Origin of the sequence: Micromonospora sp. LHW51205, from assembly GCF_003315815.1 — a bacterium.
GTDB classification, from domain to species: Bacteria; Actinomycetota; Actinomycetes; order Mycobacteriales; family Micromonosporaceae; genus Micromonospora; species Micromonospora chalcea.
In genome coordinates, this window is sequence record NZ_QMEZ01000005.1 from 1 (window position 1) to 55164 (window position 55164).

The 55164-nt window shown below is 69.2% G+C and carries 65 protein-coding genes and 3 tRNA genes (1 of these 68 only partly in view); 2 read left to right on the top strand and 66 right to left on the bottom strand.

Annotated features, from left to right (window positions below; translation table 11 throughout):
* Positions 1 to 508: 508 nt before the first annotated feature.
* From DQE82_RS19365 to DQE82_RS19375, 3 genes are read right to left on the bottom strand one after another with little or no spacing between them, the layout of a single operon-like run.
* On the bottom strand, positions 509 to 1471 hold the full coding sequence (locus DQE82_RS19365; protein ID WP_199496050.1) for an aldo/keto reductase: 963 nt from the start codon (positions 1469 to 1471) through the stop codon (positions 509 to 511).
* A 37-nt stretch (positions 1472 to 1508) separates the two neighbouring features.
* The gene (locus tag DQE82_RS19370; RefSeq protein ID WP_043328251.1) at positions 1509 to 3188 is read right to left on the bottom strand and encodes an ABC-F family ATP-binding cassette domain-containing protein; all 1680 of its coding nucleotides are present in this window, start codon (positions 3186 to 3188) and stop codon (positions 1509 to 1511) included.
* A 41-nt stretch (positions 3189 to 3229) separates the two neighbouring features.
* A complete protein-coding gene (locus tag DQE82_RS19375; RefSeq protein WP_113973440.1) occupies positions 3230 to 3835 on the bottom strand; it encodes a class I SAM-dependent methyltransferase in 606 nt (201 codons plus the stop codon).
* A gap of 125 nt (positions 3836 to 3960) precedes the next feature.
* Between DQE82_RS19375 and DQE82_RS19380 the strand changes: the two genes are divergently transcribed.
* Complete coding sequence (locus tag DQE82_RS19380; protein ID WP_233514722.1) at positions 3961 to 5172, top strand: hypothetical protein; 1212 nt, start codon at positions 3961 to 3963, stop codon at positions 5170 to 5172.
* Positions 5173 to 5179: 7 nt separating this feature from the next.
* Here the strand turns inward: DQE82_RS19380 and truA are convergent, their stop codons facing one another.
* From truA to DQE82_RS30670, 59 genes are all read right to left on the bottom strand, one after another.
* Positions 5180 to 6013 (bottom strand): tRNA pseudouridine(38-40) synthase TruA, encoded by an 834-nt coding sequence (gene truA / locus DQE82_RS19385; protein ID WP_043328248.1) that lies wholly within the window; start codon positions 6011 to 6013, stop codon positions 5180 to 5182.
* Between the two features lie 70 nt (positions 6014 to 6083).
* Entirely contained in the window at positions 6084 to 6644 is a 561-nt protein-coding gene (gene rplQ / locus DQE82_RS19390; RefSeq protein ID WP_030501600.1) for a 50S ribosomal protein L17, read from the bottom strand.
* 34 nt (positions 6645 to 6678) lie between these two features.
* On the bottom strand, positions 6679 to 7701 hold the full coding sequence (locus DQE82_RS19395; RefSeq protein ID WP_007073009.1) for a DNA-directed RNA polymerase subunit alpha: 1023 nt from the start codon (positions 7699 to 7701) through the stop codon (positions 6679 to 6681).
* Positions 7702 to 7796: 95 nt separating this feature from the next.
* On the bottom strand, positions 7797 to 8423 hold the full coding sequence (gene rpsD, locus DQE82_RS19400; RefSeq protein WP_018784565.1) for a 30S ribosomal protein S4: 627 nt from the start codon (positions 8421 to 8423) through the stop codon (positions 7797 to 7799).
* A 14-nt stretch (positions 8424 to 8437) separates the two neighbouring features.
* On the bottom strand, positions 8438 to 8845 hold the full coding sequence (gene rpsK, locus DQE82_RS19405; RefSeq protein ID WP_013288613.1) for a 30S ribosomal protein S11: 408 nt from the start codon (positions 8843 to 8845) through the stop codon (positions 8438 to 8440).
* Positions 8846 to 8863: 18 nt separating this feature from the next.
* Positions 8864 to 9244: a 30S ribosomal protein S13 gene (rpsM, locus tag DQE82_RS19410; RefSeq protein ID WP_013288614.1), complete on the bottom strand. Its 381-nt coding sequence runs from the start codon at positions 9242 to 9244 to the stop codon at positions 8864 to 8866.
* Between the two features lie 209 nt (positions 9245 to 9453).
* Positions 9454 to 9567: a 50S ribosomal protein L36 gene (gene rpmJ, locus DQE82_RS19415; RefSeq protein ID WP_012184307.1), complete on the bottom strand. Its 114-nt coding sequence runs from the start codon at positions 9565 to 9567 to the stop codon at positions 9454 to 9456.
* Between the two features lie 92 nt (positions 9568 to 9659).
* On the bottom strand, positions 9660 to 9881 hold the full coding sequence (gene infA / locus DQE82_RS19420) for a translation initiation factor IF-1 (RefSeq protein WP_007073013.1): 222 nt from the start codon (positions 9879 to 9881) through the stop codon (positions 9660 to 9662).
* A gap of 232 nt (positions 9882 to 10113) precedes the next feature.
* Entirely contained in the window at positions 10114 to 10632 is a 519-nt protein-coding gene (locus tag DQE82_RS19425) for a DUF1707 domain-containing protein (RefSeq protein ID WP_113973624.1), read from the bottom strand.
* 83 nt (positions 10633 to 10715) lie between these two features.
* Positions 10716 to 11570: a type I methionyl aminopeptidase gene (gene map / locus DQE82_RS19430; RefSeq protein ID WP_030501602.1), complete on the bottom strand. Its 855-nt coding sequence runs from the start codon at positions 11568 to 11570 to the stop codon at positions 10716 to 10718.
* 97 nt (positions 11571 to 11667) lie between these two features.
* Complete coding sequence (locus DQE82_RS19435) at positions 11668 to 12321, bottom strand: adenylate kinase (protein ID WP_030501603.1); 654 nt, start codon at positions 12319 to 12321, stop codon at positions 11668 to 11670.
* Complete coding sequence (secY, locus tag DQE82_RS19440) at positions 12322 to 13650, bottom strand: preprotein translocase subunit SecY (RefSeq protein WP_043328244.1); 1329 nt, start codon at positions 13648 to 13650, stop codon at positions 12322 to 12324. It abuts the gene before it with no gap.
* Positions 13651 to 13888: 238 nt separating this feature from the next.
* Positions 13889 to 14332: a 50S ribosomal protein L15 gene (gene rplO, locus DQE82_RS19445; RefSeq protein ID WP_018784561.1), complete on the bottom strand. Its 444-nt coding sequence runs from the start codon at positions 14330 to 14332 to the stop codon at positions 13889 to 13891.
* The gene (rpmD, locus tag DQE82_RS19450; protein WP_013473693.1) at positions 14332 to 14514 is read right to left on the bottom strand and encodes a 50S ribosomal protein L30; all 183 of its coding nucleotides are present in this window, start codon (positions 14512 to 14514) and stop codon (positions 14332 to 14334) included. The genes rplO and rpmD overlap by 1 nt, the downstream gene beginning before the upstream one ends.
* Positions 14514 to 15128, bottom strand: coding sequence for a 30S ribosomal protein S5 (gene rpsE, locus DQE82_RS19455; protein WP_013288621.1), 615 nt, complete (start codon positions 15126 to 15128; stop codon positions 14514 to 14516). Before rpsE ends, rpmD begins: the two co-directional genes overlap by 1 nt.
* A gap of 33 nt (positions 15129 to 15161) precedes the next feature.
* The gene (gene rplR / locus DQE82_RS19460; RefSeq protein ID WP_030501605.1) at positions 15162 to 15551 is read right to left on the bottom strand and encodes a 50S ribosomal protein L18; all 390 of its coding nucleotides are present in this window, start codon (positions 15549 to 15551) and stop codon (positions 15162 to 15164) included.
* A 67-nt stretch (positions 15552 to 15618) separates the two neighbouring features.
* Positions 15619 to 16161: a 50S ribosomal protein L6 gene (gene rplF / locus DQE82_RS19465; RefSeq protein WP_013288623.1), complete on the bottom strand. Its 543-nt coding sequence runs from the start codon at positions 16159 to 16161 to the stop codon at positions 15619 to 15621.
* Between the two features lie 16 nt (positions 16162 to 16177).
* Complete coding sequence (gene rpsH, locus DQE82_RS19470; RefSeq protein ID WP_013288624.1) at positions 16178 to 16585, bottom strand: 30S ribosomal protein S8; 408 nt, start codon at positions 16583 to 16585, stop codon at positions 16178 to 16180.
* A gap of 98 nt (positions 16586 to 16683) precedes the next feature.
* Entirely contained in the window at positions 16684 to 16869 is a 186-nt protein-coding gene (locus tag DQE82_RS19475; RefSeq protein ID WP_007073023.1) for a type Z 30S ribosomal protein S14, read from the bottom strand.
* Between the two features lies 1 nt (position 16870).
* Entirely contained in the window at positions 16871 to 17440 is a 570-nt protein-coding gene (gene rplE / locus DQE82_RS19480) for a 50S ribosomal protein L5 (RefSeq protein WP_018784556.1), read from the bottom strand.
* Positions 17440 to 17760 (bottom strand): 50S ribosomal protein L24, encoded by a 321-nt coding sequence (gene rplX / locus DQE82_RS19485; protein WP_013288626.1) that lies wholly within the window; start codon positions 17758 to 17760, stop codon positions 17440 to 17442. The genes rplE and rplX overlap by 1 nt, the downstream gene beginning before the upstream one ends.
* Complete coding sequence (gene rplN, locus DQE82_RS19490) at positions 17757 to 18125, bottom strand: 50S ribosomal protein L14 (protein WP_007073026.1); 369 nt, start codon at positions 18123 to 18125, stop codon at positions 17757 to 17759. The genes rplX and rplN overlap by 4 nt, the downstream gene beginning before the upstream one ends.
* A gap of 98 nt (positions 18126 to 18223) precedes the next feature.
* Positions 18224 to 18499 carry a 30S ribosomal protein S17 gene (gene rpsQ, locus DQE82_RS19495; protein WP_030501606.1) on the bottom strand — a complete coding sequence of 92 codons (276 nt, stop codon included), beginning with the start codon at positions 18497 to 18499 and terminating at the stop codon, positions 18224 to 18226.
* Positions 18496 to 18732 (bottom strand): 50S ribosomal protein L29, encoded by a 237-nt coding sequence (gene rpmC, locus DQE82_RS19500; protein WP_013288628.1) that lies wholly within the window; start codon positions 18730 to 18732, stop codon positions 18496 to 18498. Before rpmC ends, rpsQ begins: the two co-directional genes overlap by 4 nt.
* A complete protein-coding gene (gene rplP, locus DQE82_RS19505) occupies positions 18732 to 19157 on the bottom strand; it encodes a 50S ribosomal protein L16 (protein ID WP_007465292.1) in 426 nt (141 codons plus the stop codon). Before rplP ends, rpmC begins: the two co-directional genes overlap by 1 nt.
* Before the next feature lie 3 nt (positions 19158 to 19160).
* Positions 19161 to 20048, bottom strand: coding sequence for a 30S ribosomal protein S3 (rpsC, locus tag DQE82_RS19510; RefSeq protein WP_013473694.1), 888 nt, complete (start codon positions 20046 to 20048; stop codon positions 19161 to 19163).
* A complete protein-coding gene (gene rplV / locus DQE82_RS19515) occupies positions 20048 to 20497 on the bottom strand; it encodes a 50S ribosomal protein L22 (protein ID WP_018784552.1) in 450 nt (149 codons plus the stop codon). The genes rpsC and rplV overlap by 1 nt, the downstream gene beginning before the upstream one ends.
* A gap of 40 nt (positions 20498 to 20537) precedes the next feature.
* A complete protein-coding gene (rpsS, locus tag DQE82_RS19520) occupies positions 20538 to 20819 on the bottom strand; it encodes a 30S ribosomal protein S19 (protein ID WP_007073032.1) in 282 nt (93 codons plus the stop codon).
* 12 nt (positions 20820 to 20831) lie between these two features.
* Positions 20832 to 21671: a 50S ribosomal protein L2 gene (gene rplB / locus DQE82_RS19525; protein WP_013288631.1), complete on the bottom strand. Its 840-nt coding sequence runs from the start codon at positions 21669 to 21671 to the stop codon at positions 20832 to 20834.
* A 12-nt stretch (positions 21672 to 21683) separates the two neighbouring features.
* The gene (gene rplW, locus DQE82_RS19530; RefSeq protein ID WP_013288632.1) at positions 21684 to 21986 is read right to left on the bottom strand and encodes a 50S ribosomal protein L23; all 303 of its coding nucleotides are present in this window, start codon (positions 21984 to 21986) and stop codon (positions 21684 to 21686) included.
* The gene (gene rplD / locus DQE82_RS19535) at positions 21983 to 22648 is read right to left on the bottom strand and encodes a 50S ribosomal protein L4 (protein WP_013288633.1); all 666 of its coding nucleotides are present in this window, start codon (positions 22646 to 22648) and stop codon (positions 21983 to 21985) included. The genes rplW and rplD overlap by 4 nt, the downstream gene beginning before the upstream one ends.
* Positions 22645 to 23310, bottom strand: coding sequence for a 50S ribosomal protein L3 (gene rplC, locus DQE82_RS19540; protein ID WP_030501609.1), 666 nt, complete (start codon positions 23308 to 23310; stop codon positions 22645 to 22647). The genes rplD and rplC overlap by 4 nt, the downstream gene beginning before the upstream one ends.
* An 11-nt stretch (positions 23311 to 23321) precedes the next feature.
* A complete protein-coding gene (rpsJ, locus tag DQE82_RS19545; protein ID WP_007073037.1) occupies positions 23322 to 23630 on the bottom strand; it encodes a 30S ribosomal protein S10 in 309 nt (102 codons plus the stop codon).
* 355 nt (positions 23631 to 23985) lie between these two features.
* A complete protein-coding gene (tuf, locus tag DQE82_RS19550; protein ID WP_013288635.1) occupies positions 23986 to 25179 on the bottom strand; it encodes an elongation factor Tu in 1194 nt (397 codons plus the stop codon).
* A gap of 223 nt (positions 25180 to 25402) precedes the next feature.
* Positions 25403 to 27499, bottom strand: a complete 2097-nt coding sequence (gene fusA, locus DQE82_RS19555) for an elongation factor G (RefSeq protein WP_030501610.1) — start codon at positions 27497 to 27499, stop codon at positions 25403 to 25405.
* A gap of 75 nt (positions 27500 to 27574) precedes the next feature.
* Entirely contained in the window at positions 27575 to 28045 is a 471-nt protein-coding gene (gene rpsG / locus DQE82_RS19560; protein WP_013288637.1) for a 30S ribosomal protein S7, read from the bottom strand.
* Between the two features lies 1 nt (position 28046).
* Positions 28047 to 28421, bottom strand: coding sequence for a 30S ribosomal protein S12 (gene rpsL, locus DQE82_RS19565; protein WP_007465318.1), 375 nt, complete (start codon positions 28419 to 28421; stop codon positions 28047 to 28049).
* A gap of 502 nt (positions 28422 to 28923) precedes the next feature.
* Positions 28924 to 29295, bottom strand: a complete 372-nt coding sequence (locus tag DQE82_RS30840) for a hypothetical protein (RefSeq protein ID WP_176722859.1) — start codon at positions 29293 to 29295, stop codon at positions 28924 to 28926.
* A 331-nt stretch (positions 29296 to 29626) separates the two neighbouring features.
* Positions 29627 to 29995, bottom strand: a complete 369-nt coding sequence (locus tag DQE82_RS19575; protein ID WP_064446843.1) for a hypothetical protein — start codon at positions 29993 to 29995, stop codon at positions 29627 to 29629.
* Between the two features lie 102 nt (positions 29996 to 30097).
* Positions 30098 to 33985, bottom strand: coding sequence for a DNA-directed RNA polymerase subunit beta' (locus tag DQE82_RS19580; protein WP_043328234.1), 3888 nt, complete (start codon positions 33983 to 33985; stop codon positions 30098 to 30100).
* A 120-nt stretch (positions 33986 to 34105) separates the two neighbouring features.
* A complete protein-coding gene (locus DQE82_RS19585) occupies positions 34106 to 37537 on the bottom strand; it encodes a DNA-directed RNA polymerase subunit beta (RefSeq protein WP_030501613.1) in 3432 nt (1143 codons plus the stop codon).
* 572 nt (positions 37538 to 38109) lie between these two features.
* On the bottom strand, positions 38110 to 38499 hold the full coding sequence (gene rplL, locus DQE82_RS19590; RefSeq protein WP_043328232.1) for a 50S ribosomal protein L7/L12: 390 nt from the start codon (positions 38497 to 38499) through the stop codon (positions 38110 to 38112).
* A 54-nt stretch (positions 38500 to 38553) separates the two neighbouring features.
* Entirely contained in the window at positions 38554 to 39102 is a 549-nt protein-coding gene (gene rplJ / locus DQE82_RS19595; protein WP_013288643.1) for a 50S ribosomal protein L10, read from the bottom strand.
* Between the two features lie 316 nt (positions 39103 to 39418).
* Entirely contained in the window at positions 39419 to 40108 is a 690-nt protein-coding gene (locus DQE82_RS19600; RefSeq protein ID WP_113973442.1) for a hypothetical protein, read from the bottom strand.
* Positions 40105 to 40995 carry an ATP-binding cassette domain-containing protein gene (locus tag DQE82_RS19605; RefSeq protein WP_113973443.1) on the bottom strand — a complete coding sequence of 297 codons (891 nt, stop codon included), beginning with the start codon at positions 40993 to 40995 and terminating at the stop codon, positions 40105 to 40107. Before DQE82_RS19605 ends, DQE82_RS19600 begins: the two co-directional genes overlap by 4 nt.
* Before the next feature lie 83 nt (positions 40996 to 41078).
* Positions 41079 to 41795 (bottom strand): 50S ribosomal protein L1, encoded by a 717-nt coding sequence (gene rplA, locus DQE82_RS19610; protein ID WP_064446621.1) that lies wholly within the window; start codon positions 41793 to 41795, stop codon positions 41079 to 41081.
* A gap of 88 nt (positions 41796 to 41883) precedes the next feature.
* Positions 41884 to 42315, bottom strand: a complete 432-nt coding sequence (gene rplK, locus DQE82_RS19615; protein ID WP_013288647.1) for a 50S ribosomal protein L11 — start codon at positions 42313 to 42315, stop codon at positions 41884 to 41886.
* Positions 42316 to 42502: 187 nt separating this feature from the next.
* Entirely contained in the window at positions 42503 to 43225 is a 723-nt protein-coding gene (nusG, locus tag DQE82_RS19620) for a transcription termination/antitermination protein NusG (RefSeq protein ID WP_030501618.1), read from the bottom strand.
* A gap of 35 nt (positions 43226 to 43260) precedes the next feature.
* Positions 43261 to 43668, bottom strand: coding sequence for a preprotein translocase subunit SecE (gene secE / locus DQE82_RS19625; RefSeq protein WP_030501619.1), 408 nt, complete (start codon positions 43666 to 43668; stop codon positions 43261 to 43263).
* Positions 43669 to 43882: 214 nt separating this feature from the next.
* Positions 43883 to 43955: transfer RNA gene (locus DQE82_RS19630), tRNA-Trp, on the bottom strand.
* A gap of 127 nt (positions 43956 to 44082) precedes the next feature.
* Positions 44083 to 44475 carry a MaoC family dehydratase gene (locus DQE82_RS19635; protein WP_030501620.1) on the bottom strand — a complete coding sequence of 131 codons (393 nt, stop codon included), beginning with the start codon at positions 44473 to 44475 and terminating at the stop codon, positions 44083 to 44085.
* A 4-nt stretch (positions 44476 to 44479) separates the two neighbouring features.
* Positions 44480 to 44926 carry a MaoC family dehydratase N-terminal domain-containing protein gene (locus DQE82_RS19640; RefSeq protein ID WP_030501621.1) on the bottom strand — a complete coding sequence of 149 codons (447 nt, stop codon included), beginning with the start codon at positions 44924 to 44926 and terminating at the stop codon, positions 44480 to 44482.
* A 120-nt stretch (positions 44927 to 45046) separates the two neighbouring features.
* Positions 45047 to 45214 carry a 50S ribosomal protein L33 gene (rpmG, locus tag DQE82_RS19645; protein WP_013288652.1) on the bottom strand — a complete coding sequence of 56 codons (168 nt, stop codon included), beginning with the start codon at positions 45212 to 45214 and terminating at the stop codon, positions 45047 to 45049.
* A gap of 129 nt (positions 45215 to 45343) precedes the next feature.
* Positions 45344 to 45416, bottom strand: a tRNA-Met gene (locus DQE82_RS19650).
* Between the two features lie 25 nt (positions 45417 to 45441).
* Positions 45442 to 45514 (bottom strand) — tRNA-Thr (locus DQE82_RS19655).
* 96 nt (positions 45515 to 45610) lie between these two features.
* Complete coding sequence (locus tag DQE82_RS19660; RefSeq protein WP_030501622.1) at positions 45611 to 48139, bottom strand: bifunctional diguanylate cyclase/phosphodiesterase; 2529 nt, start codon at positions 48137 to 48139, stop codon at positions 45611 to 45613.
* A gap of 715 nt (positions 48140 to 48854) precedes the next feature.
* Positions 48855 to 50099 (bottom strand): DNA methyltransferase, encoded by a 1245-nt coding sequence (locus DQE82_RS19665; RefSeq protein WP_113973444.1) that lies wholly within the window; start codon positions 50097 to 50099, stop codon positions 48855 to 48857.
* On the bottom strand, positions 50096 to 50275 hold the full coding sequence (locus DQE82_RS19670) for a hypothetical protein (protein WP_113973445.1): 180 nt from the start codon (positions 50273 to 50275) through the stop codon (positions 50096 to 50098). Before DQE82_RS19670 ends, DQE82_RS19665 begins: the two co-directional genes overlap by 4 nt.
* Before the next feature lie 144 nt (positions 50276 to 50419).
* Entirely contained in the window at positions 50420 to 50578 is a 159-nt protein-coding gene (locus DQE82_RS30670; RefSeq protein ID WP_158559995.1) for a hypothetical protein, read from the bottom strand.
* Positions 50579 to 50853: 275 nt separating this feature from the next.
* Between DQE82_RS30670 and DQE82_RS19675 the strand changes: the two genes are divergently transcribed.
* On the top strand, positions 50854 to 51378 hold the full coding sequence (locus DQE82_RS19675; protein ID WP_158559996.1) for a hypothetical protein: 525 nt from the start codon (positions 50854 to 50856) through the stop codon (positions 51376 to 51378).
* Positions 51379 to 51771: 393 nt separating this feature from the next.
* Here the strand turns inward: DQE82_RS19675 and DQE82_RS30550 are convergent, their stop codons facing one another.
* From DQE82_RS30550 to DQE82_RS19690, 4 genes are all read right to left on the bottom strand, one after another.
* Positions 51772 to 52245: a hypothetical protein gene (locus DQE82_RS30550; protein ID WP_147265152.1), complete on the bottom strand. Its 474-nt coding sequence runs from the start codon at positions 52243 to 52245 to the stop codon at positions 51772 to 51774.
* A gap of 34 nt (positions 52246 to 52279) precedes the next feature.
* The gene (locus tag DQE82_RS30555; RefSeq protein ID WP_147265153.1) at positions 52280 to 53290 is read right to left on the bottom strand and encodes a hypothetical protein; all 1011 of its coding nucleotides are present in this window, start codon (positions 53288 to 53290) and stop codon (positions 52280 to 52282) included.
* Positions 53291 to 53642: 352 nt separating this feature from the next.
* Positions 53643 to 55079, bottom strand: coding sequence for a tyrosine-type recombinase/integrase (locus DQE82_RS19685; RefSeq protein WP_113973448.1), 1437 nt, complete (start codon positions 55077 to 55079; stop codon positions 53643 to 53645).
* A protein-coding gene (locus DQE82_RS19690) for an AlpA family transcriptional regulator (protein ID WP_018784531.1) crosses the window boundary here: on the bottom strand, positions 55076 to 55164 show its 3' end. It continues 97 nt past the right edge of the window; 89 of the gene's 186 nt are visible here — the last part of the coding sequence; its start codon lies off the right edge, out of view — the gene reads right to left on this strand; it ends in the stop codon at positions 55076 to 55078. The genes DQE82_RS19685 and DQE82_RS19690 overlap by 4 nt, the downstream gene beginning before the upstream one ends.

The following is a 55164-nucleotide window of genomic DNA, read 5'->3' on the forward strand; positions in this document are numbered from 1 at the left end:
CACCCACCGGGCCCCCATTTCGCCGCCCGCCACCCGTTGGGTCCCCGGCTCGCCACCCGTCGAGCCGCCCGAGACACCACGGGCGTCAGAGGCCCGCCCGCAAACACCCATCGTGTTCCACTCGTCGCCAGATCCAGCCCCGAGTGGAACGCCATGGGTGTCTCAAGGCCCTTATGACACCCATGGCGTTCCACTCGTCGTGAGCGCTGCCTGTGGGTGGCACGCCATGGGTGCCTGACGCGTGGGCGAGCCTTGATGGGGCGCAGGCCGCGCGGGCGCACCCCCAACCGAGGGCGCACAGTCCACGTGCGGGCGGAGCCGAACGCGTGGGTGAGCTGAGCGCGCGGGCAGCCCGGTGTGCGCAGGCCCAAACGGGTGAGCACACGCCCCGACGCACACACCCGACACACGAGCACACGCCCCGACGCGCCAGCACACGCCCGGCGTGCAAGCCCGAGCGCGCCAGCACACGCCCGACGTGCAAGCCCGAGCGCGCGAGCGCGGACAGTCAGAGGATGGCGTCCAAGGCGGCCAGGTCCTCGTCGGACGGCTGCCACGTGCCGGCTTCGGCGTTCGCCTTCACCTGGTCGGGAGTGGTGGCGCCGGCGATCACGGACGTCACCGCGGGACGGGCCGCCAGGCCGCCGATGGCCACGTGCAGCATGCTGATGCCGCGCTCGGCCGCGTACGCATCGATCGCCTCGATGACGTCCCAGCGCGCGGCGGCCAGCCGCTCGGCGTACCGGCCGCCGCCGGCCAGCCGGCTACCGGCCGGGGGCGCCTCGCCGCGCTTGTACTTGCCGGTGAGCAGCCCGTTGGCCAGCGGGAAGAACGGCAGCATGCCGAGGCCGAACCGCTCGCACGCCGGGATCACCTCGGCCTCCACCCCGCGTTCCACCAGCGAGTAGTGGTTCTGCGCGGAGATGAACCGGGCACGCCCCTGCGACGACGCGGTCCAGTCGGCGTCGGCGATCTGCCAGCCGGCGAAGTTGGAGTTGCCCAGGTAGCGCACCTTGCCGGCGGTCACCAGGTCGTCGAGCGCGGCGAGCGTCTCGTCGATCGGGGTGCCCGGGTCGGGCTCGTGCATCTGGTACAGGTCGATGTGGTCGGTGCCGAGCCGGCGCAGCGACGCCTCGACGGCGCGGGCGATGTAGCGGCGGGCGCCCCGGGCGTCGTGGTCCGGCCCGTTCGCGCCGTGCATGTCCATGCCGAACTTGGTGGCCACCACCACGTCGTCGCGGCGGCCTTTGAGCGCCTGGCCGAGCAGTTCCTCGGAGGCGCCCTGCGGCTCGCCGTAGATGTCGGCGGTGTCGAAGAAGTTGATCCCGGCGTCGAGGGCGGCGTCGACCACCGCCCGGGTGCCGTCGAGGTCGAGTTTGCGGCCGAAGTTGTTGCAGCCGATGCCGACCACTGACACCACGAGCCCGGAGTCGCCCAGCCGGCGATAGGTCATCTCACTCACGAGATCCACCCTATGCCCGCTCCCCGGGGCCCACCCGGGGAGCGGCTCAGGCCACGTCCCAGACCGGCTCCGGCGTCTCCACCACGTCACCGTCGCCGCGGAACAGCACGAACCGGTCGAAGGTACGGGTGAACCACCTGTCGTGGGTGACCGCGACGACAGTTCCCTCGAACGCGGTCAGCCCGGCTTCCAGCGCCTCGGCCGAGGCCAGGTCGAGGTTGTCGGTGGGCTCGTCGAGCAGCAGCAGCGTCGCGCCGGACAGTTCCAGCAGCAGCACCAGGAAGCGGGCCTGCTGACCGCCGGAGAGCGTGCCGAACCGCTGGTCGCCCTGACCGGCCAGCTCGTACCGGGACAGCGCCGCCATGGCCGCGTGCCGGTCCATGCCGGTCCGGTGCTCGTCGCCGCGCCACAGCACCTCGACCAGCGTCTTCGCCATCAGCTCGGGGCGGTCGTGGGTCTGCGAGAAGTGCCCGGGCCGCACCCGCGCGCCGAGCCGGACCACGCCGCCGTGCGCGACCGGCGCGAGCGCGGCGGCGCCGTCGACCGGGGTGTTGCCGGGCTCCGGGTCGGTGCCGCCGCGGGCCAGCAGGCGCAGGAAGTGCGACTTGCCGGTGCCGTTCGCGCCGAGCACCGCGACCCGGTCGCCGTACCAGAGTTCCAGGTCGAACGGGTACGTCAGGCCGTCCAGCTCCAGCTGCTCGGCGATGACCGCGCGCTTGCCGGTCCGTCCGCCGGTCAGGCGCATCCGGATGTCCTGGTCCTTCGGGGGTACGGGCGGCGGCCCGGCCTCCTCGAACTTGCGCAGCCGGGTCTGCGCGGCCTGGTAGCGGGACGCCATCCCGTCGTTGTACGCGGCCTTCTGCTTGTACATCAGCATCAGCTCGCGCAGCTTCTGGTGCTCCTCGTCCCAGCGTTTGCGCAGCTCGTCGAGGCGGGCGTGCCGGGCGACCCGGGCGTCGTGCCAGCTCGCGAAGCCGCCCGGGTGCACCCAGGCGCTGCCGCCCTCCACCGCGACGACCCGGTCGGCGGTCTGGGCCAGCAGTTCCCGGTCGTGTGAGACGTACAGCACGGACTTGGCCGACTCGCGCAGCCGCCCCTCCAGCCAGCGTTTGCCGGGTACGTCGAGGAAGTTGTCCGGCTCGTCGAGCAGCAGCACCTCGTCCGGGCCGCGCAGCAGCAGTTCCAGCGCGAAGCGTTTCTGCTGGCCGCCGGAGAGCGTGCGCACCGGCCGGTCCCGGGCACTGTCCCACGGCAGGTCCAGCACGATGGTGGCGACGGTGTCGAAGAGGACCTCCGCGTCGTAACCGCCGGTCTCGCCCCAGGCGGCGAGCGCCTCGGCGTACGCGAGCTGGGCCTTGGCGGCGGCGGAGCTGTACTTGCCGCGGACCTCGGCCGCCCGCATGGCCGCCTCGGTCTCGGCGAGCCGCCGCCCGGCGTCGCGCAGCGCGGGCGGGGCGAGGGAGAGCGCCAGGTCGGCGAGCGTGGACTCGTCGCCGATCATGCCGATGAACTGCCGCATCACGCCCAGCCCGCCGGAGCGCGCGATCGCGCCGGTCTTCACCGGCAGGTCACCGGCGACCATCCGCAGCAGCGTGGTCTTGCCGGCGCCGTTCGGGCCGACCAGCGCCACCTTGGCACCCTCACCGACCCGGAACGAGACGTCGCTGAACAGCTCACGCCCGTCCGGGAGGATGTGCCCGACCGCTGCCACGTCCACGTATCCCACGCGGGCATCCTGCCCGAGCCGGGCCGCTGGACGACACCGGATTACCGGGTGACGCGCAGCACCCGGTAGCCCTTCTGGCTGGCGTGCCGCTCGACGGACCAGCCCTGCTCGACCAGCCAGCGGTGCAGCGAGTCGCCGCCGAGGTGCCGGGCGACGACGAGCCAGGCCACGCCGTCCGGGGCGAGCCGGGGCAGCCAGCGCAGCAGCAGGCCGTGCAGTTCCGGTTTGCCGATGTGGATGGGCGGGTTGGACCAGATCTGGGTGAAGGTGACGTCGTCCGGCAGCTCGTCGGGCGCGACGGCGCGTACCCGGTCGGCGGCGCCGACCCTTGCCGCGTTGGCGGTGGTGAGGGCGCGGGCCCGCTCGTTGACGTCCACGGCCCAGACGGTGGCCTCCGGCGCGACAGTGGCGAGGACGCAGGTGATCGGGCCGAAACCGCAGCCGATGTCGAGCAGCGCGCCGGTGACGTCGGCGGCCGGCAGGTCGGCCTTGCGCAGCAGCACGGCGGTGCCGGGGTCGAGCCGGTCGGCGGAGAAGACGCCACCGGCCGAGCCGAGCGTGTAGTCGCGCCCGGCGACTGTGAACTCGACCTCGCGCGGGCGGGCCGGAGCCGAGGGCTCAGCGGTGAAGTAGTGGTCGCCGGTCACGCAGGCATTCTCGCACCGGGCCGGGGCGGTTCCGGCAACGGTGTCAGGGGCGGAGCCGGACGCCACTCCGCCAGAATTTCCCGATATTACCCCTGAAAGGGACAATCAGTCCTACTCTATGCCACATGGTGTACCGGTACGAGTCCGATGAGGACGCCTTCCTGGAGTACCCGAAGCCCGGGTCGGCCCCGCACGGGCCCGCAGCCACGACGCCGCCGCCCGCGGGTCCGTCACGCTCCCGGTTCCCCACGCCGTCGCTGCCCCCGCCGCCGCGCCCGCAACCGGCGCTGCCGCCGGCCGGCGCGGCCGGGCAGGACGACCCCGACGGACAGGCGGTGGCGGACGACACCCGCGCACCTGCTCCGGCGCCACCGGCCCCGGCGCCGACACCGGGACGGCCCGCGCCACCACGGGAGCCGTCCCCGGTGCCGCAGCCCGCGCCACCCATGCCCGCGCCAGTACCGGCGGCGACGAACCGGCCGACAGTGCCGATCCCCGCCAACCCGACCGCCCGCGCCGGCGACGTCTCCGAACTGCCCCGGGCCCGGCGCGCCGACCGCCGCAACGGCGGCAGCCGGTTCTGGCAGGCGCTCGTCGGTGGCGCCGCCGTACTGCTGCTGCTCTCGCTCACCGGGCTCGCCGTCGCGGCGCTGCTGGACGAGCGGACGGCCACGCCGTCCGCCGGCCAGCCGACCCCGCAGCCGAGCGAATCGAGCACCCCGGCCGGCGGCACCGACCTGGACTCCCGGGACACCGACCAGGCGACGCTCACCGCCAAGGAGGTCTTCCCGACCAAGGACCTGGTGCTCACCGACGGGAAGCCGGCGTACCGGGTGCTCAAGACCCAGGCCAGTACGAAGTGTCAGGTAGCGGCCACCGGCGAGATCGCCGACCTGCTGGTCCGGCTCGGCTGCAACCAGGTCGTGCGGGGCACGCTCCGCTCCCCCGACGGCGACCACCTGATCACCGCCGGTCTGTTCAACCTCACCGACGTGGCCACCGCCCAGCGGGTACGCGACCGCATCCGGCCGCTGCTCGACGCGCGCCAGGGACGGTTCCGTGGCATGGCGGCGGGCGACGACACCGAGGTGGTGGAGAAGGCCGCGGCCCGGGTCGCCTGGCAGGTACGCGGACACTACGTCGCCTACTGCCTGGTCACGCGCGCCGACGGGGAACGCATCCCCAGCGACGACGCAGCCGCCCGCGAGATCATGTACGACATGGTCGAACTGCACCTCAACCGGGCTGTGCTGGACCGTCGTGCGGCGGCCGGAACGGCCGGGCAGCCCGACGCGGAGTCGGCCGGGGACAGCGCCGGTCAGCGGGGCACCGACTGACCTCCGGTCAGCCCTCGGCCACCGGCACCCGCAACCGGCGGGTCAGATCGGCGCGGCGGGCGTACTCGGCCGGGTCGGCCGGGTAGCCCACAGCGACCAGGGCGAGGCCGTGCGCGGGCGCCACAGTCACCTCGCTGGAGCGCTCACGCCGGGTCAGCAGGCCGGCCGGCCACTGCACCGGCCGCCGCCCGTCACCGGCCACCAGCATCGCCCCGACCAGGCTGCGCACCATGTTCTGGCAGAACGCGTCGGCCTGCACGGTGGCGACCAGGATCCCGTCCGGGTCGCGCCGCCAGTCCAGCCGGGTCACCTCGCGCAGCGTGGTGGCGTTCTCCTTGCGCCGGCAGTACGCGGCGAAGTCGTGCTCGCCCACCAGCCCGGCCGCGGCGGCGTTCAGCGCCGCGAGGTCCAGCGGCTTCGGCCAGGCCAGGGTGTCCCGGCGGCGCAGCGGCTCGGCGCCCCACGGGGCGTCGGTGACCCGGTACTCGTAACGCCGGAACGTGGCCGAGAAGCGGGCGTCGAAGTCGGCCGGCACCTCGGTCATGGCGCGTACCCGCACATCCGGCGGGAGGAGCCGGGCCAGCCGGCGCAGCAGCCGCCCCTCGTGCTCCCGCCACACCGCGGCGGGCAGGTCGAGGTGGCAGACCTGCCCGGTGGCGTGCACCCCGGCGTCGGTACGCCCGGCCACCGTCAGGCCGGTCGCCGTGCCCGCGCCGAGCACCAGGTCCAGCGTCTGCATGAGCACGCCGGCCACGGTGCGCCGGGTCGGCTGGGGCGCCCAGCCGGAGAAGTCCGTGCCGTCGTACGAGACGTCCAGCCGCAGCCGGATCCGCTCGTCCACCTCGTACCTCCTGTCGACGGCGACGGGCCCGGCACCCCCGAGGGGATGCCGGGCCCGGTCGAGCCTGATCTCAGGCCTTGTCGTTCTCGGTGGCCTCGTCGCTGTCCTCACGGGCGGCGGCGGTGTCACCCGACGCGGAGACCGGGGCCTCGGCGTCCTGGTCGCCCTCGCTGGAGCGCGGCTTCTCCTCGGCCGGGGCCAGGGCCTCGACCTTGTCCTGCTGCGCGGCCTTGCGGGCGGCGGTCTTCTTGTTCGCCTTCGGCTCGGCGACCTGAAGCTCCTCCACCAGCTCGATGATCGCCATCGGAGCGGCGTCACCCTTGCGCGGACCGGTCTTCACGATCCGGGTGTAGCCACCGTTGCGGTTGGCGTACCGGGGCGCGATCTGGTCGAACAGGGCGTAGACCACGTCCTTGTCCTTGACGACGCCCAGCACCCGGCGACGCGAGGCGAGGTCGCCGCGCTTGGCCTTGGTGATGAGCTGCTCGGCCAGCGGACGCAGCCGCCGGGCCTTCGTCTCGGTGGTCTGGATCTTGCCGTGCTGGAACAGCGCGGTGGCCAGGTTGGCCAGCATCAGCCGCTCGTGCGCGGGGCTGCCGCCGAGGCGGGGGCCCTTGGTGGGCGTGGGCATGCTTGGTGCTCCTCAGGTGTGGCGGCAGCGCGGACTAGAGCTGCTCGGTCTCGCGGTAGTCGTCGGTGTCGTAGTCCGCCTCACCGAAGGCGTCCACGACGTGCGCCGGGTCGAAGTTCGGAGCCGAGTCCTTCAGCCCCAGGCCCATCCCGGCGAGCTTCATCTTGACCTCGTCGATCGACTTCTGGCCGAAGTTGCGGATGTCGAGGAGGTCGGCCTCGGTACGCCCGATGAGCTCACCAACGGAGTTGATGCCCTCGCGCTTGAGGCAGTTGTAGGAGCGGACGGTCAGGTCCAGCTCCTCGATCGGCAGGGCCAGGTCGGCCGCCAGCTGGGCGTCCTGCGGGGACGGCCCGATGTCGATGCCCTCAGCGGTCTCATCCAGCTCACGGGCGAGCCCGAACAGCTCCACCAGCGTCGAGCCGGCCGAGGCCAGCGCGGTACGCGGGCCCATCGACGGCTTGGTCTCGACGTCGATGATCAGCCGGTCGAAGTCGGTCCGCTGCTCGACACGGGTCGCCTCGACCCGGTACGTCACCTTGAGCACCGGCGAGTAGATCGAGTCGACCGGGATCCGGCCGATCTCGGCGCCCGCCTGCTTGTTCTGCGCCGCGGTGACGTAGCCGCGACCCCGCTCGACGGTCAGCTCCATGTCGAGCCGGCCCTTGCCGTTGAGGGTGGCGAGCTTCAGGTCCGGGTTGTGCACCGAGACACCGGCCGGGGGCTGGATGTCACCGGCGGTCACGTCGCCCGGGCCCTGCTTGCGCAGGTACATGCTGACCGGCTCGTCGTGCTCGGAGCTGACGCACAGCTCCTTGATGTTCATGACGAGCTCGACCACGTCCTCCTTGACCCCGGGGATCGTGGTGAACTCGTGCAGCACACCGTCGATCTTGATCGAGGTGACCGCCGCACCGGGGATGGAGGACAGCAGCGTACGCCGCAGCGAGTTGCCCAGCGTGTAGCCGAAGCCGGGCTCCAGCGGCTCGATGGTGAACCGGGAGCGGGTCTCGTTGATCGACTCTTCGGAGAGAGACGGTCGCTGGCTGATGAGCATCTTTTCTCTTCTCTTCCGGGGCGCCCGCTATTTGACGCCCACGACACAACTGTTCCGGTGGCCCGCCCCGGAGGACGGGCCACCGCAACGAGCCCTTACTTGGAGTAGAGCTCGACGATCAGCTGCTCCTGGACCTGGGTGTCGATCACCTGGCGGGCCGGGAGCGAGTGCACGAGGATCTTCAGCTGGCTCGGGATCGCCTCCAGCCACGCCGGAACGGTCCGCGAGCCGGCCTCACCCTGCGCCACGAGGAACGGGGTGAGCTCCTTGCTCTTGGCACGCACCTCGACGATGTCGTGCTCCTTGACGCGGTACGACGGGATGTCGACCTTCTTGCCGTTCACCGTGAAGTGGCCGTGCTTGACCAGCTGGCGGGCCATGTCCCGGGACTTGGCGTAGCCGGCCCGGTAGACCACGTTGTCCAGCCGCGACTCGAGGATCTGCAGCAGGACCTCGCCGGTCTTGGCCTCCTTGCTCACGGCCTCTTCGTAGTAGCCGCGGAACTGCTTCTCCAGCACGCCGTAGACACGACGGGCCTTCTGCTTCTCACGAAGCTGGAGCAGGTACTCCGTCTCCTTCGTGCGGCCGCGGCCGTGCTGCCCGGGCGGGAACGGCCGGGACTCGAACGGGCACTTCGGGCCATCGCACTTGCTGCCCTTGAGGAACAGCTTCATCTTCTCCCGCCGGCAACGGCGGCAGTCAGCACCGGTGTAACGAGCCATCTCTCTCTAACCTCTCAGACCCGGCGACGCTTCGGCGGACGGCACCCGTTGTGCGGCTGCGGCGTGACGTCGGAGATCTGCCCGACCTCGAGGCCCACTGCCTGCAGCGAACGGATGGCGGTCTCCCGGCCGGAGCCGGGGCCCTTGACGAACACGTCGACCTTGCGCATGCCGTGCTCCATCGCGCGGCGCGCGGCGGCCTCGGCGGCGAGCTGCGCGGCGAACGGAGTCGACTTGCGGGAGCCCTTGAAGCCGACCTGGCCGGAGGAGGCCCAGGAGATGACCGCACCGGTCGGGTCCGTGATGGACACGATGGTGTTGTTGAAGGTGCTCTTGATGTGCGCCTGCCCGTGGGCGACGTTCTTGCGTTCCTTGCGCCGGACCTTCTTGACGGCGGCTCCGGCACGAGCCTTCGGTGGCATAAGTCTGTGCGCTCCTAGTTACTTCTTGCCGGGCTTCTTCTTGCCGGCCACGGTCCGCTTCGGGCCCTTCCGGGTCCGCGCGTTGGTCTTCGTGCGCTGACCACGCACGGGCAGACCGCGGCGGTGCCGGATACCGGCGTAGCAGCCGATCTCGACCTTGCGGCGGATGTCAGCGGCGACCTCGCGGCGCAGGTCGCCTTCAACCTTGTAGTTGCCCTCGATGTGGTTCCGGAGCTCGACGAGCTCCTCGTCCGTGAGGTCCCGAACGCGCTTGTCCGGCGAGATGCCGGTCGCGGCGAGCGTCTCCAGGGCGCGGGTGCGACCGACCCCGAAGATGTAGGTGAGCGCGATCTCCATCCGCTTCTCGCGGGGGAGATCCACGCCGACTAGACGTGCCATGTGCGGGCGTACTCCTCGTGATGTTGTGGCGGAGGTGTGGACCCGTCCCACCCCGCTACCCGACCGTCCCTGTCCTCCGGCGACGAACGCCGGCGACCGGGACGGGTCGCTGCCCGAGCGGGCCCCGGCCTCCGACCGGGGGTCAACCACGAGGGGGTACGCGCTGCGCGCCCGACCGCGGCTGGGACGAGTTGGTGATGTGTGGGGCGTCAGCCCTGGCGCTGCTTGTGGCGCGGGTCGGTGCAGATGACCATGACCCGGCCGTGCCGGCGGATCACCCGGCACTTGTTGCAGATCCTCTTGACGCTCGGCTTGACCTTCACGGTTGCCTTACTTCCCATCTGGCCCGGAGGCGCGACGCAGCGCGACCCGGACGTCGAAGACGGACACGGGAACGTCCCGGCCGCCGTCAGGCTTACTTGTAGCGGTAGACGATGCGCCCGCGGGTCAGGTCGTACGGCGAGAGTTCGACGACGACCCGGTCCTCCGGCAGGATGCGGATGTAGTGCTGCCGCATCTTGCCGCTGATGTGAGCCAGCACCTTGTGACCGTTCGCGAGCTCCACCCGGAACATGGCGTTCGGCAGGGGCTCGATGACCCGACCCTCGATCTCGATGGCTCCGTCTTTTTTCGGCATGTCCTCCGCTGTCCTGACGTCGGTTACTCCGGACGGCCCACAACGTCTTACACGGGAGAACTGACCAAGATCAGGAAACCCGCGCCAGCCGCGGCTCCGACTCCCACCGAAGCGCAGGGTGGGCATGGCGGAGTGGACGCTGTGCGCCGATCTGAAAGTGTACGCCGACCCGCGCGCGCTCGCCAAACCGACCGGCGGGACCGTCACCCGCAGGGCGTGAATATGACACAGCTCACGTCTCCGGCAGCTCCCGCTTCGCCCGGCGGCGCGCCTCCCGCTCGACCTGCTTGCGCCGCCGGCGCTCCGCGTCCTTCTCCGGCGCGCCGTGCGCCAGCCCCTGGATCGTCTGGTAGAGCACCACGGCGCCCCACGGGCCGAGCACCCAGATCGGCCAGTAGTCGTCGAACTCGCCCTCACCCAGCTGGGAGACGAACCAGATCGCGGTGAGGATCAGGGCCACCTTCAGCCAGGGCCCCCACACCCCCAGCAGCCAGACGCTGCGCGTGCTCTCGGCCGCCTGGTCCCGATCAACCGCCGGGCTCTTCCCGGCCGTGCGCGGAGCCGGCAGCGAAGTCTCCGCCGGCCGGGAACCGGGCAGGTCGGTCAGCAGCTCGTCCAGCTCGCCGTAGGTCTTCGCCCCGTACGCCCGGCGCAGCCGCTCGTCGTACTCGTTCAGGTCGAGCCGGCCCTCGTTCAGCGCCGCCCGGAGACGATCCGCGGTGGCCTCCCGGTCCGCGTCGGCCGCCCGCATCCGGTTGCGCTCATCCATGGGAGCAAGCATGTCATCCGGCCGCCAGGCCCGCAGCACGGCGCCCGGGACGGGCGTGCGCCCGCTCAGACCGCCGGAGAGTCGACAGACGTCTGCCGGGCGGTCACCAGGTCGCCCAGGCGACCCCGTCCGCCGTCCTCGGCGGTCAGCACCCACACGCCGTCGTCCAGCAGCGCCATCGAGTGCTCCACGTGCACCGCCATGGAGCCGTCCCGGGTCACCACGGTCCAGCCGTCGGCCAGCTCGACCGTACGCGGCGAACCCATGGTGATCATCGGCTCGATGGCGAGCGCCAGGCCCGGCACCAGACGCGGCCCCTTGCCGGGGCGCCCGTGGTTGAGCACGTGCGGGTCCTGGTGCATCTCGGTGCCGATGCCGTGACCGCCGTAGCCGTCGACGATGCCGTACCGGCCGCCCTTGCGGACCGCGCTCTCGACCGCGTGGGAGATGTCGGTGAGCCGGCCCTTGCCCGAGGCCGCCCCGCGCGCCGCCGCCGCGATCCCGGCCCACATCGCGTCCTCGGCCACCGCCGTCATCCTCAGCAGCGCCGGGTCGACCTCGCCGACCGGCACCGTGACGGCCGCGTCGCCGTGCCAGCCGTCCAGCACCGCGCCGCAGTCGATCGAGATCAGGTCACCCTCGCGCAGCACCTGCTGCGGCGACGGGATGGCGTGCACCACCTGCTGGTTGACCGAGGAGCAGATCGACGCCGGGAAGCCGTGGTAGCCCTTGAAGGACGGCACCGCGCCGGCCTCGCGGATCGTCGACTCGGCGATCGCGTCCAGGTCTGCCGTCGACACGCCCGGCGCCACCGCTTCCCGCATCCGGCGCAGGGCACGGGCGACGACCAGACCGGCGGCCCGCATCAGCTCGATCTGCTCGGGGGTCTTCAGCTGGATGTCCAGCTGGTGACGGCGCATGGTGGTGGTTACCTTTCGTCGCGCGTACGCGGAGCAGCGGGGCACGTCGCACGTACCCCGCTGTTCGCACTCTATCCGCCGGGTGGCGGGTGGGACCTCAGCCGCCGTACGAGCGCAGCGCGTCGATGGCGCGGACGGTGACGTCCTCCACCGGACCGGTCGCGTCGATGCCGACCAGCTTGCCCTGGGCGCCGTAGTAGTCGACCAGCGGCGCGGTCTTCTCGGCGTACTCGCGCAGCCGGGCGGCGATGGTCTCCGGCTTGTCGTCGTCCCGCTGGAACAGCTCCGCGCCGCAGCGGTCGCAGATGCCCTCCCGGCTGGTCGCGTCGAACTCGACGTGCCAGATCTTGCCGCAGCCCCGGCAGGTGCGCCGGCCGGACAGCCGCCGGATCACCTCGTCGTCGTCGACGACCAGTTCCAGGACCAGGTCCAGCGCGGTGCCGAGGTCGGCGAGGAGCTTGTCCAGCGCGGCGGCCTGCGGCGTGGTCCGCGGGAAGCCGTCGAGCAGGAAGCCCTCGCTCGCGTCCGGCTCGGCGAGCCGGTCACGCACCATGTTGATGGTGACCTCGTCCGGGACCAGCTTGCCGGCGTCCATGTACCGCTTGGCCTCGACTCCCAGGGGCGTGCCCTGGGAGACGTTCGCCCGGAAGATGTCACCGGTCGAGATCTTCGGCACCGAGAGGTGAGCAGCGATGAACTCCGCCTGTGTGCCTTTGCCCGCGCCCGGCGGGCCAACCAGAACGAGTCGCATCTACCGCAGGAACCCTTCGTAGTTCCGCTGCATGAGTTGGCTTTCGATCTGCTTCACGGTCTCCAGACCGACGCCAACCATGATCAGCACAGCGGTGCCGCCGAACGGGAAGTTCTGGAACTGCTGGTTGTCCAGCCAGATGAAGAAGAAGTTCGGCAGGATCGCGACGATGCCCAGGTAGAGCGCGCCCGGCAGGGTGATCCGGCTGAGGATGAAGTCGAGGTACTCGGCGGTCGGCTTGCCGGGGCGGATACCCGGCACGAAGCCGCCGTACTTCTTCATGTTGTCCGCGACCTCGGTCGGGTTGAACGTGATCGACACGTAGAAGTACGTGAAGAAGATGATCAGCAGGAAGTAGATCGCGATGTGCTCCGGCGCGCTCGCCTTCACGATGTGGTTCTGGATCCACGCCTGGACCTTGCCCGGGTCGTTCTGATCGAAGAACTGGAGCGCGAGCTGCGGCAGGTAGAGCAGCGACGAGGCGAAGATGACCGGGATGACGCCGGCCTGGTTCACCTTCAGCGGAATGTAGGTCGAGGTGCCGCCGTACATCCGCCGGCCGATCATGCGCTTGGCGTACTGCACCGGGATGCGGCGCTGCGCCTGCTCGATGAACGTGACAGCGGTGATGACCACCAGCACCAGGGCGATGACGAGGAGGAACATCCCCCAGCCCTTGGTGGTCTTGATCTTCCAGCCCTCACTGGGGAGCCGGGCCGCGATCGAGGTGAAGATCAGCACGGACATGCCGTTGCCGACGCCCCGGTCGGTGATCAGCTCGCCGAGCCACATCACCACGCCGGTGCCGGCGGTCATGGTCATGACCAGGATCGTCAGCGTCAGCCAGTCCGGGATGCCGGTGCCGCGGGGCACGATCGGGAACTGGTCGCACTGGTTGTTGAACAGCTGCCCGGAGCGGGCCAGCGCCACGAACGCCGAGGCCTGCAGAACGCCCAGACCCAGCGTCAGGTAGCGGGTGTACTGCGTGATCTTGGCCTGCCCGGCCTGGCCCTCCTTGCGGAGCTGCTCCAGGCGCGGGATCACCACCGTCAGCAGCTGCAGGATGATCGACGCGGTGATGTAGGGCATGATGCCCAGCGCGAAGACCGAGAGCTGGAGCAGCGCGCCACCGGAGAAGAGATCCAGCAGGTTGAGCACGCCGGTGCTGCCACCCTGGATGGTGTCGAGACACTTCTGCACGTTGCCGTACGAGACGCCTGGGCTGGGCATCGTGGCGCCCAGCCGGTAGACCGCGATGATGCCTACTGTGAACAGCAGCTTCTTGCGCAGGTCAGGCGTACGGAACGCACTGAGAAAGGCGGACAGCAACTTCTTCCTCCTGCGCGACGCGGGCCGCCGGTGACGAATCCTGGCGGGGCGGGGTGGTGTGGCCGGGCGGCGTGCCCGGATTCCATGGCTGGGAACGGACTCTAACAGTCCGATCCCCCTCCGGGCAGATGTGCCCGGCTACATAAAACGAATCCGATGTTACCCGGCGCACACGTGGCCGGTAGACCATGGCGCCCGCCCAGTTGCGAACAACTGAGCGGGCGCCATGAACATCGCCTTACAGCTCGGTGACCGAGCCACCGGCGGCGGTGATCTTCTCCTTGGCCGACGCGCTGAACGCGTGCGCCGAGACCTGGAGAGACACGCCACCGAGGTCGCCGGTGCCGAGCACCTTGACCGGGTGACCCTTGCGGACCGCGCCGGCCTCGACCAGCTCGACCGGGCCGACCTGGCCGCCGTTCGGGAACAGCTCGGCCAGCCGGTCCAGGTTGACCACCTGGAACACGACCTTGAACTTGTTCTTGAAGCCCTTCATCTTCGGCAGGCGCATGTGGATGGGCATCTGCCCACCCTCGAACGCCGGCGAGATGTTCTTCCGGGCCTTCGAACCCTTGGTACCGCGACCGGCGGTCTTGCCCTTCGAGCCCTCACCGCGACCCACGCGGGTCTTGTCGGTCTTGGCACCCGGAGCCGGACGCAGGTGGTGCACCTTGATCGTCATTACTCGACCTCCTCGACCTTCACGAGGTGGTTGACCGTGAAGATCATGCCGCGGATCTCCGGCCGGTCCTCCTTGACCACCACGTCGTTGATCCGCTTGAGACCGAGCGAACGCAGCGAGTCACGCTGGTTCTTCTTGGTCCCGATCTCGGACCGGACCTGGGTGACCTTCAGGCGTGCCATCAGGACGCCACCCCCGCCCGCGACGCCAGCATGGCGGCCGGCGCGACGTCCTCGACCGGCAGACCACGACGGGCCGCGACCTGCTCCGGGGACTCGAGCCCCTTCAGGGCCGCCACCGTGGCGTGCACGATGTTGATCGGGTTGGACGAGCCGAGGCTCTTGGAGAGCACGTCGTGGATGCCCGCGCACTCCAGCACGGCACGCACCGGACCACCGGCGATGACACCCGTACCGGCGGAGGCCGGCTTGAGCAGCACCACACCGGCCGCGTCCTCGCCCGTGACCGGGTGCGGGATCGACTGACCGATCCGCGGCACCTTGAAGAAGTGCTTCTTGGCCTCCTCGACACCCTTGGCGATCGCCGCGGGCACCTCCTTGGCCTTTCCGTAGCCCACACCGACGGTGCCGTCGCCGTCGCCCACGATCACCAGGGCGGTGAAGCTGAAGCGACGACCACCCTTCACGACCTTGGCGACGCGGTTGATCGCGACGACCCGCTCGAGGTGCGGGGTCTTCTCGACGGGCGCGTTTCCGCGGCCGCCCTCACGGCGGTTGTCGCGGCGACCACCCTCGTTGCCACCGGACCCGCCGCCACGGCGCTGTTGACCTGGCATCAGCAGCCTTCCTTCTCTCTCGTGACGGGGTTTCTAGAACTCGAGCCCGGCTTCGCGGGCGGCGTCGGCAAGCGCGGCGACACGCCCCGCGTACCGGTTGCCACCGCGGTCGAAGACGACCTTCGAGACGCCGGCGGCCTTGGCGCGCTCGGCGAGCAGGGCGCCGACCTTGCCGGCCAGGGCGCTCTTGTCGCCCTCGGCGCCGCGCAGCGAGGCGTCCATGGTCGAGGCCGACGCCAGGGTGTGACCCTTGGTGTCGTCCACGACCTGGGCCACCATGTGCCGCAGGGAGCGGGTGACGACGAGGCGGGGACGCTCGGCGGTGCCGCTGACGTTCTTGCGGACCCGGAAGTGCCGACGCGCACGCCCGACGGCACGCTTGGCGGCGACGCCGCGGCGGCGCTTGAGCAGCGTGGCGCTCACTTCTTACCTGCCTTTCTCACGGCCTCACGGCCGGCGGACGACCTCGCCCGGGTGTTGATGGCCGCGGTCACTTCTTGCCCGCCTTACCAGCCTTGCGGCGGATGACCTCGCCCTGGTACTTCACGCCCTTGCCCTTGTAGGGCTCCGGCGGGCGGATCTTCCGGATGTTGGCGGCGACCTCACCGACCTGCTGCTTGTCGATGCCGGCCACGTGGAACAGCGTCGGCTTCTCGACCGTGAAGGTGATGCCCTCCGGCGCCGGCACGAGGACCGGGTGCGAGAACCCGAGCGCGAACTCCAGGTCCTTGCCCTTGGCGGTCACGCGGTAACCGGTGCCGGCGATCTCCAGGCTCTTGCGGTAGCCCTCGGTCACGCCGACGATCATGTTGGCCACCAGCGTCCGGCTCAGGCCGTGCAGCTCCTTGGCCTTGCGCTCGTCGTTGGGCCGGTTGACGTGCAGCTCGCCGTCCTCGCCCCGCTCCGCCGTGATCGGCTCGGCCAGCACGTGGCTCAGTTCGCCCTTGGGGCCCTTGACCTTGACGGTCCGGCCGTCGATCGTGATGTCGACGCCGGCAGGCACCGGGATCGACTTACGTCCAATACGCGACATTTCTACCTGTCTCCCGTTACCAGACGAAGGCGAGGACTTCCCCGCCAACGCTCCGCTTGCGGGCCTGCCGGTCGGTGAGCAGCCCCTGGGACGTCGAAATGATCGCCACGCCCAGCCCGCCGAGCACCCGCGGGAGCCCGTCCGACTTGGCGTACACCCGGAGACCGGGCTTGGACACGCGCTTGATGCCGGCCAGGCTCCGCTCGCGGTTCTGGCCGTACTTCAGCTCGACGACCAGTCGCTTGCCGACGGCGCCCTCCTCGGGCTCCTCGACCGACCAGGTGGCGATGTAACCCTCGGCCTTGAGGACCTCGGCGATGTTCGCCTTGATCTTCGAGTAGGGCATCGTCACCCGGTCGTGGTACGCCTGGTTGGCGTTACGCAGACGCGTGAGCATGTCTGCGATCGGGTCGGTCATCGTCATGAAAACTCGTCAACCTTTCTCGCCGGGGTTCCCCGGGCCAGGCCCGGGGCCTACGGCGAAGAGACAGTTCAGCTGACGCGCCGGAGCGCGCCGGGCTATTACCAGGAAGCCTTGGACACGCCGGGCAGCTCACCGCGGTGGGCCATCTCCCGGATGCACACCCGGCAGAGACCGAACTTGCGGTAGACCGCCTTCGGACGCCCGCACCGCTGGCAGCGGGTGTACGCGCGAACCGAGAACTTCGGCTTCGCGGCCGCCTTGAGGATCAGCGCCTTCTTGGCCATCTCAGTTCTCCTTGAACGGGAAGCCCAGGAGCTTGAGCAGCGCCCGGCCCTCGTCGTCGGTCGTGGCGGTCGTGACCACCGTGATGTCCATGCCCCGCTGGCGATCGATCTTGTCCTGATCGATCTCGTGGAACACCGACTGCTCGGTCAGGCCGAACGTGTAGTTGCCGTGCCCGTCGAGCTTGCGCCCGTCCAGGCCGCGGAAGTCGCGGATACGCGGCAGCGCGATCGAGAGCAGCCGGTCCAGGAACTCCCACATCCGGTCGCCGCGGAGGGTGACCTTCGCGCCGATCGGCATGCCCTCGCGGAGCTTGAACTGCGCGATGGACTTGGTGGCCCGCCGGACCTGCGGCTTCTGGCCGGTGATGGTGGCCAGGTCGCGAACGGCCCCGTCGATCAGCTTGGCGTCGCGAGCAGCCTCGCCGACACCCATGTTGACGACGATCTTGACCAGCCGCGGCACCTGCATCGGGTTGGCGAACTCGAACTGCTTCTGCAGCTCGGCCACCACCTCGTTGCGGTACCGCTCCTTGAGGCGCGGCAGGGTCTTGGTTTCGGTAGCCGTGGTCATCAGAGGTCCTTACCGGTGCTACGCGCGATGCGGACCTTCTGGCCGTTGTCGTCGATCCGGTAGCCGACGCGGGTCGGCTTGCCGTCGGAGTCCAGGACCATCACGTTCGAGACGTGGATCGGGGCCTCCTGGGTGACGATGCCACCGGTCTTGGCGCCACGCTGGGTGGTGCTGATACGGGTGTGCTTCTTGACCCGGTTCACGCCCTCGACCAGGACCTTGTCCTGCCGCGGGTAGGCCGCGATGACCTTGCCCTTGGCACCCTTGTCCTTGCCGGCGATGACGACGACCGTGTCGCCCTTCTTGACCTTCACGGTCACAACACCTCCGGCGCGAGAGAGATGATCTTCATGAACCGCTTGTCCCGCAGCTCCCGGCCGACCGGGCCGAAGATACGGGTACCGCGCGGGTCCCCACCGTCCTTGATGATGACGGCGGCGTTCTCGTCGAAGCGGATGTACGACCCGTCCGGCCGCCGCTTCTCCTTGGCGGTCCGAACGACGACAGCCTTGACGACGTCGCCCTTCTTCACACCGGCACCGGGGATCGCGTCCTTGACGGTCGCCACGATGACGTCGCCGATGCTCGCGTAGCGCCGACCGGAGCCGCCGAGCACCCGGATGCACAGGATCTCCCGGGCACCCGTGTTGTCGGCGACGCGCAGTCGCGACTCCTGCTGAATCACGTCTATCTCCTATGTCTGCCGGTTCTCCGGCCGCTCAGGGCGGCCGGAGCCTGGCGGAACCTGCGCCCGACCGAGACCCGGCCGAGCTCGAGCCTTCGCTACTTGGCCTTCTCGAGGATCTCCACGAGCCGCCAGCGCTTGGTGGCGGACAGCGGCCGGGTCTCCATGATCAGGACCCGGTCGCCGATGCCGGCCGAGTTCTGCTCGTCGTGCACCTTCAGCTTGCTCGTACGGCGCATGATCTTGCCGTACAGCGCGTGCTTGACGCGGTCCTCGACCTCGACCACGACGGTCTTGTCCATCTTGTCGCTGACCACGAGGCCCTCGCGAACCTTGCGGCGGGCCCGCGCGGGGGCGGTGGTGTTCTCACTCATGATGCAGTCACCTCAGTCGGCGCGGCCGAGAGACCCAGCTCACGCTCACGCATGATCGTGTAGATCCGGGCGATCTCCCGACGGATGACCTGCAGCCGCCGGTTGTTGTCCAGCTGCCCGGTTGCGGCCTGCACGCGGAGGTTGAACAGCTCCGCCTTAGCCTCGCGCAACTTCGTGACCAGCTCCTCCTCGGAGAGCTCACGCAGCTCGGAGGGCTTGACGCCCGCTGCCATCAGGATTCACCCACTTCGCGCGTAACAATGCGGCACTTCATCGGGAGCTTGTGGATCGCGCGACGCATCGCCTCTCGCGCGATCTGCTCGTTGGGGAAGGACATCTCGAAGAGGACCCGCCCCGGCTTCACGTTGGCGACCCACCACTCGGGCGAACCCTTACCGGAACCCATCCGGGTCTCGGCCGGCTTCTTGGTGAGGGCCTGGTCCGGGAAGATCGTGATCCAGACCTTGCCGCCACGCTTGATGTGACGGGTCATCGCGATACGCGCCGACTCGATCTGGCGGTTGGTCACGTACGCCGGCTCGAGAGCCTGGATCCCGAACTCGCCGAACACCACCCGGTTACCACCCTTGGACGCGCCGCTGCGGTCCGGGTGGTGCGGCTTGCGGAAGCCCTTCGGGGGCTTGCGCGGCATCAGCATCTGTCAGCCCTCCTGCTGCGTTTCTGCCGGCTGGTTACCGACCGGAGCCGAGGCGGCTGCGGCGACAGCGCTGCTGTCGACCGGCTCACCGGCCGGCGTCTCCGCCTGCTGCGCGATGGTGGTCGCGGCAGCCCGGCCGGCCTCGGTGCCACCGGCGGTCGTACCGGACGAGCCCGAGCGGCCACGGCGCGGCCGGTCCGGCCGGTCGCCACGGTCGCGGCGCGGGCCGCGCGACGGGGCGGCCTCGGCCGGGGCCTCGCGGCCCGGGACGGCGTCGCCCTTGTAGATCCAGACCTTCACGCCGATCCGGCCGAAGGTGGTACGGGCCTCGAAGAAGCCGTACTCGATGTTGGCCCGCAGCGTGTGCAGCGGAACCCGGCCCTCGCGGTAGAACTCGGTCCGGCTCATCTCGGCGCCGCCGAGACGGCCCGAGACCTGAACCCGGATGCCCTTGCAGGCGGGGTTCTTCATCGCGGACTGCATCGCCTTGCGCATGGCCCGACGGAAGCTGACCCGGCTGGACAGCTGCTCGGCAACGCCCTGGGCGACCAGCTGCGCGTCCGACTCGGGGTTCTTGACCTCGATGATGTTCAGCTGGACCTGCTTGCCGGTGAGCTTCTCCAGCTCGCCGCGGATCCGGTCGGCCTCCGCACCCTTACGGCCGATGACGATGCCCGGCCGGGCGGTGTGGATGTCGACGCGGACCCGGTCCCGGGTGCGCTCGATGTCGACCTTGGAGATGCCGGCGCGCTCGAGGCCCTTGGACATCATGCGGCGGATCTTGACGTCCTCGCCGATGTAGTCCTTGTAGAGCTTGTCCGCGAACCAGCGGGACTTCCAGTCGGTCGAGATGCCGAGCCGGAACCCGGTCGGGTGAACCTTCTGACCCATTACTCGGCACCCTCCGTCGTGCTCTGCTCCTCGGCGGCCGGCTTGGCCGGAGCGGCCTTCTTCGCCGACTTCTTCGGCGCGGCCGGCGCGACCGCCTCGACCGCCACGGTGATGTGGCAGGTGCGCTTGCGGATCCGGTACGCCCGGCCCTGCGCACGCGGCCGGAACCGCTTCATGGTCGGGCCCTCGTCGACGAACGCCTCACTGACGAGCAGCGCGTCGGGGTCCAGCCGCTCGTTGTTCTCCGCGTTGGCGATCGCGCTCGCGAGCACCTTGTACACCTGCTCGCTCGCAGCCTGCGGCGCGAACTGCAGCACCGTGAGCGCCTCCTTCGCGGGCAGGCCGCGGACGAGGTTGACCACCCGGCGCGCCTTCATCGGCGAGATGCGCACGTGCCGCGCAACCGCCCGCGCGCCCGGAAGCACCGGAGCGTCGCCCTTTCCTGGCATCGCTGTAACCCCTTGTTCCTCTATCCGTATGCCCGCGGCGTCAGCGCCGGCGGCTCTTCCGGTCGTCCTTCTCGTGACCCTTGAACGTGCGGGTCAGCGCGAACTCGCCGAGCTTGTGCCCGACCATGGCCTCGGTCACGAAGACCGGGACGTGCTTGCGTCCGTCGTGCACGGCGATCGTGTGACCCAGCATCTCCGGGATGATCGTCGAGCGGCGCGACCAGGTCTTGATCACGTTCTTCGAGCCCTTGTCGTTCTGCGTCTCCACCTTCTTGAGCAGGTGGTCGTCGACGAACGGGCCCTTCTTCAGGCTGCGAGGCATGTCTTATCTCCCTCAGCCGCGCTTACGCGTGGCGTAGCGGCGGCGGACGATCAGCCGGTCGCTCGGCTGGCCCTTACGACGGGTGCGGCCCTCGGGCTTACCCTGCGGGTTGACCGGGTGGCGACCACCGGAGGTCTTACCCTCACCACCACCGTGCGGGTGGTCGACCGGGTTCATCGCGACACCACGGACGGTCGGGCGCTTGCCCTTCCACCGCATACGGCCGGCCTTACCCCAGTTGATGTTCGACTGGTCGGCGTTGCCGATCTCGCCGATGCTGGCGCGGCAGCGCACGTCCACACGCCGGATCTCACCGGACGGCATACGCAGGGTCGCGTACGCGCCCTCACGGCCGAGCAGCTGGATGCCGACGCCGGCCGAGCGGGCCAGCTTGGCGCCGCCGCCCGGACGCAGCTCCACGTTGTGGATGGTGGTACCGACCGGGATGTTGCGCAGCGGCAGGTTGTTGCCCGGCTTGATGTCGGCGCCCGGACCGGACTCGACGCGGTCGCCCTGCTTCAGGTCCTTCGGCGCGATGATGTAGCGCTTCTCGCCGTCGGCGTAGTGCAGCAGCGCGATGCGCGCGGTGCGGTTCGGGTCGTACTCGATGTGGGCGACCTTCGCCGGCACGCCGTCCTTGTCGACCCGCTTGAAGTCGATCAGACGGTACTGGCGCTTGTGACCGCCGCCGTGGTGCCGCGTGGTGATCCGGCCGTGGGCGTTGCGTCCGCCCTTCTTCGGCAGCGGAGCCAGCAGCGACTTCTCGGGCGTCGACCGGGTGATCTCGGCGAAGTCGGCAACGCTCGAGCCACGCCGGCCCGGCGTCGTCGGCTTGTACTTACGGATAGCCATTGTCTACACCCCTCAGCTGACCGGGCCGCCGAAGGCCTCGATACGGTCACCGTCAGCCAGCTTCACCATCGCGCGCTTGGTGTCCTTGCGCTTGCCGAACCCGGTACGGGTCCGCTTGCGCTTGCCCTCGCGGTTGAGCGTGTTGACCGTCAGGACGCGGACGTTGAAGATCTGCTGGATAGCGATCTTGATCTCGGTCTTGTTGGCGTCCGGGTGCACCAGGAAGGTGTACCAGTTGCGGTTCAGCTCGCTGTAGCTCTTCTCCGAGACGACCGGCGCGACGATGACGTCACGCGGATCGGCGATCGTGCTCACTTGCCATCCTCCTCGGTGGTCTCGGCGGGAACGCCCAGGAACTCGTCCAGGGCCTCCTTGGTGAAGACCACGTCGTCGGCCACCAGCACGTCGTAGGTGTTGAGCTGGCCGGCCTCGATCAGGTGCACCCGGCTGTCCCGCGCGTTGCGCAGGTTCCGCAGCGACACCCAGTTCAGCTCGTCGGTGCTGCTCAGCACGACCAGGACCCGACGGGCCTGGGTCAGCTTGGTCAGCGTGGCCAGGGCCGCCTTGGTGGACGGCTTCTCACCCGAGACGAACGCCTCGACGACGTGCACCTGGCCGGCGCGGGCCCGGTCGGAGAGGGCGCCACGCAGGGCGGCGGCCTTCATCTTCTTCGGGGTGCGCTGGCTGTAGTCGCGCGGCACCGGGCCGTGGACCACGCCACCGCCGGCGAACTGCGGCGCGCGGGTCGAGCCCTGGCGGGCACGACCGGTGCCCTTCTGCTTGTACGGCTTCTTGCCTCCACCGGAGACCTCGCCGCGGGTCTTCGTCTTGTGCGTGCCCTGGCGGGCCGCCGCGAGCTGGGCCACCACGACCTGGTGCATCAGGGCGATGTTGGCCTGCGCGTCGAAGATGTCGGCCGGCAGCTCCACGGAGCCGCTCTTGGCGCCTTCGACGTTGATCACGTCAACGGTGGTCACTTGGCCGCACCGCCCTTCTTCACCTTCGCCTTGGCCGCGGTGCGGACCAGGACCAGCGCGCCCTTCGGGCCAGGGATGGCGCCGCGGACGAGCAGGAGGTTGTTCTCGGTGTCGACCGCCTGGACGGTCAGGTTCTGGACGGTGTAGCGCACGCCACCCATCCGGCCCGCCATCCGGGTGCCCTTGAAGACGCGACCCGGGGTCGCGCAGGCGCCGATCGAGCCGGGCGAGCGGTGCTTGCGCTCGACACCGTGGCTGGCGCGCAGACCGTGGAAGCCGTGCCGCTTCATCGGGCCGGCGTAGCCCTTGCCCTTGGTCTTGCCGGTCACGTCGATCACGGCGCCGGCCGGGAACTCCTCGACCGTGACCTCCTGGCCGGGCGCGTAGTCCGCGGCGTCGGAGGTGCGCAGCTCGACGATGTGCCGGCGCGGCGCGACGTCCGCCTTGGCGTAGTGCCCGGCGATCGGCTTCTTGACCTTGCGCGGGTCGATGACCCCGTACGCCAGCTGGACCGCGGAGTAGCCGTCCTTGTCGGCGCTACGAACCTGGCTCACGACGCACGGGCCGGCCTGAACCACGGTCACGGGCACAACCTTGTTGTTGTCCCAGACCTGGGTCATGCCGAGCTTGGCGCCCAGGATCCCCTTGACTTGCCTGTCCATTTGTCCGGTCCCTACAGCTTGATCTCGATGTCGACGCCAGCCGGCAGGTCGAGGCGCATGAGCGAGTCGACCGTCTTCGGGGTCGGGTCGATGATGTCGATCAGACGCTTGTGCGTACGCATCTCGAAGTGCTCGCGCGAGTCCTTGTACTTGTGCGGCGAGCGGATGACGCAGAAACGGTTGATCTCCGTGGGCAGCGGCACCGGGCCAGCGACCTGCGCCCCGGTACGCGTCACCGTCTCGACGATCTTCCGAGCCGAGGAGTCGACGACCTCGTGGTCATAGGCCTTGAGCCGGATGCGGATCTTCTGTCCCGCCATGGTGGCTTCTGTTCCTTCTCTCGATGCCGCTGTGTTGCGGGCGCCTGTACCGGCTGGCACAGGCCCACTTCCGCCGACCCCCGCGGTCGGGCGTGTCGCGCCCGTGGGCCAGGCTCCGCCCCGGGACTCCGGAGCGATTCTCTGACCACGCGGTGGGTCATGGCGCCGATCGCGGGGGCCGCGACCTGGACGCCGCGCGAGGGTGGTTGACCGCCGATGGCGATCAACCACCCTACGCGAGACAGTCTGACTCCCGGAGGTCCAGCGTTAACCGGACGCAGGCGACCGACTGTCGTTACGCAACCTGACTAGTATGCCGCACGACCGGCGGCGACGCTAATCGGGGTTACCCAGCTCACTTGATGATCTTGGTGACGCGACCCGCGCCGACCGTACGACCACCCTCGCGGATCGCGAACTTCAGGTTCTCCTCCATGGCGATGGGCTGGATCAGCTTCACCGTCATCGAGGTGTTGTCGCCCGGCATGACCATCTCGGTGCCCTCGGGCAGCGTGACGACGCCGGTGACGTCCGTGGTCCGGAAGTAGAACTGCGGGCGGTAGTTCTGGAAGAACGGGGTGTGCCGGCCGCCCTCCTCCTTGGAGAGGATGTAGACCGTCGCCTCGAACTCCGTGTGCGGGGTCGTGGTGCCCGGCTTGATGACGACCATGCCGCGCTCGACGTCCTCGCGCTTGATGCCGCGCAGCAGCAGACCGACGTTCTCACCCGCGCGGGCCTCGTCGAGCAGCTTGCGGAACATCTCGATGCCGGTGCAGGTGGTCTTCATCGACTTCTCACGGATGCCGACGATCTCCACCTCCTCGTTCGGCTTGAGGATGCCGCGCTCGGCGCGACCGGTCACCACGGTGCCGCGACCGGTGATCGTGAAGACGTCCTCGATGGGCATGAGGAACGGCTTCTCGGTCTCGCGCTCCGGCTGCGGGATCGCGGTGTCCACGGCGTTCATCAGGTCCAGGAGCTTCCCGGTCCACTCCGGGTCACCCTCCAGGGCCTTCAGCGCCGAGACCCGGACGACCGGCAGGTCGTCACCCGGGTACTCCTGCGAGGAGAGCAGCTCACGGACCTCGAGCTCGACGAGCTCCAGGAGCTCCTCGTCGTCGACCATGTCGCTCTTGTTGAGCGCCACGACGATGTACGGCACACCGACCTGACGGGCCAGCAGCACGTGCTCGCGGGTCTGCGGCATCGGGCCGTCGGTCGCCGCCACCACCAGGATCGCGCCGTCCATCTGCGCGGCACCGGTGATCATGTTCTTGATGTAGTCGGCGTGACCGGGGCAGTCGACGTGCGCGTAGTGACGCGCCTCGGTCTGGTACTCGACGTGCGCGATGGAGATCGTGATGCCGCGGGCCTTCTCCTCCGGCGCCTTGTCGATCTCGTCGAACGGCGTGTACGGGTTCAGGTCCGGGTACTGGTCGTGCAGGACCTTGGTGATGGCCGCCGTCAGCGTCGTCTTACCGTGGTCGATGTGACCAATGGTGCCGATGTTGACGTGCGGCTTAGTCCGCTCGAACTTCGCCTTCGCCACTGGTGTCCTCCTGTGGACTTTCTTGGTTCGTTCGCCCCGGCGCGCCGTTCGGCGCTTAGGACTCTGTCGACAGCCTTTCCGGCCGGAAGGCCGGAGAGCTTTTGTGGGTTCTGCGGCGATGAAGCCTACAGGCCCGGTCTCACGCAATCCGATCGAGGTGGCCGCGGGCGGGAGAACCCTCCCGCGACCGCCCTCGTGTCATCGGATCAGCCGAGGGTGAGTGTCACTCACCCGTCGCCTTGGCGATGATCTCCTTGGCCACCGAGTTCGGAACCTCGGCGTAGGAGTCGAACTGCATGCTGTAGCTAGCCCGGCCCTGGGTCTTCGACCGCAGGTCGCCGACGTAGCCGAACATCTCCGACAGCGGCACCAGGGCCCGGACGACGCGAGCGCCGCTGCGCTCCTCCATCGCCTGGATGATGCCACGCCGGGAGTTGAGGTCGCCGATGACGTCACCCATGTTCTCCTCAGGAGTGGTGACTTCAACGGCCATCATCGGCTCGAGGAGAGCGGGGTCGGCCTTGCGGGCCGCCTCCTTCATCGCCATCGAGCCGGCGATCTTGAACGCCATTTCCGACGAGTCGACCTCGTGGTACTGGCCGTCCACCAGGGTGAGCTTGACGCCCACCAGGGGGAAGCCGGCGAGGATGCCGTACTGCATGGCGTCCTGCGCGCCCGCGTCCACCGAGGGGATGAACTCCCGGGGGATGCGCCCACCGGTCACGGCGTTGGCGAACTCGTAGGTCGGGGCCTCGTTGCCGAGCGGCAGCGGCTCCACGCTGATGATCACGCGGGCGTACTGGCCGGAGCCACCGGTCTGCTTCTTGTGGGTGTACTCGACCTTCTCCACCGCGCGGCGGATGGTCTCGCGGTACGCCACCTGCGGCTTACCGATGTTCGCCTCGACGTTGAACTCGCGGCGCATCCGGTCGACCAGGATGTCCAGGTGCAGCTCGCCCATGCCGGAGATGACCGTCTGACCGGTCTGGTCGTCCAGCTTGACGCGGAAGGTCGGGTCCTCCTCGGCCAGCCGCTGGATGGCGGTGCTGAGCTTCTCCTGGTCGGCCTTGGTCTTCGGCTCGATGGCCACCTCGATGACCGGCTCCGGGAAGGTCATCGACTCCAGGATGACCGGGTTCGCCGGGTCGCACAGCGTGTCACCGGTGGTGGTCTGCTTCAGACCCTGCACCGCGATGATGTCGCCGGCCTGGGCGGAGCTGCGCTCCTCCCGCTTGTTGGCGTGCATCTGGTAGATCTTGCCGATCCGCTCCTTGCGGTCCTTGGTGGAGTTGATCACCTGAGAACCGGACTCGAGCGTGCCGGAGTAGATCCGGACGTACGTCAGCTTGCCGAGGTGCTTGTCGGTCTGGATCTTGAAGGCCAGGCCGGAGAACGGCTCGGAGACCGAGGGCTTCCGCTGCAGCGGGGTCTCGCCGTCGGTGGCCGTACCCTCGATCGCCGGGATGTCCAGCGGCGAGGGCAGGTACGCGACGACCGCGTCCAGCATCGGCTGGATGCCCTTGTTCTTGAAGGCGGTACCGGTGAGGACCGGGTTGGCCTTGCCGGCGATGGTGGCCCGGCGGATGGCGGCCTTGATCTCGTCGGCCGAGATCTCCTCGCCCTCGAGGTACTTCTCCATCACCGAGTCGTCGACGTCGGCGAGGGTCTCCATCAGCTTCTCGCGCCACTCCGCAGCGGAGTCGGCGAGGTCGGCCGGGATCTCCTCGACCGCGTAGTCCTCACCCTTCTGGGTCTCGCCGCGCCAGGTGAGCGCACGCATCTCGACCAGGTCGACCACGCCGATGAAGTCGGACTCGGCGCCGATCGGGATCTGGAGCACCAGCGGGGTGGCGTTGAGCCGGTCGATCATCATCTGCACGCAGCGGAAGAAGTCGGCGCCGGTCCGGTCGAGCTTGTTGACGAAGCACATCCGGGGGACGTTGTACTTGTCCGCCTGCCGCCAGACGTTCTCCGTCTGGGGCTCCACGCCGGCCACGCCGTCGTAGACCGCGACCGCACCGTCCAGAACCCGCAGCGACCGCTCGACCTCGACCGTGAAGTCGACGTGGCCGGGCGTGTCGATGATCTGGATCGTGTGGCCCTTCCACTCGCACTTGGTGGCGGCGGAAGTGATGGTGATACCGCGCTCCTGCTCCTGCTCCATCCAGTCCATGACGGCGGCGCCCTCGTGGACCTCACCGATCTTGTACGTGATGCCGGTGTAGAACAGGATTCGCTCGGTGGTAGTGGTCTTACCGGCATCGATGTGGGCCATGATGCCGATGTTGCGTACGTTGGCGAGCGCGTCTGCGGCGGCCACTTCAATCCCTACTTATCGTCGTCTCGACACAACTGGTGGCGGTTCCGGCGCCTGCCGGCGCCGGAACCTCAGGTGTTACCAGCGGTAGTGCGCGAAGGCCTTGTTGGACTCGGCCATCTTGTGCGTGTCCTCACGCCGCTTGACGGCGGCGCCGAGGCCGTTGCTCGCGTCCAGCAGCTCGTTCATCAGCCGCTCGACCATGGTCTTCTCGCGCCGGGCCCGGGAGTAGGTCACCAGCCAGCGCAGACCGAGCGTGGTCGCGCGGGACGGCCGGACCTCGACCGGAACCTGGTAGGTGGCGCCACCGACACGGCGGCTGCGCACCTCGAGGGTCGGCTTGACGTTGTCCATCGCGCGCTTGAGCGTGACGACGGGGTCGGTGCCGGACTTCTCGCGGCAGCCCTCCAGGGCGGCGTACACGATGCGCTCGGCGAGCTGACGCTTGCCGCGCAGCAGGATCTTGTTCACCAGCTGGGTGACCAGGGGCGAGTTGTACACCGGGTCAGCGACCAGCGGCTTCCGCGGAGCGGGTCCCTTACGCGGCATGTCAGCTCTTCTCCTTCTTCGCGCCGTAGCGGCTGCGAGCCTGCTTGCGGTTGCGGACACCCTGGGTGTCCAGCGAGCCGCGCACGATCTTGTACCGCACGCCGGGGAGGTCCTTCACACGACCGCCGCGCACGAGCACGATCGAGTGCTCCTGAAGGTTGTGGCCGACGCCCGGGATGTAGGCGGTCACCTCGATCTGGCTGCTGAGCTTGACACGAGCGACCTTGCGCAGCGCCGAGTTCGGCTTCTTCGGGGTGGTGGTGTACACGCGGGTGCACACGCCGCGCCGCTGGGGAGACCCCTTGAGCGCCGGGGTCTTGGTCTTGGTCGTCTTGGCCTGACGGCCCTTTCGGACCAACTGCTGAATGGTGGGCACCGGGTTTCTCCGCTCCCTTCGGCCGCTGCGAGGCGACCGCGCCGTCTGCTCCAGCCGTCCGGATGGGCGGCTCTCCTACATTCCAACCGGGGCCGCCTGACGGCGTCCCAGCACCCGCGGTCGGGCGTGTCGCCCAAGTCACGGTCCCGGTGCCAGCCGCTGGCGCGTCGTACCGGGTTGTTTGGTCTTGATGGTGCGACCGCGCGATTCACCGGCTGACCGGTTCCAGCGCACGCACGCATTGCCCGGGCGAGCCCGGGCACAAGGGGAAAGAGTACCTACCACAGCCGCGCCGGTCAAAACGGATGGGTCGGGAGGACCGCTGCCGCGGTCCGCCGGGCCGGTCTCCGGATCGCCGACGCGCCCATGATGGGCACCTACAGTGACAAGTGTACCGGCTCGTCCGCCGCGCGGCCCGGCGGCCCCGACACAGCCCACCCCCCGGGCACCCGGACATACCGGTCGCGGCAGGTCACCGGCCGCACCGGCCCCACCGGGGACCTCACGTGATCTGCACCACGAGGGCCAGCCCGAGCCCGACCAGGCTGAACAGCAGCCCCACCCCGCCGCAGGAGAGCCCGGCCACGGCCAGGCCGGCGCCGGTGAACCGCACCGCCGGCGGCGGCGCCGGCCGCCGGATCTGCCGCCGGGCCAGCAGCCCGGCGACCACCGCGCCGACCCCGATCAGCGCGCCGAGCACGGTGAACGCGCCGGCCGCCCAGGCGCCACCGTAGTCCGGCCCGGCGATACCGAAGCAGAAGACCAGAAGAGAAACCAGAATCGCGGCGATCCCCGCGATCAACGAGCCGATGGCGAGCCCCGAGGTGACCGGCGGCACGTCCAGGTGGACCACCCCGAACGGCGTACCCGGCACCGCGTCGACCCGCTTCGGCGGCCGCGGCGCCTCGGCCGGCGGCGGCGGGAACGCCGGCCCCCAGCCCCCGTGGCCGGGCGCGCTTCCCGGCGCCGGCCACCCGCCGCCGTGACCCGGCGCGTTCCCCGGGTACGCCCCGTGCGGGTGATGCGCCGGCGCGGGCGCGGAACCCGGCGGATACGGCCCCGGGCGGTTCGGGTCGCCTCCCGGCGCGGCCGGTTCCGTCACGGTTCCTCCTGTCCACACCCGCCCGCCACCCGGCGGACACCGGCCAGGCTACCGTCGCCGGTCACGGCCGGGTGGGCGGGCGCGGGTCCGCTCCCCCGCCCGGTCAGTCGAAGTTCGGCGCGAAGTCGTGGCCGAACGAGCCGTCGGCGTACCGGACCACGCCGATCACCACCGCCGCCACCACCGCCGCCGCGGTCAGCACCAGACCGGTCCGCGCCATCTGCTCGCCGCGCCGCAGCCAGTCGCCGCCGGTGAGATAACCACCAGATGTGTACGCCTCGCGGCGCGCCTGCCGGGCCAGCGTGAGCGCGATCGTGGCCGGCACCGCGCCGCCGACGAACAGACCGGTGAGCGCGCCGATCAGGCCGAGCGCGAAGACCGCCCGCGCCTTGGTGGAGCGGACCGGCTCCGGGTCGTGCGGATGGCGGTGCGCCTGCGGCACGACGGGCGCCGGCCCGGGCACTGTCGTCATGCCCTCCATCATGCCCCGGATCCGGTTCCCCGGTCCCGGCAAGCCGGCCCGGACGCGACGAGGCCCCCGGCTGCTGCCGGGGGCCTCGTCGTTTCCTGGTGCTTAGCGGTACGACCCGAAGTCGAAGTCGTCCAGCGGAACCGCCTGGCCGCTGGCCGGCCCGAAGCCGTAGTCGGTCTCCGGGTAGCCGGTCATCGAGTAGACCTTGGCCTTCGCCTCCTCGGTCGGCTCGACCCGGACGTTGCGGTACTTGCTGATGCCCGTACCGGCCGGGATGAGCTTACCGATGATCACGTTCTCCTTGAGGCCGATCAGCGAGTCGCTGCGGGCGTGGATCGCCGCGTCCGTCAGCACCCGGGTGGTCTCCTGGAAGGAGGCCGCCGACAGCCAGGAGTCGGTGGCCAGCGAGGCCTTGGTGATACCCATCAGCACCGGGCGACCGGCGGCGGGCTCGCCACCCTCGCCGACGAGCCGGCGGTTCTCCGACTCGAACAGCGCCCGGTCGACCAGCACACCCGGCAGGAACTCGGTCGAGCCGGAGTCGATGACCGTCACCCGCTTGAGCATCTGGCGGATGATGATCTCGATGTGCTTGTCGTGGATGAGCACACCCTGCGAGCGGTAGACCTCCTGGACCTCCTGGGTCAGGTGGACCTGGACCGCGCGCGGGCCGAGGATGCGCAGCAGCTCGTGCGGGTCGATGGTGCCCTCGGTGAGCTTCTCGCCGACCTCGACGTGGTCGCCGTCGTGCGCCCGGAGCCGGACCCGCTTCGAGATCTTGTCGTAGACGATCTCGTCGCTGCCGTCGTCCGGGATGACCACGATCTTGCGGGACCGCTCGCCGTCCTCGATCCGGATGCGACCCGGGGTGTCGGCGATGGGCGCCTTACCCTTCGGCACCCGGGCCTCGAAGATCTCCTGGACACGGGGCAGACCCTGGGTGATGTCCTCACCCGCGACACCACCGGTGTGGAAGGTACGCATCGTCAGCTGCGTACCCGGCTCACCGATCGACTGGGCGGCGATGATGCCGACCGCCTCGCCGACGTCCACGGTCTTGCCGGTCGGCAGCGAGCGGCCGTAGCACGCACCGCAGACGCCCAGCTTCGACTCGCAGGTGAGCACGCTGCGCACCCGCACCGTCTCGGTACCGGCGGCGACGATCGCGTCCACCAGGATCGAGTTGATGTCCTGGCCGCGGTGGGCCACCACGGTGCCGTCCGGCCCCTTGATGTCGTCGGCCAGCGTCCGGGCGTGCACGCTGGTCTCGGCGTGCTCGTGCACGACCAGCTTGCCGTCGATGCGCTCGCCGACCTGCATCGGGATGGCGCGGTCGGTGCCGCAGTCCTCCTCGCGGATGATGACGTCCTGCGAGACGTCCACCAGACGCCGGGTCAGGTAACCCGAGTCGGCGGTACGCAGGGCGGTGTCCGCGAGACCCTTACGGGCACCGTGCGTGGAGATGAAGTACTCCAGCACGGACAGACCCTCCCGGTAGCTGGCCTTGATCGGCCGCGGGATGATCTCACCCTTCGGGTTGGCCACCAGACCACGGATCGCCGCGATCTGCCGGAGCTGGAGCAGGTTACCGCGGGCGCCCGAGTTGATCATCTTCCACAGCGGGTTCTCCTGCGGCAGCGCGGTGTCCATCTCCTTGGCGACCTCGTTGGTCGCCTTGGTCCAGATCTCGATGAGCTCGCCGCGACGCTCCTCGGCGGTCATCAGACCACGCTGGTACTGCTTGTCGATCCGGTCGGCTTCCTTCTCGTACCGCTCCAGGATCTCCCGCTTGCGCGGCGGAGCGATGACGTCCTCCATGCCGATGGTGACGCCGGACCAGGTGGCCCAGTGGAAACCGGCCTCCTTGAGCCCGTCCAGGGTGGCCGCCAGGGCCACCTTCGGGAAGCGCTCGGCGAGGTCGTTGACGATCGCGGAGAGCTGGCCCTTGCGGATCTCGTAGTTCACGAAGCGGTAGCCCGGGGGCAGCGTCTCGTTGAACAGGACCCGGCCCAGCGTGGTCTCCACGGTCACCGGCTCGCCCTCGGTCCAGCCCTCGGGGGCGGTCCACGGCTCGGCGCCGGCGCCGTTGTCCACACCGACGACGTCGCGCAGCCGGATCCGGACCGGCGCCTGCAGGTGCAGCTCGCCGTTGTCGTACGCCATCCGCGCCTCGGCGTCCGAGCTGAACGCCCGGCCCTCGCCCTTGCCACCCGGAGTGAGGTGGGTGAGGTGGTAGAGACCGATGACCATGTCCTGGGTGGGCATGGTGACCGGCTTGCCGTCGGCCGGCTTGAGGATGTTGTTCGACGACAGCATCAGGATCCGCGCCTCGGCCTGGGCCTCGGCGGACAGCGGCACGTGGACCGCCATCTGGTCACCGTCGAAGTCGGCGTTGAACGCGGTGCAGACCAGCGGGTGGATCTGGATGGCCTTGCCCTCGACCAGCTGCGGCTCGAAGGCCTGGATGCCCAGACGGTGCAGGGTCGGCGCGCGGTTCAGCAGCACCGGGTGCTCGCCGATGACCTCTTCCAGCACGTCCCACACGACCGGCCGCTGCCGCTCGACCATCCGCTTGGCGGACTTGATGTTCTGCGCGTGGTTGAGGTCGACCAGCCGCTTCATCACGAACGGCTTGAAGAGCTCCAGCGCCATCTGCTTGGGCAGGCCGCACTGGTGCAGCTTGAGCTTCGGGCCGACCACGATGACCGAACGGCCGGAGTAGTCGACGCGCTTGCCCAGCAGGTTCTGGCGGAACCGGCCCTGCTTGCCCTTGAGCATGTCGGACAGCGACTTCAGGGGCCGGTTACCGGGGCCGGTGACCGGACGACCACGACGGCCGTTGTCGAACAGCGCGTCGACGGCCTCCTGGAGCATCCGCTTCTCGTTGTTGACGATGATCTCGGGCGCGCCGAGGTCGATCAGCCGCTTGAGGCGGTTGTTCCGGTTGATCACACGCCGGTACAGGTCGTTCAGGTCGGAGGTCGCGAAACGGCCACCGTCGAGCTGCACCATCGGGCGCAGGTCCGGCGGGATGACCGGGACGCAGTCCAGCACCATGCCGAGCGGCGAGTTCCGGGTGTTCTGGAACGCCGCGACGACCTTGAGCCGCTTGAGCGCCCGGATCTTCCGCTGGCCCTTGCCGGAGCGGATGGTCTCGCGCAGGTTCTCCGCCTCGGCCTCCAGGTCCATGTTCTGGACCAGGGCCTTGATCGCCTCGGCGCCCATGCTGCCGGTGAAGTACTCACCGAAGCGGTCGCGCAGCTCGCGGTAGAGCAGCTCGTCGGTGACCAGCTGCTTCGGCTCCAGCTTGCGGAAGGTGTCGAGGACCTCGTCGAGGCGGTCGATCTCGCGCTGGGCCCGGTCGCGGATCTGGCGCATCTCGCGCTCTCCGCCCTCCTTGACCTTGCGCCGGACGTCCGCCTTCGCGCCCTCGGCCTCCAGCTCGGCCAGGTCGGCCTCCAGCTTGGCGGCCCGCTTCTCGATCTCCGAGTCGCGGCTGTTCTCCGCCTGCCGCTTCTCGGCCAGGATCTCGTTCTCGATGGTCGAGAGGTCGCGGTGACGCGCTTCGGCGTCCACGCTCGTCACGACGTACGAGGCGAAGTAGATGATCTTTTCGAGGTCCTTCGGGGCGAGGTCCAGCAGGTAGCCCAGCCGGCTCGGCACGCCCTTGAAGTACCAGATGTGGGTCACCGGAGCGGCCAGCTCGATGTGACCCATCCGCTCCCGGCGAACCTTGGAGCGGGTCACCTCGACGCCGCAGCGCTCGCAGATGATGCCCTTGAAGCGGACCCGCTTGTACTTACCGCAGTAGCACTCCCAGTCCCGCTGAGGACCGAAGATCTTCTCGCAGAAGAGCCCGTCCTTCTCCGGCTTGAGGGTGCGGTAGTTGATGGTCTCGGGCTTCTTGACCTCGCCGTGGGACCACTGACGGATGTCGTCAGCGGTGGCGAGGCCGATGCGCAGCTCGTCGAAGAAGTTGACGTCGAGCACTATGTCCCCTATGTCGTCGTCTTTACAGCTAGATCATGGGCGGGGTCGGGGGCCGGCCGGCCCGCGTCGGGATCAAGCCTGACCGCCCAGAGCGGGCCGGTCGGCCCCCGACCTCACCACTTACACCTCTTCGACCGAGCTCGGCTCGCGCCGGGACAGGTCGATGCCCAGCTCCTCCGCCGCCCGGAACACCTCGTCGTCGGTCTCGCGCATCTCCAGGGCCACACCGTCGCTGGAGAGCACCTCGACGTTGAGGCACAGCGACTGCAGCTCCTTGAGCAGCACCTTGAACGACTCCGGGATGCCCGGCTCGGGGATGTTCTCGCCCTTGACGATCGCCTCGTAGACCTTGACCCGGCCCAGGACGTCGTCGGACTTGATGGTCAGCAGCTCCTGCAGGGCGTAGGCGGCGCCGTACGCCTGCATGGCCCAGCACTCCATCTCACCGAAGCGCTGGCCACCGAACTGCGCCTTACCACCCAGCGGCTGCTGCGTGATCATCGAGTACGGACCGGTCGACCGGGCGTGGATCTTGTCGTCGACCAGGTGGTTGAGCTTCAGGATGTAGACGTAGCCGACCGCGATCGGGTCGGGCAGCGGCTCGCCGGAACGACCGTCGAACAGCTGCGCCTTGCCGCTGCCCCCGATGAGCTGGTTGCCGTCCCGGTTGGGCAGGGTCGACGCCAGCAGACCGGAGATCTCCTCCTCGCGGGCACCGTCGAAGACCGGCGTGGCCACGTTGGTGTCCGGCTCGGACTCGTGCGCGTTGATCGAGCGGAGCTGGCGCTTCCACTCCTCGTCGTCGCCGTCCACGCTCCAGCCGGTCTTGGCCACCCACCCGAGGTGGGTCTCCAGGACCTGGCCGATGTTCATCCGGGACGGCACACCGAGCGGGTTCAGCACGATGTCGACCGGGGTCCCGTCCTCCAGGAACGGCATGTCCTCGATCGGCAGGATCTTGGAGATGACGCCCTTGTTGCCGTGGCGGCCCGCGAGCTTGTCACCGTCCTGGATCTTGCGCTTCTGGGCCACGTAGACCCGGACCAGCTCGTTCACGCCCGGGGGCAGCTCGTCGCCGTCCTCGCGGGAGAAGGTACGCACACCGATGACCGTGCCGGTCTCGCCGTGCGGCACCTTCAGCGAGGTGTCCCGGACCTCGCGCGCCTTCTCGCCGAAGATCGCGCGGAGCAGCCGCTCCTCGGGGGTCAGCTCGGTCTCACCCTTCGGGGTGACCTTGCCGACCAGGATGTCGCCGGGGACGACCTCGGCGCCGATCCGGATGATGCCGCGCTCGTCGAGGTCGGCGAGCATCTCCTCGCTGACGTTCGGGATGTCGCGGGTGATCTCCTCCGGGCCGAGCTTGGTGTCCCGGGCGTCGACCTCGTGCTCCTCGATGTGGATCGAGGTGAGCACGTCCTGCTGCACGAGGCGCTGCGACAGGATGATCGCGTCCTCGTAGTTGTGGCCCTCCCAGCACATGAACGCCACCAGCAGGTTGCGTCCGAGCGCCATCTCGCCCTCGTCGGTGCACGGACCGTCGGCGATGACCTGACCGGCCTCGACGCGGTCGCCCTCGAAGACGACCGGCTTCTGGTTGACGCAGGAGCCGGCGTTGGAGCGGCGGAACTTGTGCAGCAGGTACGTCCGGCGGTGGCCGTCGTCCTGGTGGACCGTGATGTAGTCCGCGCAGAGGTCCTCGACCACACCGCCGACCTCGGCGACGACCACGTCACCGGCGTCGACCGCGGCGCGGTACTCCATGCCCGTACCGACGAGCGGGGCCTCGGCCTTGACCAGCGGCACCGCCTGACGCTGCATGTTCGCGCCCATGAGCGCGCGGTTGGCGTCGTCGTGCTCCAGGAACGGGATCATCGCGGTGGCGACCGAGGTCATCTGCCGCGGCGACACGTCCATGTAGTCCACGGCGCCCGGCGCGACGTCCTCGGTCTCGCCGCCCTTACGGCGGACCAGGACGCGGTCCTCGGCGAAGGTGCCGTCCGACTTCAGCGGGGCGTTGGCCTGCGCCTTGACGAACCGGTCCTCCTCGTCCGCGGTCAGGTAGTCGATCTGGTCGGTGACCCGGCCGTCGATGACCTTCCGGTACGGCGTCTCGATGAAGCCGAACGGGTTGACCCGGGCGAACGTGGAGAGCGCGCCGATCAGGCCGATGTTCGGGCCTTCCGGCGTCTCGATCGGGCACATCCGGCCGTAGTGGGACGGGTGCACGTCCCGGACCTCGAAGCCGGCCCGCTCACGGGACAGACCACCAGGGCCGAGCGCGCTCAGCCGGCGCCGGTGGGTCAGGCCCGCCAGCGGGTTGGTCTGGTCCATGAACTGGGACAGCTGCGACGTGCCGAAGAACTCCTTGATCGCCGCCACCACCGGGCGGATGTTGATCAGGGTCTGCGGCGTGATCGCCTCGACGTCCTGGGTGGTCATCCGCTCGCGGACGACCCGCTCCATCCGGGAGAGACCCACCCGGACCTGGTTCTGGATCAGCTCGCCCACGGTACGCAGGCGACGGTTGCCGAAGTGGTCGATGTCGTCGGCCTCGTAGCCCTCCTCACCGGCGTGCAGCCGGCAGAGGTATTCCACGGTGGCGACGATGTCGTCCTCGGTGAGCGTGCCGGTGGTGATCGGCACGTCCAGCTCGAGCTTCTTGTTGAACTTGTAGCGCCCGACCTTGGCGACGTCGTACCGCTTCGGGTTGAAGAAGAGGTTGTCGAGCAGGGTCTGGGCGTTCTCACGGGTCGGCGGCTCGCCGGGGCGGAGCTTCCGGTAGATGTCGAGCAGGGCCTCGTCCTGGCCGGCGATGTGGTCCTTCTCGAGCGTGGTCATCATGAGCTCGGACCAGCCGAACTTCTCACGGATGCGCTCGGCGGACCACCCGATGGCCTTGAGCAGGACGGTGACGGCCTGGCGGCGCTTGCGGTCGATGCGAACGCCGACCGTGTCGCGCTTGTCGATGTCGAACTCCAGCCAGGCACCCCGGCTCGGGATGACCTTGACGCTGGAGAGGTCGCGGTCGGAGGTCTTGTCCGGCTGCTTGTCGAAGTACACGCCCGGCGAGCGGACGAGCTGGCTGACCACGACGCGCTCGGTGCCGTTGATGATGAAGGTGCCCTTCGGCGTCATCATCGGGAAGTCACCCATGAACACGGTCTGGCTCTTGATCTCGCCAGTGGTGTTGTTGGTGAACTCCGCGGTCACGAACAGCGGCGCGCAGTAGGTGAGGTCCTTCTCCTTGCACTCCTCGATCGAGGCCTTGACCTCGTCGAAGCGCGGAGCCGAGAAGGAGAGCGACATGGTGCCGGAGAAGTCCTCAATGGGACTGATCTCGTCGAGGATCTCCGCGAGACCCGAGCGTGCGTGCGGGTCGTCCGCCGACCGGCCCTGCCAAGCCTCGTTGCCGACGAGCCAGTCGAAGGACTCGTTCTGGATGGCGAGGAGGTTGGGGACCTCGAGGTGTTCGGTGATCCGACCGAAAGAAACTCGGCGGGGCGCGAATGCGCTCGACGTACGACTGGTCTTCGCAGGGCGGGAAGCTGCCAAGATGCGTCCTTCCGAGGACCGGTGCTGCAGAACGGCTGGTACGCGTGCACTCCAATGACCCCACCAGAATTATCCGTAAACGGACATTTCCGAGCAGGGGTCAAGTCGGAAGGCAGCGCAAACTAGCAGTGTAGCCGAGAGGCTAACCGCTGTCCAGCCCACCCCGCAGGTCGTCGCGGAACAAGCCCTGGGACCTCGGAAAACCGGGTCGTCCGGGCCGCTCGGAACGCGACGCTCCTGCCGGTCCGCTCGGGTGCCGCGGCGGCGGTGCTGCCGTTGCCATTACCCGAGTGGCGGCCGTTGCAAGCGCGGAAAGTCTTGCTGATGTCAGCGTGCCTGGCAGGCCGGTGCCGCGTCAAGGGCCGGTTACCGGTCGGGGTGTCTTTCCCACCGACGGGCTACCGACAGACGCCACTGACCAGCCGGCACACGGGCCGTCGTACGCCCTGCTCACACCGCTGCCGTCCGGGACCACCAACACGGCGGGCGGCGATCCGATTCCGGATCACCGCCCGCCGCGACGCGGTGTGCCCCGGCTCACGTGAGCCGGACGCGCGTCAGGTGGAGCAAGGTCACTTCATGGTGACCTTGGCGCCCTCGCCCTCGAGCTTGGCCTTGGCCTTCTCGGCGGTCTCCTTGTTGACCTTCTCCAGGACGGCCTTCGGCGCGGCCTCGACCAGGTCCTTGGCCTCCTTGAGGCCCAGGCCGGTCAGCTCACGCACGACCTTGATGACCTGGATCTTCTTGCCACCGTCGGCGTCGAGGATGACGTCGAACTCGTCCTTCTCCTCCTCGGCCGGGGCGGCAGCGCCGCCGGCGGCCGGGGCGCCCGCGGCCACGGCGACCGGAGCGGCGGCGGTGACCTCGAAGGTCTCCTCGAACTGCTTCACGAACTCGGAGAGCTCGATCAGCGTCATCTCCTTGAACGCGTCGAGCAGCTCGTCGGTGCTGAGCTTCGCCATGTCTGGCGTCCTTTCTCGCAATGAAAACTAAGAACGTGGTGCGCCGGGAGGGCCTCAGGCCGCCTCGGCGCCCTCCTGCTCGCGCTTCTTGTCCGCCAGGGCGGCCGCCGCGCGGGCGGCCTTGGAGAGCGGCGCCTGGAACAGGGCCGCGGCCTTGCTCAGGTTGCCCTTCATCGCGCCGGCCAGCTTGGCCAGCAGCACCTCGCGGGACTCCAGGTCGGCGAGCTTCGTGACCTCGGCCGCGGAAATGGCCTTGCCCTCGAAGACACCGCCCTTGATGACGAGCTTCGGGTTGGCCTTCGCGAAGTCGCGAAGCCCCTTCGCCGCCTCGACGACGTCGCCCGAAACGAAAGTCAGCGCGGTAGGACCGGAGAACAGCTCGTCGAGGCCGGAGATGCCCGCATCGGCCGCGGCACGCTTGGCAAGCGTGTTCTTCGCGACCGTGTAGCTGGTCTCCTTGCCGAGCGAGCGCCGCAGCTGGGTGAGCTGCGAAACCGTGAGCCCGCGGTACTCGGTGAGCACGGTCGCCCCCGCGTTGCGGAAGCTCTCGGTCAGCTCGGCGACGGCCGTGGCCTTGTCGGCCCGGATCGGCTTGTCCGCCATGTCCCTCCTCTCTCGTTGCTCGGAGCTGGTACGCCGGCGACGAGCCAAGGCTCGACGGCGGCGGCGGAGGCATCACGACAACGAAAAAGCCCCGGCGCAGGGCGCACGGGGCGAGGGCCGGCGGCACGGGCACAGTCGGCGGACCATGCATGACACCGATTTCGCTTACCGCCCTGCGCGGGTCGCCCGTCGTCGCGGGACCTTCGACCGTGCCGGGGCACGGTGACCAGCGGTCTTTGGGTGGAACTACCGCACCAGGTTACGCGACCGGGACCGCAGCGCCAAATCGCGCCCCGGTGCTCCCGGTCACCGCGCCTCAGGCCCGGGTGCGGCGGGCCCAGGCGTAGCCGGTGAGCGCCACCGCCGCCCAGAGCGCCGCCCAGCCGGTGAGCAGCAGGCCGGCACCGGTGGCGACCGGCCCGGTGACCTCCCGCGCGGTCGCCATGACCGGTGGGGCCAGCCACGGCGCGACCGAGCCGGAGAGCCCCAGCACCACCACCCCGACCGCGCCGGTCACCAGCACCGCCACCCCGTAGCCGGCGCTGCGGGTCACGGCCCGGCTGGCCAGCGCGCCGAGCGCCACCGCCGCGGGCAGGGCGAGCAGGTGCGCCCAGAGCCCGAGCGCCACCCCCACGAGCACCGGCCGCTCCCCCGGCGCGACGGCCGCGGTCACCCCGCCGAGCGGCCACGGCAGCGCCAGCGCGACCACCACCACGGCGAGCCCGGCCACCAGCGCGGCGAGCAGCCCGGCCGCCCACTCCCGGCCCGGCCCGGCCACCACCCGGGCCAGCCGGCGCTGCACGTCGGGCTCGACGTCCAGCAGGATCTTGGTCTGCCAGGCCAGCACCGGGAACAGGACCACGGCGGAGACGCCGTAGGCCTCCGCCGGGCGGGCCCGGCCGCCGCCGTGGAGGACGCCCAGGACGAGCAGGCCGGCCAGCACCGGCGCCAGCGCCCGTCCGGTACGCAGGAAGCCGGCCAGCCGCAGCCGGACCAGCGCGATCACCGGGCCACCTCCGGCGCCGGCCCGGGGCGGCCCGAGTCCCCGGCCCCGGCGTCAACGTGGCCCACCGGGCCGGATAGCGCGTCCGCATCCGGGCAGTCGTCATCGGCGGACGGGCCGACGGAGGCCGGCACCGGGTGCGTGGCCGGAGGCGGGACGGCGTGGTCGCGTACCCGAAGGATCTGGTGGCCGTCGGCGCGCAGGCGGGCGACGGCGGCGGCCAGCCCGGCGGCCGGCACCGCCAGCTCGACCACGGCGACGGCCGCGCCGCCCGACGGGGCCTGCTCGGTCACCGTGCCGTCGGTGACCGACCAGTGCCGGGCACCGGGCAGCCGGACGGTCTCGCCCCGGTGGTCGCTCACGAGTACGGCGCCACCGGCGGCCAGCACCTCGCCGATGATCTCGGGGACCGCCTCGCGGGCGGCGGCGTCCAGCCCCTCCCAGGGCTCGTCGAGCACCAGCAGGCCGGGCGGGCGCAGCAGCGCCTGCGCCAGGCCGACCTTCTGCGCGGTGCCCTTGGACAGCCGGGGCAGACGGACGTCGTGGAACCGGGCCAGGCCGAGGCGCTCGACCCAGTGGCGCACCGCCCGGTCGGCGGCGGGACCGGGCAGGCCGGCGACGCGGCCCATGGCGGTCAGGTAGGCCCCGACGGTGAACGGCTGGTCGGCGGGGAAGCGCTCCGGCACCCAGCCGACCACCGGCGGCCGGTCGGCGACGCGGCCCCGGGACGGACGCAGCACCCCGGCGGTGAGCTGAAGCAACGTGGACTTTCCGGCCCCGTTGCGGCCGAGCACCACGGCGACCTCACCCGGGCCGACGGCGACGTCGACCTGCCGCAGGACCCAGAGGCCGTGCCGGTGGTAGCGGAACCACACGCCGTCGAGCCGCATGCGCCGAGACTGCCACACCGGACAGACGAACGGGGCCCCGCCACGACCTGGTGGCGGAGCCCCGTCCGGGACGTGCTGGTTGCTCAGGCCTCGGTCGAGGCCTCCTGCAGGTTCTTCACGACCTTCGGGTCGACCGGGACGCCCGGGCCCATGGTGGTGGTGAGGGTGACCTTCTTGAGGTACGTGCCCTTGGCCGCGGACGGCTTGGCGCGCAGCACCTCGTCCAGCACCGCGGCGTAGTTGTCGACCAGCTGGGCCTCGGAGAAGGAGGCCTTGCCGATGATCAGGTGCAGGTTGGAGTGCTTGTCCACCCGGAAGGTGATCTTACCGCCCTTGATGTCCGAGACGGCCTTGGTGACGTCCATGGTCACGGTGCCGGTCTTCGGGTTCGGCATCAGACCGCGCGGGCCCAGGATCCGCGCGATCCGGCCGATCTTGGCCATCTGGTCGGGCGTGGCGATCGCCGCGTCGAAGTCCAGCCAACCGCCCTGGATGCGGGCGACCAGCTCGTCGGTGCCCACCTCGTCAGCACCCGCGGCGACGGCCTCCTCGGCCTTCGCGCCGGCGGCGAAGACGATCACGCGGGCGGTCTTACCGGTGCCGTGCGGCAGGTTGACCGTGCCGCGGACCATCTGGTCCGCCTTGCGGGGGTCGACGCCGAGGCGCATCGCGACCTCGACCGTGGCGTCGAACTTGGTGTTGGTGGTGTCCTTGGCCAGCTTGACGGCCTCGACCGGGGTGTAGAGCTTCGACCGGTCGATGACCTCGGCGGCCTTGCGGTAGCTCTTGCTGCGCTGCATTTCTGGTGACTCCTGTGGTCTCTGGCGGGCGCGCGGCGTGCGCGGCCCTCCCACGAACAGAAAGATCGGGTGGAGCGGTGGAGCGAGATCAGTCGGCGACGGTCAGGCCCATCGACCGGGCGGTGCCGGCGATGATCTTCTCGGCCTGGTCGATGTCGTTGGCGTTGAGGTCCGCCATCTTCTTCTCGGCGATCTCGCGCAGCTGGGCGCGGGTGACCGAGCCGACCTTCTCCTTGTGCGGGACGCCCGAGCCCTTCTGCACACCGGCGGCCTTGATCAGCAGCCGGGCGGCGGGCGGGGTCTTCAGCACGAAGGTGAACGTGCGGTCCTCGTAGACGCTGATCTCGGCGGGGACGATGTCGCCCCGCTGGGACTCGGTCTGCGCGTTGTAGGACTTGCAGAACTCCATGATGTTCACGCCGTGCTGGCCGAGCGCGGGGCCGACCGGCGGCGCCGGGGTGGCCTGGCCCGCCGGCAGCTGAAGCGTGAACGTCTTGACGAGCTTCTTCTTCGGAGGCATGTCTCTTCCTGGGGCTTGAAACTGGGATTCTCGCCGGTCCGCGGGCGCGCACGGTCAGCGCGGTGCGGACAGCCGACGTTCTAGGGTAGCGCAGCCGTCGGCCACCCTCCGCGCCGAGGTCGGTGGGTGGCGAAACGGCGCACCGGCGGCCACCCCGGAAGGGGCGGGCCGCCGGTGCCGACGTACGTCAGATCTTGGCGACCTGGTTGAAGTTCAGCTCGACCGGCGTCTCCCGGCCGAAGATCGACACCAGCACCTTGAGCTTCTGCTGGTCGGCGTTGATCTCGCTGATCGTCGCCGGCAGCGACGCGAACGCGCCGTCGGTGACGGTGACCGAGTCGCCGACCTCGAAGTCGAGGACCTTGACCTCGGGCTTGGCCTTCTTCTGCTCGGTCTCGACCGCCGGGGCCAGCCACTTGAGCACCTCGTCGAGGCTCAGCGGCGCCGGCCGGTCGGCCCGGTCGGTCGCGCCGACGAAGCCGGTGACCCCCGGGGTGTTCCGGACGCAGGAGTAGGACTCGGCGGTCAGCTCCATCCGGACCAGGATGTAGCCCGGGAAGACCTTCGCCTGGACCTGCGACCGCTTGCCGTTCTTGACCTCGACCTCTTCCCGGGTCGGCACCTCGACCTGGTAGATGAAGTCCTCCATGTCGAGGGAGGTGATCCGGGTCTCGAGGTTGGTCTTGACCTTGTTCTCGTAGCCGGCGTACGAGTGCACCACGTACCAGTCGCCGGGCGCGTAGCGCAGCTTCTGGCGCAGCTCGGCGACCGGGTCGAAGTCCTCGTCCGGGGCCGGCTCGGTGGTCGGGAACTCCGGCTCGCTGGCGGCCTCGACCGACTCGTTGTTGGCCGCCGTCGCCACCGTGGACTGGTCGTCCGGGGTTCCGGCGGTCTCGTCGTACTCAGGCACGCTCGCTCACTTCCGTCAGTATCGCTGTCCGCAGGTCAGCTCGGCTCGCCGAAGACCCACAGCACCGCCTTGGCGAAGCCGTAGTCCAGGCCGGCCACGATCGCCAGCATCACCGCGACGAAGGTGACCACCACGGCCGTGTAGGTCAGCAGCTCCTTGCGGGTCGGCCAGATGACCTTACGCAGCTCTGCCACGACCTCGCGGAAGAACCGCGCGATGCGGGCGAACAGCCCGATCCGCTCGGTGTCCTTGCGGGTCTTCCGGCCCTCGGCCGGCTCGGCCTGCGCCCGCTTACGGGTCGCGGTGCCGCCCCGGGAGACCGGCTCGTCCGCGTCGGTGGCGTCGTCGTCGGCCACGTCGTCGTCGGCCACGCCGTCGACGGTCGCGTCGTCGTTCAGACGCTCGTCGCCGTCGTCCTCGCCGCGGCGCTTGCTCTTGGCCACTTCGCCCTCCGTGCGGGATATGGGGTCGCACGCCGGGCGGCGTGCGCGGCGTGTTGGTCACGCCGGCCGGACCAACCGTCCCGCGACGGGCCGCGGCCGGCGGACCGGCCGGGAGGGCCCGAGCGCCTCGGAACCACCCCACCGGTGCCACCACCACGGGCCGGACGCCGCCGGTGAGGGCGACGCGACCCACGGAACGGTCAGGCCTGAGGCGCAGGGGTGACAGGACTTGAACCTGCAGCCTGCGGTTTTGGAGACCGCTGCTCTGCCAATTGAGCTACACCCCTGTGCGGCAACTCACCTCCACCCGGACACGCTGTGCCGAGCGGGGGTCACTTGCCCCACGGCGGACCAGTGTACGGGTAGTCGTGCGACTTTCCCAACCGGTCTGCCCCTCGCGCGTCGGGCGGACCCTCAGCGCGTCGTGCGGATCAGTGCCCGGGCCTGCGACAGCACCTTCTCGCCCTGGCAGGTGGCGGTGATGTCGAGCCTGGTCAGACCGTCTTCGGTGACCTCCTTGACCACCGCCGACACCTCGATCTCGGTGCCCTCGTCGGTGTCCGGGACGACCACCGGCCGGGTGAACCGGACGCCGAAGTCGACCACCGCGTCCGGCGCGCCGGCCCAGCCGGTCACCGCGCGGCCGACCAGGGCCATGGTGAACATGCCGTGGGCGATGACGCCCGGCAGCCCCACGTCGGTGGCGACGCGGTCGCTCCAGTGGATCCGGTTGAAGTCGCCCGAGGCGCCCGCGTAGCGGACCAGGTCCGCGCGGGTCACCCGGTACGTCTGGGTGGGCAGCTCCATGTCCTCAGGCCTCCCCGCGTACGACGATCTTGGACCAGACGGCGACCACCGGCTCACCGTCCACAGTGCTCACATCGGTGCGGGTGGTCAGGAAGCCGTGCCCGCCCCGGGTGGTGACCTCCTCGATGGTGCTCACGCACACCAGCTCGTCGCCGGCCACCACCGGCCGGGTGTACGCGAACCGCTGGTCGCCGTGCACCACGCGGCTGTAGTCGACGCCGAGCGCCGGATCCTCGACGATCTGCCGGCTCGCCGCCATCGTGACGAGCACCGGGAACGTCGGCGGGGCCACCACGTCGGCGTGGCCGAGCGAACGGGCCGCCTCCGGATCGTGGTGGGCCGGGTCGGTCGCGCCGATGGCGGTGGCGAACTCGCGGATCTTTTCTCGGCCCACCTGGTAGGGGGCGGTCGGCGGGTACGTCCGGCCGACGAAGGACGGGTCCAGGGACATGCCGCCGAACCTACACGGATAACACGAACGCCGATCCGCCCGGTCGGGCGGCCCGGAGGCCACCCGTCAGGTGGATCGGCGTACGCGGAAGCTGGTGCCGACCGGCTGCGCCGGTCGCGATCAGCGGGTCTCGCGGTGAACGGTGTGCTTGCCGTCCCGGGGGCAGAACTTCTTCAGCTCGATGCGGTCCGGGTCGTTACGGCGGTTCTTGCGCGTGATGTAGTTGCGCTCCTTGCACTCCACACACGCCAAAGTGATCTTCGGCCGAACATCGGTCGCCTTCGCCACGGCGGAGTGCCTTCCTCGCTCACGGAACAACTACGGCGTGTCAGCCTACGCGCTGACAACGCGGACATGCAAAGTGGGCGCCTGTGGCGCCCGTCCCACCGACCACCGGGTGTACCCGGAGGACGAGAGTAGCGGTGGCCGGACTTGAACCGGCGACACAGCGATTATGAGCCGCTTGCTCTGCCATCTGAGCTACACCGCCGTGGCGGGTCCAGCCGGACCCTCTGAGCCCCCTTACGGAATCGAACCGTAGACCTTCTCCTTACCATGGAGACGCTCTGCCGACTGAGCTAAGGGGGCCTGCCCGATCACCCCGGGGGGTGTCGCGCAGGGGAAACAGTACACGACCGCGTCGCCGAGGTGAAATCGGATCCCCCAGGTACGTGTCGGCCCTGCTCAGGGCACCACACGCAGCCGCGGCAGCTCCCCCGTGGCCACCGTCTCCGGGTCGACCTGGGCACCGAACCAGGCCTCCAGACGCTCGTACGGCAGGGGGCGGCTGAACAGGAAGCCCTGGCCGATCTCGCAGCCGATGTCCTGCAGGAGCTCCAGCATCAGCTCGCTCTCCACGCCCTCGGCCACCACCGCCAGGCCGAACTGCTGGGAGAGCGTCACCACCGCGTTCACGATCGCCAGATCACCCGGATCGGTCGCCATGCCCTGCACGAACGACCGGTCCACCTTCACCTCGTGCACCGGCAGCCGGCGCAGCTGGGCCAGGGAGGAGTTGCCGGTGCCGAAGTCGTCCACCGAGAGTCGGACACCGAGGTCACGGAGGCTGCGCAGGGTCGGGATGGGACGTTCCGCGCCGTCCAGCACACCGGCCTCGGTGACCTCCAGGGTCAGCCGCTGCGGCGGTACGCCGTACTCGGCCAGCAGATCGCGTACCAGCGCCGGGAAGTGCTGGTCGGTGAGCGTACGCGCGGCGAGGTTGACCGCGACGGAGAGCGGCTGCTCGCCGTGGCTCCAGTCGCGGCTGCGCCGCAGGCTCTCCCGGAGCACGAACTCGGTGAGCCGGCCGAGCTGGCCGGTGTGCTCGGCCACCGCCACGAAGTCGTCCGGCGAGACCGTGCCGTGCGCCGGGTGCTCCCACCGGGCCAGGCACTCCACGCCCACCAGGCGGCGGTCCCGCAGCGTGACCTTGGGCTGGAAGTAGACCTCCAGCTTGCCCTCGTCCAGCGCCCGTTGCAGGTCACCGGCGAGGCCGAGCCGGCGCAGCGACCGCGACTCCAGCGCCGGGCTGTAGAGCTGCACACTGCCCGGGACCGACTTGGCAGCGCTGGCCGCCAGGTCGACGCGCTGCAACAGCGCCACCGCGTCGCTGCCGTGGTCGGGGTGGACCGCCACGCCGACCACCGTGTCCACGTCCACGGTGAGCGCGTCGAAAACCATCTCGTCGCGGATCTGCTCCCGGAGCTGGGCCGCCAGTTCCAGGGCCGCCTCGGTGCTCTCCAGCCGGAGCGTCACCAGGAACTCGTCCCCACCGGCGCGGCCGACCAGCGCCGAGGAGGGCGCGCAGGCGCGCAGCCGCTCGGCCACCTCGACGAGCACCTTGTCCCCGGCGGCGTGGCCGAGCGACTCGTTGACCTGGCGGAGCCGGTCGACGTCGAAGAGGAGCAACGCGACCACCTCGCCCGGCGCGCCGATCTTCACCGCCTCGGCCACCGCCGCGGTCAGCCGGCGCCGGTTGGGCAGCTTGGTGAGCGTGTCGTGGTCGGCGTCGTGCCGCAGCCGGTCGACCAGGCGAGAGTTCTCCAGGGCGACAGCGGCGTGTGCCGCCACCGTCTCCAGGACCGCGACGTCGCGCGCGGTGAAGTGCGAGGGGTCGACCAGCCGGTTGGTCACCTCGAGCGTCCCGATCACCACCCGGCCCGAGCGCAACGGGACGATGATCGTGTCCTTGACGCCCTGTTCGGCCAGGCTGGCCCGGAACTCCGGATCGCTGCACACGCCCCGGCCGACGGTGACCGGGCGGGCCTTCTGCATCGCCCGCTGGCGCAGCTCCACCCCGGTCGGGGCGGTGTCCAGCAGGCCGGGGTCATCGACCCGCGCGGTGAGCAGGGTCTCCGGGTGCCGGCCCTGGGCGGGCAGCCACAACGTCGCGTACTCCGCCTGCATCAGACCGCGGACGCGGCCCAGCAGGGCGTCCGCGAGCGTGCCGTCCTGGCCGCTGGCCGAGATCGCCCGGCTCAGCTCGTACATGCCGCTGAGCGTGCGGTGCTGCTGGAAGAACTCGGTGTACGACCGGTAGACCGCCACCAGCCCCGCGGCCAGCGCGGCCAACGGCACCAGGGACCACCAGGACTGCTCCAGCAGCATCAGCACGATCAGGCCGGCCGACACGTTGATGCCGTTGGTCAGCACGCCCGAACGCAGCGCCCGGAACGTCTCCCGGCCGGCGTGCCAGCCGATGAGCAGGGTCTGGACCGCGGCGATCGAGGTGAGGCTCACCAGGATCACCATCGCCACCGCGAGGCAGAGGCCCAGCCACGTGGCGGGGCCCACGCCTTCGGTCGGCGGCAGGATGGTCAGCACCAGGGCGCCGACCGAGGTGCCCGCCGCCGCACGCGCGACGTTGAACCAGAGCTTCGGCGCCGACAACCGGTGACGCAGGTGCGTCACGAGCGAGGACAGCGTGTAGATCAGGACGACGGTGAGCGGCGGCAGGAAGTAGAAGGCGAGCACCAGCGGCAGCTCGGTGAGCGTCATACCGAGTGACTGCCGGCGGATGACCACGCCGACGACCGGCCCGCTGGCGACGATCATCAGCGCCAGGAGCAGCACCGCCGGAAGCCACCCGCCGATGGGTGGCTTCGCGATCAATCCGGTGACCGTCGAACAAGCCACCGCTACCAGGGCGAGCGGCGCGGTGATTATCCAGGCGTCCTCGGAGGGTCTGCGCCTCGGGTTGTCTCGCCCGCTCATCCCACTCCCTGTCCGGTGGGTCCCACTCCCGGTCCGGCGGGCAGGACCCACCGGCTTCCGCCCCCGTGGAGGTCAGCCCGGGTCGCTGTCAGACCCAGACGTAGTCGAGGAGGCGGAGGTCGCCCAGGCCGGACTTTGCACTGATTACCGAAACGCCCAAGGCGGCGGAAACGAGGAGGAGCGAGCCAAACAGCCGGCCCAGCCTACGACCAGACATGATTGCTCCTGTCGGGAGAGTTACAACCATCGTGAAGGTTCCACGATCGTGCCACACCCCGCTCACGGGCAAAAGCTGCGCGAGCCCTCGCGCAGGGGCAGTGGCAGGGAAATCATCCGTTCGACAGGCGCGGCTCACCCTCCGGCCCAGCATACCGTCACGATCAGCCCCGCAGCCGCTACGGAAGGCGCGCACAACGACTTCGCGCGTAAACCACGCTTAGCGCCTGATTCACCCGTCAGCCGGTCGGCACCCGGCCGCGGCCACAGTAGATGGCGTCGGCGCTCCCGTCGGCCGCCCTCGGACAGCCTCTACCATCATCGATGCCTGAGGCAAGGTTTCACGCCAGGAGAACCGAGTGAATCATCAGCCGGCCGGTGGCGGTTGCCCCGACGGCGTCGCCAGGTGCGACACCCACCCGCCTGACTGCTTCACCGCCGACGAGGCGGGCAACAGCCGGTGGCAGCACCCTGACGGTCGGCTACCGCCTCTGCCCGTTCACGCGGGCTTCGTGCCGGTGACGTCGTACTCGAACAGCGCCTTGTTGGAGTTCCGCTTGCGGATGGTCTCCACCTTGACGTCCGAATAGCCGAGTTCGCGCAGCATCACGGCATACCAGGTGTGCGCTGGCACCTCGTGCTTGTAGAAGGTGGAGTTTCCGACGATGTAGGAGACGCTGCCGCCCGGCTTCAAGTGCTTCGTGACGCTCTGGAAGTGCAGCCACATGTCGTGGTGGTACTTGTGAACGTAGCTGGCAAGCAGCGGACCGTTCTTGCCGCCGTCCGCCGCGATCTTCTCGCAGACCACCTTCATCGCCCCGTCGACAGGCGTCCCGACGTCCGGCTTCCACGTGTTGAGCTTGCTCGTGGCGGTGCCCCACGTGCCACCGATGGCGCGCCAGTCGAGCTCGCCGGCGTCGCCGGCCACGTCCAGGTAGCGGAGCCAGTACATGTACGGGCGAAGCTCGCGGATGTAGCTCATCCGGTTCACGTACGGCGGTGAGGTCAGTACGAAGTCCGCAGGCTCCAGGCCGTCCAGACCCGTCCGCGAATCCCCCTGCCGGACAACCGCCGTGCCGGCGAGGTCGAAACGGGCGGACTCGATGATCGTCGCCATTTCCGTGGCGTACCCGTCGAGCGCCTTGTCGAGGTCGTCGACCACGAAGAGCGCCTGCTCGGCCGGCGCTTCCTTGAAGGACATCGACTGATGGTTGAACGCCGCGTTGGAGCAGGAGATCAGCGACCGGCAGAGACCGATCTCCAGCAGGTCGCGGATCTGCCCGTCGAAACGGTCGATCTCGTTCCGAAGCGCCTTGAGGGCGTGGAGCGCGCCCGGCGACCACCACTTCTCGATCCTGAACAGGCTCGGCTGCCAGAGATCGGCGTCCTCGTCGTGCGCCCGCGCCCCGTCGAGCACACTCGTCACGGCGTCAGCGAGCGCGAGGAGCGTGTCCTCCGGGTAGTTCGTCGTCTTGACCGTGCCGAGCCAGACCAGGAACGGGTTGATGTCCACCGACTGCCCCCGGTGGCCGAGCTCGGCAGCCGCGAGCGGCGTCGTGCCGGTGCCCGAGAAGGGGTCGGTGACGATGCTGCCGGCCGGCATGTGCGACATGCGATCGCGGACGAGGCGTACGCCGTAGGCGGGCGTGAGGCGCAACCAGCCGTGCCTCCCCACACCCATGTTGGCGCGGAACGTCATGTGCTCGTTGCGGCTGTGCGCCGCGCGCTCGACGATCTCCGTCATGCCGCCTCCAGGAGTCGCCGCAGGACGTGCTCCACGCTGGCGCGCAGGTCGGTGGTGTCCCGCCGGAGGTAGCCGACAACGTCCCGCAGGAAGCCGAAAGTACTGGACAGGGGGTCATGCCCGCCCGCGCCTGGGAAGACACTCCAGTTGCCGGTCAGGTATCGCGAGCAGACCATGTGACCTGGTTCTCGGACAGTCCGAACTCCGCCTTGAGGACCTGGCGGAAGATGCGCTCGCAGCCGACGCCGAACTACCTGTGGATCGACGTCACGCCGCCCGCGGCTCTGCGCGGCGAACATCAGGGGCGAGGCGACGCCCATTCAGTGACAGAGCGGGTCAGCGCCGTACAGCGCGGTGAAGCCGGCAAGGTCGACCTCGTCGGCCCCTCCCATCTCGGGAAGGCAATCCGCCGACGTGCGGAGCGGCGCGAGCAGGATCTCGCGGTAGAGCCGGTCCTGCTCCTCAGTGCTCGACGCCATGGGACGGCAGCTTACGGCAAAGCTCAGACACCCCCTCGCACCCACACCAATCAAGCAGTTCAGTCCCATTTGGCGCAGATCCGGCGCTCTGCTCGTCACGAGCGCACTTCAGCGGCGGGATGGGCCGAGGCAGCTGCTGCCTTCCTGCCGGCCGGCCAGGGCTTGCCGGTCCACGGCCCACCATTTGGCCAACGCCCATGGATCCACCCCTGCCACCGTTCCCGGCGCCCAATAACTTCCGCGACACCACCAGCTTGCCGACCGATCATGTGTCGATGACCAGCGAAGAGGCTCTTGCCAACCTTCACGACACCGTCGCCTTCTGGAGCATCGGCTCCGCCACCGCGGTTGACGTGGTCAGGGCCGCCTGCGACTGCCTGGTGGCAGGCGTCGACAGTCCGACCCTCCGGATCCTGGCCGGCGTCTCCCCCCTGAAGGGCAGCGAGGACGACGAGCTGCGCCGCTGGCTGGCTGATGCGTTCGCGGAACTCTCCCTGACCTACTACGGGGAAGAGAGCCGGAAGGCCGAAGAGGAAGTCCTCCGCATCATGGCGCGACGACTGCTCGCCAGGAAGATCGCGCCTCGCGAACTCACGTCCTGGGTCTCACAGTTCATCACCTACGCCGGGACTCCCCTGGCAGGCGAACTGATCAACCTGGAGAGCGCCTACGAGTACGTCGAGGCCGCCAACGAGGTACACATGCTGGTCAGCACCAAGCCCGAGGATCTCGACGCGGAGGTCATCGCCGAAGCTCGACGACTGGTCGGCGACAGCGGCGCCGGCAGGGACCAGGGTTGAGCCACCACGGATCATCCCCGATCTTGTCGTGGACGTCCTTTCCGTGGCCCGCCCGCAATCAGTCGCAGACGGCTGGACTCAGCCGGACTCGGCCAGACGAACGAGAACGGCCCCCGATCAGCATCTCTGCTGGTCAGGGGCCGTATCTGCACCTGGTGGCGGGTAGAGGATTCGAACCTCTGTAGCTTTCGCGACGGATTTACAGGGCGTCCGCGATCTTGCCTCGGTCGGCACCGCTGAACTGCTGCTTCTCGCCGCTCCGCCGACACCGACTGATCAGCCGCCCACCATGTGCCCACGCCCACCACGGCGCTACACGCTTGATGTTCAGGCCGCGTTGTCGCTGCCGCCCTCACAGGCTTCGGCCCTCCACAACCTCTGAGGAGGCCAGCGTTACGCGCCCAGCAGCCGTGGAAACTCTGCAAGGAAGACCGATCGAAGTCGTTTAAGCAGCATTCCCAGCAATAGTACGAAGTGTGCGAGTGACGCCGTCACGACGACAGACCAGGGGCGCTGTGCATCCTCTATTCCAGCGAGCGAGCATACTCCCAATATGATCGCAACTAGAAGGCCGACGCCAAGCGTGTAGGTGATGTTTGCTTGCAGTTCGTGGAGGAGTCGGTATTTGTGTGCGTTGTCGGCGCTGACTTTGCCGGTCGGTCGACCTTTGAAGCGGGCGGCAGTGTCGAATAGCAGGACGAGCAGGTTGAACAATAGTCCCGTAAGGATGGACAGCGCGGCCAGCAGATTGTCGATCCCCTTGACGTGCCAAGAGAGAAGGTAGGCTGCCACCCCGACCAGGACTGGCAGTCCGTAGAAGAAGATCAGGTCTGAAATCTTTACGCGACCAGTCCTGGCATCGCGCATAGTGTCAAGGTGATCCCGGATGATCGGAAGTAGACTAGCCTTCATCATTCGCTATCACTAGCTTTCCAGCAAGAATGTCGGCCGTCCAGAAAAACTCCGTGCCGACATAGTCGGACTCGCGAATAGATAGATCCTTCGCCAGTTCCGCGACCACCTCAGCAGCGACCTCATACACGACGTCATCGGTGGGGCGACCGCTCGGTATCTGCTTGTTCTCCGGAAGAGGAAATGTTACGCGAGGGGGGCGTTCCTGAGTGACGGTGAGCGTGCGCATCGACTTGCCAACCTTCACCTCTAGTTTGATGTCGTGGTAGTCCAGACCACGAATCTCTAGCAGTGCCGGGAGGCTGTTGTCGTTTAGCGCGTCGCGCACCTTCTGCTTGGGGAATGCCAACGCGCGGTCCGGCTTAAGAACTAGCTCCATGATTCCCAGCTCTTCTTCGTGAGCACCTAGATTATACTGATCCGCAACGTCGCTCGGAATCCCATAGCGCACTAGACGGATTTTCTTTAGTTCGCCTTCTTCGATCGAGGCCTTGACTGCCGCCTCAGGGGCCAGCGGACTGAGTTCGATGGAGAAACCAGGGAATCTTGCCGAGAATGTACGTGTGAGGATGTGGTCTAGTGAGGACTTAAGCCCTCGGACGCCGACCCGTTCTGTCAGGAAGATCCCAGCCAGTGAGTTATGTGGGATTACGAATAGATTTCGCAGGGGGATTAGCTCAGCCTCGTTTGCCTGGCGTTCGTATGTATCCTGGTGAGTTTCAACATCACGTAGAGTCGACTGGTGTCCGTGGCTTCCCGAGCGGACTGTTGTGTGAATTGACCGGTCCTCCGCCCGCACCGTTTCGGCGATTAGATACTTACCCTCATCCCTGTGCTGGTATGGAGTATTGATCAGGCCGTTGAAGAATGCATAGAGAAAAGGTGCGAGGTCGGAGGCGGACCCGTCAAAGTTGTCAAGAGGTAGGTAGTTATCGGAAGACTTCGAGGACATTCGCGGGCGAACTCTGATGGTGTAGGCGGCGAGGCTGTATTCCGGCATAGGTTCCTCCGGTGGGCGATGGGGATGTCTCGTCACCCTAGTTTCGAGCGCAGATCTGACCGTGTGTCTGTAAGGAATTGGTCAGCAGTCGTTGGCGGAGGCGGGGAGCGAGCGCAGTGGATGCCGTACATGTGTTCGAAGGTACGACCTGGGTGCGACATGCAGTGGAACGGAAGTCAGGTCGTGCGCGGCCCAGCGCGCCAGCAGGTCGTCGAAGCTCAGCTCGATGTGCTCGCCCAGTTCAACGACACCGACATGACGGCGTTAACGCATAGGTGGCTGGGGAAGCCCGACGGCTGGTCGAGAGCGGCCCCGGACCGGTCAGAGCAGCCACTTCCTAACTGGCAGGGGTTCATCCGAGTGCGCCGCCGATCTTGTCGTTCATGGTGTCGTCGCCACCGTCGATGCAATTGGCGTAGACCCGGAGCAGGACGGCGACACCGTGCCCCAGGCGCCGGGCGACCTCGGTCGGCGGGACGCCGGCATTCAGCCAGAGCGAGGCCGCCGCGTGCCGCAGGTCGTAGGGCCGGCGGACGAGCGGCGAGGCGACCTGCGAGTCCGTCAGAGCCTTCTCCCGGGCGAGCTTCCACCACCGGTCGTAGACCGACTCGGACAGCGGCCCACCGTGCAGGCCCCGGAAGAACCGACCGTCCGGACCTACCCCGTGATTCTCGACGTGCGCGCAGAGCAGCTCGACGAGCCGGGGCGGGATCGGGACCGTCCGGGTTTCCGCCCTCCCCCGGTGCTTGAGTCCGCGCCGCTCGTGGGAGCCGCCGTCATCGGTCCAGTGCGACCCGGCGCGCGGCGAGGTGCCGGCGAGCACCAGGCGGCCCCAGCGGTATTCGATTTTCTCGTGGTCGCAGGACCGGGAAGGCTTGACTGCCGCCAGGTCGTCGAAGTCCGCGCCGCAGTCGGCGCACCGGCCCGAAAGGTCGCAGTCCTCCCGCCGCAGGTCTGCCGCTTCCGAGGGCCGCATGCCGGCGTAGTAGAGGCAGCCGAAGAAGGCCGTGACCTTGTCGGCGCGTTTGCCGAGAGATTTCACCGCCTCCAGCAGCGTGGCGACCTGGGCCGGGTTCGCCACCACCCGCCGGTCGATGGACTGCGCGACCTCGGGTGCGGTCCACTGGACCCGGTCGACCGGGTTGGAGTCGATCAGCTCCAGCTCGACGGCGTACCCGAGCACGTTGTAGAAGGTCGCACGCTTCCGCTGGACGGTGGAGGCAGCCGCAGGCTTGCCGTCGAGGCGTACGCAGAGGCTGTCGAGGACTCGGCGGACCATCGCGGGTGAGTCCAGCTCGACGACCGGCAGGGACGCGGTTTCCAGCCAGGCCAGCGCCGCCGCGTGCTCGGTGGGGATCTCATCGGACCAGCGGCGCGGGTTGAGGCCGTAGAGGTACAGCGCCTCACGGAGCAGGGCGTCAGCCGGTCGGCCCCGCTTGGCCGGGCGGGTCAGGGTCACCGTGATCGAGGTCAGCGCCTCGACGATCGACCGCCGGGTCTTGGCCGCCGCCCGGGGCCACTTCATTTCGACGTACGCGCGGCTGTGCGCGTACCAGGTGGTGGGGTTCTTGGTTCTGGCCTCGGAGACCGGGCGGCCGGTGGCCGGGTCGAAGGGCTCCCCCGCGTTGGCCGCCTGGACCAGCTCGGCGCGGAACGAGTGCGCCAGGGCTTTGGTACGGAACATGTCCTCGAAGCGTTGGCCGCTCACCGCCCAGCGGACCCGCCAGGGCCGAGCCTTCCGGTCGGCGCGCTTGCCGATCTCCCAGATCTGGACGTCGTAGCTCTTCATGCCGCGTCCTGCTCCAGCTCACCGAGCCACCGACCGAGCGCCGACCGGCGGACCCGAAGCTGCCCGTTCGGGAGCTTGATGACCC

Coding starts and splice junctions, on each gene's coding strand:
- DQE82_RS19380 (WP_233514722.1), top strand. CDS start 3,961: ATGGTGTACCGGTACGAGTCCGATGAGGACGCCTTCCTGGAGTACCCG.
- rplQ (WP_030501600.1), bottom strand. CDS start 6,644: ATGCCCACGCCCACCAAGGGCCCCCGCCTCGGCGGCAGCCCCGCGCAC.
- DQE82_RS19395 (WP_007073009.1), bottom strand. CDS start 7,701: ATGCTCATCAGCCAGCGACCGTCTCTCTCCGAAGAGTCGATCAACGAG.
- rpsD (WP_018784565.1), bottom strand. CDS start 8,423: ATGGCTCGTTACACCGGTGCTGACTGCCGCCGTTGCCGGCGGGAGAAG.
- rpsK (WP_013288613.1), bottom strand. CDS start 8,845: ATGCCACCGAAGGCTCGTGCCGGAGCCGCCGTCAAGAAGGTCCGGCGC.
- rpsM (WP_013288614.1), bottom strand. CDS start 9,244: ATGGCACGTCTAGTCGGCGTGGATCTCCCCCGCGAGAAGCGGATGGAG.
- infA (WP_007073013.1), bottom strand. CDS start 9,881: ATGCCGAAAAAAGACGGAGCCATCGAGATCGAGGGTCGGGTCATCGAG.
- DQE82_RS19425 (WP_113973624.1), bottom strand. CDS start 10,632: ATGCGGGCGGCCGACGCGGACCGGGAGGCCACCGCGGATCGTCTCCGG.
- map (WP_030501602.1), bottom strand. CDS start 11,570: ATGCGCCGTCACCAGCTGGACATCCAGCTGAAGACCCCCGAGCAGATC.
- DQE82_RS19435 (WP_030501603.1), bottom strand. CDS start 12,321: ATGCGACTCGTTCTGGTTGGCCCGCCGGGCGCGGGCAAAGGCACACAG.
- rplO (WP_018784561.1), bottom strand. CDS start 14,332: ATGACGATCAAGGTGCACCACCTGCGTCCGGCTCCGGGTGCCAAGACC.
- rpmD (WP_013473693.1), bottom strand. CDS start 14,514: ATGGCACGCCTGAAGGTCACCCAGGTCCGGTCCGAGATCGGGACCAAG.
- rpsE (WP_013288621.1), bottom strand. CDS start 15,128: ATGCCAGGTCAACAGCGCCGTGGCGGCGGGTCCGGTGGCAACGAGGGT.
- rplF (WP_013288623.1), bottom strand. CDS start 16,161: ATGTCGCGTATTGGACGTAAGTCGATCCCGGTGCCTGCCGGCGTCGAC.
- rpsH (WP_013288624.1), bottom strand. CDS start 16,585: ATGACGATGACCGACCCGATCGCAGACATGCTCACGCGTCTGCGTAAC.
- DQE82_RS19475 (WP_007073023.1), bottom strand. CDS start 16,869: ATGGCCAAGAAGGCGCTGATCCTCAAGGCGGCCGCGAAGCCGAAGTTC.
- rplE (WP_018784556.1), bottom strand. CDS start 17,440: ATGACCACGGCTACCGAAACCAAGACCCTGCCGCGCCTCAAGGAGCGG.
- rpsQ (WP_030501606.1), bottom strand. CDS start 18,499: ATGAGTGAGAACACCACCGCCCCCGCGCGGGCCCGCCGCAAGGTTCGC.
- rpmC (WP_013288628.1), bottom strand. CDS start 18,732: ATGGCAGCGGGCGTCAAGCCCTCCGAGCTGCGTGAGCTCTCCGAGGAG.
- rplP (WP_007465292.1), bottom strand. CDS start 19,157: ATGCTGATGCCGCGCAAGCCCCCGAAGGGCTTCCGCAAGCCGCACCAC.
- rpsC (WP_013473694.1), bottom strand. CDS start 20,048: ATGGGTCAGAAGGTTCACCCGACCGGGTTCCGGCTCGGCATCTCGACC.
- rplV (WP_018784552.1), bottom strand. CDS start 20,497: ATGCCAGGAAAGGGCGACGCTCCGGTGCTTCCGGGCGCGCGGGCGGTT.
- rpsS (WP_007073032.1), bottom strand. CDS start 20,819: ATGCCTCGCAGCCTGAAGAAGGGCCCGTTCGTCGACGACCACCTGCTC.
- rplB (WP_013288631.1), bottom strand. CDS start 21,671: ATGGCTATCCGTAAGTACAAGCCGACGACGCCGGGCCGGCGTGGCTCG.
- rplC (WP_030501609.1), bottom strand. CDS start 23,310: ATGGACAGGCAAGTCAAGGGGATCCTGGGCGCCAAGCTCGGCATGACC.
- rpsJ (WP_007073037.1), bottom strand. CDS start 23,630: ATGGCGGGACAGAAGATCCGCATCCGGCTCAAGGCCTATGACCACGAG.
- rpsG (WP_013288637.1), bottom strand. CDS start 28,045: ATGCCGCGTAAGGGACCCGCTCCGCGGAAGCCGCTGGTCGCTGACCCG.
- DQE82_RS19575 (WP_064446843.1), bottom strand. CDS start 29,995: ATGACGACAGTGCCCGGGCCGGCGCCCGTCGTGCCGCAGGCGCACCGC.
- rplL (WP_043328232.1), bottom strand. CDS start 38,499: ATGGCGAAGCTCAGCACCGACGAGCTGCTCGACGCGTTCAAGGAGATG.
- rplJ (WP_013288643.1), bottom strand. CDS start 39,102: ATGGCGGACAAGCCGATCCGGGCCGACAAGGCCACGGCCGTCGCCGAG.
- DQE82_RS19605 (WP_113973443.1), bottom strand. CDS start 40,995: ATGCGGCTCGACGGCGTGTGGTTCCGCTACCACCGGCACGGCCTCTGG.
- rplA (WP_064446621.1), bottom strand. CDS start 41,795: ATGCAGCGCAGCAAGAGCTACCGCAAGGCCGCCGAGGTCATCGACCGG.
- rplK (WP_013288647.1), bottom strand. CDS start 42,315: ATGCCTCCGAAGAAGAAGCTCGTCAAGACGTTCACGCTTCAGCTGCCG.
- DQE82_RS19635 (WP_030501620.1), bottom strand. CDS start 44,475: ATGGAGCTGCCCACCCAGACGTACCGGGTGACCCGCGCGGACCTGGTC.
- DQE82_RS19640 (WP_030501621.1), bottom strand. CDS start 44,926: ATGTCCCTGGACCCGTCCTTCGTCGGCCGGACGTACCCGCCGACCGCC.
- DQE82_RS19660 (WP_030501622.1), bottom strand. CDS start 48,139: ATGAGCGGGCGAGACAACCCGAGGCGCAGACCCTCCGAGGACGCCTGG.
- DQE82_RS19665 (WP_113973444.1), bottom strand. CDS start 50,099: ATGACGGAGATCGTCGAGCGCGCGGCGCACAGCCGCAACGAGCACATG.
- DQE82_RS19670 (WP_113973445.1), bottom strand. CDS start 50,275: ATGGTCTGCTCGCGATACCTGACCGGCAACTGGAGTGTCTTCCCAGGC.
- DQE82_RS30670 (WP_158559995.1), bottom strand. CDS start 50,578: ATGGCGTCGAGCACTGAGGAGCAGGACCGGCTCTACCGCGAGATCCTG.
- DQE82_RS19675 (WP_158559996.1), top strand. CDS start 50,854: ATGACCAGCGAAGAGGCTCTTGCCAACCTTCACGACACCGTCGCCTTC.
- DQE82_RS30550 (WP_147265152.1), bottom strand. CDS start 52,245: ATGCGCGATGCCAGGACTGGTCGCGTAAAGATTTCAGACCTGATCTTC.
- DQE82_RS30555 (WP_147265153.1), bottom strand. CDS start 53,290: ATGCCGGAATACAGCCTCGCCGCCTACACCATCAGAGTTCGCCCGCGA.
- DQE82_RS19685 (WP_113973448.1), bottom strand. CDS start 55,079: ATGAAGAGCTACGACGTCCAGATCTGGGAGATCGGCAAGCGCGCCGAC.